This is a genomic window from Pseudoxanthomonas putridarboris, assembly GCF_038321125.1.
GTDB classification, from domain to species: Bacteria; Pseudomonadota; Gammaproteobacteria; order Xanthomonadales; family Xanthomonadaceae; genus Pseudoxanthomonas_A; species Pseudoxanthomonas_A putridarboris.
The window spans coordinates 406,253-463,240 of the sequence record NZ_JBBWWT010000002.1 but is presented as its reverse complement, the minus strand read 5'-3'; the positions used below and the strand labels follow the sequence as shown (position 1 = coordinate 463,240).

The window sequence follows — 56,988 nt, the reverse complement described above, 5'->3', positions numbered from 1 at the left end:
TCGCGCAGGCGCTCCTCGCCGTTGGGTACCGGGCGGATCTCGCCGGACAGGCCCACTTCGCCGAAAGCGATGGTCTTGTCGGCCAACGGACGGTCGCGCAGCGAGGACAGCACGGCCAGCAGCACCGGCAGGTCGGCGGCGGTTTCCTGCACGCGGATGCCGCCCACGACATTCACGAACACGTCCTGGTCGCCCACCACCACGCCGCCATGCCGGTGCAGCACCGCCAGCAGCATCGCCAGGCGGTTCTGTTCCAGCCCGACCGCCACGCGGCGCGGATTGGACAGCGGCGATGAATCCACCAGCGCCTGCACTTCCACCATCAACGGCCGCGTGCCCTCGCGGGTGACCAGCACGCAACTGCCCGGCTGCTGCGTGCTGCCGCCGGACAGGAAGATCGCGGACGGATTGGGCACTTCCTTCAGGCCCTTCTCGCCCATCGCGAACACGCCCAGCTCGTTGACCGCGCCGAAGCGATTCTTGAAGGCGCGCAGCACGCGGAAGCGGCTGCCGCTTTCGCCCTCGAAGTACAGCACCGCGTCGACCATGTGCTCCAGCACGCGCGGGCCGGCGATGCCGCCCTCCTTGGTCACATGCCCGACCAGGAACACGGCGGTGCCGGTCTCCTTGGCGTAGCGCACCAGCCGCGCGGCGCTCTCGCGTACCTGGCTGACCGACCCGGGCGCCGCGGTCAGCGATTCGGTCCACAGGGTCTGCACGGAGTCGGCAACGATCAGCTTGGGGCGCGCGACGGAGGCGTGTTGCAGGATGGTCTCCACGCCGGTCTCGGCCAGCGCTTGCAGGTTGTCCAGCGGCAGATCCAGCCGGACGGCGCGTCCGGCCACCTGCGCCAGCGATTCCTCGCCGGTGACGTACAGCGCGGGGAAGTTCGCCGCCATCTTCGCCACCGCCTGCAACAGCAGGGTGGACTTGCCGATGCCGGGGTCGCCGCCGACCAGCACCACGGCGCCCTCGACCAGGCCGCCGCCCAGCACGCGGTCGAATTCGCCGATGCCGGTGGTGACGCGCGCCTCCTCGCTGTGGCGCACGTCCTTCAGCGCGGTGATCCGGGGCGCCTCCGCCTTGCCCGCCCAGCCGCTGCGGCGGGCGGCCGGGGCGGCGGCGGAAGCGGGTTCCAGCACGATTTCGCTGAGCGAATTCCATGCCCCGCACTCGGCGCACTGGCCCTGCCACTTGCTGTGGTCCGCCCCGCATTCGGCGCAGACGAAGGCGGTACGGGCTTTGGAGGAGGTCTTGGCCACGGGCATCCGGTTCCAACAGGAAGGCCGCTACTGTATCGGCCCCGCGTCTCCGGTGGCGAGACGCGCCCAAAACAAAGCCCCGCCGAAGCGGGGCTTTGTCACAACTGGTGCCGGAAATAGGAATCGAACCTACGACCTACGCATTACGAATGCGCCGCTCTACCAACTGAGCTATTCCGGCGGGGCTGCAAATTCTAGGGGGCCGGGCGGGTCCGGTCAATTCGCGGACGCATGAGGCGGGCCGGTTCGGGATATGGGGGGGACGCGTGATTGCTTGTTACACCCTCCATTCCGGAGGCGTAACTCATACGCCCTCGACTGCAAGCACGCCCATCCGTGTCACTCTCCATCAAGGGCCAGGCAGCGCTTTGAATACACGCAGGATTTTTCTTGACGCGCCTCCTCGCCCCGCTTAACCATACGGCGCAACACCCCGGATTCGGGGTCTATATGTAGTTAGGGCGCTAATGGAAGAATACGAGCGCAACATACATAAGCACATCGAGACGCATGGTTGTAGCGTCACCTCTGTGTTCGACCCAGACGGCAATGAGCCGCCGTTCTCGTACTCCATTGGCATCGCCAAAACCGCAATGGCGCCTGAGCTCATTGTTGTGGGCCTCAAGCCAGAGATAAGCCACTGGCTCGTTAATGAGTACAACCGCAGGGTAAGAGCGGGGGAAAGCTTTGTGCCTGGTGTTCTATACCTAGGGTTCTTGGAGGGCTTCGCCGTGCAGTTCGGCCCGGTGGCACGAGAGCACAAGGGCGAGTACATGCGATCCGCTACTTGGCTACATCAAGGGCCAAACTTTGAGGCACTTCAGCTCATCTGGCCTAGCACCACGGGTATCTGGCCATGGGATCCAGAGGCCAGTGATTGGTTCCGTGCCAATCAGCCACTCCTCGCGGGAGGCAGCTCGTGACGCTCCCTAACAATTCATCCCAGCCGAACTTGCTTCGCAAATAGGCTTAATCCAGGTATCAAGAGGCAATTGTGAGTCCTGCGGACGACCAACTTCTATATCGTGACATGATGCGAGAGGACGACGTTGGCTTGGTGCTTCGAGGCCACTTGCACATCGAGCACCAGCTCATGGAGATTGCCGGTGCAGTTCTGCCATTTGCCGATCGTTGCGACTGGCAGAAATTCTCTTACCGCACAAAAGTCGAGCTCGCATACGCTTGTGGACTTCCCAAAGATACGCGTGATGTCCTTATCAAGTTAGGTACTTTGCGCAATGAGTTCGCGCACAAGCTCGATGCGAGCATTTCCAGGCAGCGGGCACTGGATCTGTATAACTCTCTTTCTGATTGGCATCGTACGGTATTGAAGGAGTCGTACAAGGTCATGATGGACAAGCAGGACTTTGCCCCGGCAAGCTTGGAACCGCGAGATCTCGTAACGCTCATATTGCTGAACATGTACTCAGCCACAAGAGCGGAGGGGTTGGCGTTGCGGGCCAATACCCCCTGACAATTCATTCAAGCCGAAGCCGCTCCACGGCGCGGTCTGATTCAGGCGTTCGGCATCGGAAACCACCATCTGCATGCTCAGCACCGTCCGAACACAACTCCTGGCCATGCGCGCTCGTGACGAGCAAGTTCGCACCGAGCTTGCCGCCGATGGCTCGCTGTTCGAGGGCTACCATCCTCGGATGGAAGAAGTCCACCGAGTCAGCGCACAGGAACTTCGCTCCGTGATCCAAGAGCACGGATGGCCGGACGAAGAACTTGTTGGGCCCGAAGGCGCGGAAGCAGCTTGGCTTGTCGCCCAGCACTCCATTGGCGAACCGGACTTCATGCGCCATTGTCGGACCCTTCTTGATGAAGCCAGCTTTCTTGGGCGTGTTCCCAGGTGGCAGTTCGCCTACATTGATGATCGGATTCGCGTCTTCGAGGGCAAGCCGCAGCGCTTCGGAACGCAGGTCGACCTGCGACCGGAGGGGCCGGAAGTGCATGAACTGGAGGACTCAGCGCAAGTCGATGCTTGGCGTAAGGACGCAGGTTTGCCACCCATCGCCGTCGTTATTGCCAGAGCGCAAGCCGATCCATGCCCTTCGCCGGAGGAACACGCGACAAAGCAGGCCGCAGGACTCCTGTGGCGTCGGCAGGTTGGTTGGATCGAGTGAACGACGCGCCGATTACCTCGAACGTTAGGCGGTGCCGCCCCATCGTTCGTACGACCTAGCCCTCAAAGCGACTCGCGGCGTCACGATCACGATCGTTCTTGCTGGCTGCGTTGTAGGCGACTCTTGCGCCCACTTACAGGTTCTTGATATCGCTGCGTCTGGAAAGGTCGCCATCGGCGACTGAACCGGCTCAGCCGACCAAGTGCAACCGCAGTTCCTTGGGCAGGGCGAAGACCATGTTCTCCGGCTCGCCGTCCAGTTCGCTGATGGCGCCCGCGCCCAGTTCGCGCAGGCGCTGGAGGACGCCCTCGATCAGTACGTCCGGCGCCGATGCGCCGGCGGTCACACCGATGCGCTGCTTGCCATCGATCCAGGCAGGGTCGATCTCGTGCGCGCCGTCGATCAGGTAGGACTCCACGCCGTCGCGCTCGGCCAGTTCGCGCAGGCGGTTGGAGTTGGAGCTGTTGGGCGAACCCACCACCAGCACCAGGTCGCATTCCCGGGCCAGGTCGCGCACCGCGTCCTGGCGGTTCTGCGTGGCGTAGCAGATATCGTCGTTCTTCGGCCCCTGGATCTGCGGGAACCGAACCTGCAATGCCTGGATGATGCCCACCGTGTCGTCCACCGACAGCGTGGTCTGGGTGGTGTAGAACAGGTTGCCGGGCTGGCCGACTTCCAGCGTGGCGACATCGTCGATGTCCTCCACCAGGTAGATGTTCCCTGCTCCACCCTCGGCGTTCCACTGGCCCATCGTGCCTTCCACCTCGGGGTGGCCGGCGTGGCCGATCAGCACCACGTCGCGGCCGGCGCGACAGTGACGGGCCACTTCCAGGTGCACCTTGGTCACCAGCGGGCAGGTGGCGTCGAACACCTTCAGGCCGCGGCGGTCAGCTTCCTTGCGCACCGACTGCGAAACGCCGTGCGCGCTGAAGATGACCGTGGCGCCATCCGGCACCTCGTCCAGTTCTTCAACGAAAACGGCACCGCGTTGCTTCAGGTCGTCCACGACGAAGCGGTTGTGCACCACCTCGTGACGCACGTAGATCGGCGCGCCCAGCGTCTCGATGGCGCGCTTGACGATCTCGATGGCGCGGTCGACGCCGGCGCAGAAACCACGGGGATTGGCTAGCAGGACGTCCATGGAACCAATTCTACCGAAGGCGGTGGAGTGAAAGGATGAATCAGTTGCCGGAGCCGGAGCCGCAATGCACCCTCTCCCGCCTGCGGGAGAGGGATGGGGTGAGGGCGGACCGCCACGATGCCCTCGTCATCCCGGCGAAGGCCGGGACCCAGAGCCTTTCGTTCCCTGGCCACGGTGCCCGTACACACGTCGCTGGGTCCCGGCCTTCGCCGGGATGACGGAGGCGCGGTACGTCGGTTCGGTCAAAACGCCGGGATGACGGGGAATGCGGTGCAGCGCGACGGTGGGCCAGGGCCCACCCACGTCAGGCTGGCTTCTTCTTCCCGTCGAAAAGCCCGAACAGCGCGATGCCGATGGCCCCGCCCACCACCGCGCAGTCGGCGATGTTGAACGCCGGCCAGTAATGGTCGCGCCAGTGCCACTGGATGAAATCCACCACGTGACCGTGCACCAGGCGGTCGATGACATTGCCCAGCGCGCCGCCGATGACCAGCGAATACGGCAGCGCCTGCCGCCAGTCGTTGCGCGCCGTGCGCGACAGCCAGAACGCCAGCAAACCACCGATGCCCACCGCCAGCGTGCTGAAGAACCAGATCTGCCAGCCGCCGGCGTCGGCCAGAAAGCTGAACGCCGCGCCGGTGTTGTAGGTGCGGTACCAGTTCCAGAAGCCCTCGATCACCGGGATGGCGGTGTATTCGGGCAGCGAGGACAGCACCCACGCCTTGGACCACTGATCCAGCGCGATGACGGCCACCGACAGCAGCAGCCAGAGCAGGGCGTTGGGTTTGGGACGTCCCGTCATGTGGCGCTCCTACAAAAAGCCAGCGGGGAAGAAACATCAGAACCACCGCCGGTCTTCGCCGGCGCCGTCGATGTTGTCCACGCAACGTCCGCAAAGTTCGGGATGGGTGGGATTCACACCCACATCGGCGCGATGGTGCCAGCAGCGCACGCACTTGGTCTTGGTGGTCGGTTGCGCCAGCACGAACACTTCGTCGGCATCGACTTCGGACACGGTCACGTCGCCGCTGATGAACAGGAAGCGCAATTCCTCGGCCAGCGGCTGCCACTTGGCCGCCGTCGCGGCGTTCACCGAGACTGCGATCTCCGCTTCCAGCGCCGCGCCGATCAGGCCGTTGGCGCGCATCGGCTCCAGCACCTTGGCGACCTGCTCGCGCAGCGCCAGCAACTGGTCGAAATCGGCCGCGGACAACGCGGCGTCTTCCGGCAGCGGCGCCAGGCCGTCGTACCAGGTGGCGAACAGCACGTTGCCCACGTGCTCGCCCGGCAGGTACTTCCACATCTCGTCGGCGGTGAAGGACAGCACCGGCGCCACCCAGCGCACGAACGCCTCGGCGATGCGGTACATCGCGCTCTGCGCGCTGCGGCGGCCGCGCGAATCCTCGCGCATCGTGTACAGGCGGTCCTTGGTGACGTCCAGATACAGCGAACCCAGGTCCACGCTGCAGAAGTTCAGCAACGCCTGCACGATCTCGGCGAAGTCGTAGCGCTCGTAGGCGGCCTTGATCTTCTCCTGCACCTCGTAGGCGCGGTGCACGATCCATCGGTCCAGCGCCACCATGTCGTCCACGGCGCACAGGTCGCGCGCCGGGTCGAAACCATTCAGGTTGCTCAGCAGGAAGCGCGCCGTGTTGCGCAGGCGGCGGTAGGCGTCGGCGTTGCGCTTCAGGATTTCCTGCGATAGCGACATCTCGTTGCTGTAGTCGGCCGAGGCGATCCACAGGCGCAGGATGTCCGCGCCCAGCGTCTTCATGATGTCCTGCGGCTCGATGCCGTTGCCCAGCGACTTGGACATCTTGCGGCCGTGCTCGTCCACGGTGAAACCGTGGGTCAGGCATTGCCTGTACGGCGCCGCCTTGTCGATGGCCACGCCGGTCAGCAGCGAGGACTGGAACCAGCCGCGGTGCTGGTCCGAGCCTTCCAGGTACAGGTCGGCCGGCTTGCCGAGGCCGCGTTCCAGCAGCACCGTTTCATGGGTGATGCCGGAGTCGAACCAGACGTCCAGGATGTCGGTGATCTTTTCGTAGTCGGCGGCTTCGGCGCCCAGCAACTCGGCGGCGTCCAGCGTGTACCAGACGTCCACGCCGCCCTGCTCCACCCTGTCGGCCACCGCGCGCATCAGCTCGGTGCTGCGCGGATGCGGCTCGCCGGTCTCGCGGTGCACGAACAGCGCGATCGGCACGCCCCAGGTGCGCTGGCGCGAGATGGTCCAGTCCGGGCGGCCATCCACCATGCCAGCGATGCGGGCCTTGCCCCACTCCGGGTACCACGTCACCTTGTCGATGGCGGCCAGCGTATCGCCGCGCAGGTTGGCCTGCTCCATCGAGATGAACCACTGCGGCGTGGCGCGGAACGCGATGGGCGTCTTGTGGCGCCAGCAGTGCGGATAACTGTGTTCCAGCTTGCTGAAGGCCAGCAGCGCGCCGCTGGCGCGCAGCACGTCGACGATGACGTCGTTGGCCTTCCAGATATGCAGGCCCGCCAGTTCCACGCCATGCGCGGCCGGCGTGGAAGGCAGGTAGACGCCGCGTCCATCGACGGGATTGATCTGCGCGGCGGTGTACTTGTCGAGCAGGCCGTACTGCTTGCCCACCACGTAGTCCTCCTGGCCGTGGCCGGGCGCGGTGTGCACGGCGCCGGTGCCTTCCTCGGCCGACACGTGGTCGCCCAGGATCACCGGGATGTCGCGCTCGTCGTAGAACGGGTGCGCGAGCAGCAGGCCCTCCAACGCTGCGCCCTGCGCGCGTGCGTGCACGACGGCATCGGTCACGCCATAGCGTTGCAGCGCGCGCGCGGCCAGCGCGTCGGCCAGCACCAGCCAGCGGCGCTTGCCGTCATGCGCGGGACCTTCGACCAGCGCGTACTCCAGATCCGGACCCAGCGACACGGCGAGCGACGCGGGCAGCGTCCACGGCGTGGTGGTCCAGATCGGCACGGCGATCTCGACATCGGCAGGAACTTCCACCCCGAACGCCTCGCCCACCGCTCGCGCATCGCGCGCGGCGTAGGCCACGTCCACCGCCGGCGAGACCTTGTCGGCGTACTCGATCTCGGCCTCGGCCAGTGCCGAGCCGCAATCGAAGCACCAGTGCACCGGCTTCACGCCGCGGGTCAGGTGGCCGTTGTCGACAATCTTGGCCAGCGCGCGGATCTCGTTGGCCTCGAAGCGGAAATCCAGCGTCTTGTACGGGTTGTCCCAGTCGCCGATCACGCCCAGGCGCTTGAAGTCCTTGCGCTGGATGTCGATCTGCGATTCGGCGTACTCGCGGCACTTCTGCCGGAATTCCACCGCATCCAGCTTCACGCCGACCTTGCCGTACTTCTTCTCGATGGCGATCTCGATGGGCAGGCCGTGGCAGTCCCAGCCCGGGATGTAGGGCGCATCGAAGCCGGCCAGGTACTTCGACTTGACGATGATGTCCTTGAGGATCTTGTTGACCGCGTGGCCCAGGTGGATCGCGCCGTTGGCGTACGGCGGACCGTCGTGCAGCACGAACAGCGGGCGGCCCTGGGCGTTGGCGCGCAGTTGCGCGTACAGCCCTTCGCTCTCCCAGCGCGCCAGCGTGTCCGGCTCGCGCTTGGGCAGGTCGCCGCGCATCGGGAAATCCGTCGCCGGCAGGTGGAGGGTGGCTTTGTAGTCCTGGCTCACGCGGTGGCTCGTCCTGCTGGATGGCGGTTGGCTTGTTCGGAAAGCAGCCTGCGCGCGTCGTCCGCGTCGCGGTGCATCTGCACGGTCAGGCTGGGCAAATCGGGGAATTTCAGTTCGTCGCGCAGCTTGGCGACGAATTCGACTTCGATGTGGCGCCCGTACAGGTCGCCGGCGAAATCGAACAGGTGGGCTTCCAGCAGCGGCTCCACGCCGTCCACGGTGGGACGGGTGCCGAAGCTGGACACCGACGGCCACGGGTGATCGGCCACGCCGTGCACCCAGGTGGCGTAGATGCCGGACAGCGCCGGCGTCTTCGGAAAACGCAGGTTGGCCGTCGGAAAGCCCAGCGTGCGGCCGAGCTGCTTGCCGCGCACCACGCGGCCACCGATGGCGTACGGCCGGCCGAGCAGGCGCGCGGCATCGCCGAAGTCGCCGGCACGCAACGCCTCGCGGATGCGCGTGCTGGAGACGCGCTCGCCCAGCACCTGCACCGGCTCGATCTCATTCGCGCTGAAGCCCAGCTCGCCGCCCATCGCCTGCAACAGCGCCAGGTCGCCGCCACGGCGATGACCGAAGCGGAACTCCGGGCCGATCCAGATTTCCTGCGCGGCCAAGCGGCCCACCAGCAAGGTGCGGACGAAATCCTCCGCACTCATCGCCGACAGGCGCGCATCGAAGCGCAGCAGGCCGACGCGGTCGGCGCCCAGTTCCAGCAGCCCTTCCACCTTCGCGCGCGCCAGGGTCAGCCGCGGCGGCGGGTTGTCGCGGGCGAAGAATTCGCGCGGCAAGGGCTCGAAGCTCAGCACGACGGCTTCGACGCCCCTCTGGCGCGCGCGCGCCACGGCCCGCCGCACCAGCGCGCGGTGGCCCGAGTGCAGGCCATCGAAGGCGCCGATGCAGACCACGCTACCGTGCGGACACAAAAGCCCGCCATCGACGTCACGGAACAGCCTGCTCATGGATACCTGGGTGGAGTGGCCGGGGGAAAGCGGCCCGGCCGGTGCGGAAACGGTGAAGCCTTGAAGTATAGCCGGCCCTTCCCCGTCTCAATGCCCACGCAGGTCACGCGGCCGGATGCCCTGCACCCACAGCAGTCCGCCATAGACCGCTCCGCCCGCCCCCACCATCACCGCCAACCGCCAGCCGCGCTCCCACCAGGCCCAGTCGGACCACGCTGGCCAGGCCAGCCGGAACGCCAGCACCACCAGCGCCATCGCCACGCTCGCCACGCCGATCTGGCGCAGGAAGCGCGCCCAGCCCGGCTGCCGGCGGTATACGCCGGCCTTGCGCAGCAGCCAGGCCAGTTGCAGGGCATTGACCCAGCCCGCCACCGCGATGGCCAGGGCAAGCAGCGCATGGGCGCCCGGGACATGCGCCAGCGCGCCCAGGTAGTCGCCGCCGGCCTTGGTCAAGGCCGCCTGTCCGGTCCCGGTCAGCGTCAGCAGCGCGGCGAAGAGCAGCACCGTGGCGGCGATATTGACCAGCACCGAGACCACGGCCGCCTTCACCGGCGTGCGCGTGTCCTGTCGCGAGTAGAACGCCGGCGCCAGCACCTTCACCAGCAGGAAGGCCGGCACCGCCGTGGACTGGGCCATCAGGCTCCAGCTGATCATGCGCGTGTCTTCTGCCGACAGGTTGCCGTACTGGAACAGCGTCGCGAACAGGGGTTCGGCACTCAGGATCAAGCCCAGGCAGGCCGGGATGCCGATCAGCAGGCACAGCCGGAACCCCCAGTCCAGCCCCTTCGAATACCCGTCCGGATCGGTGGCGGCGTGCCGGCTGGACAAGTGCGGCAGGATCACCGTGCCGATCGCCACGCCGAACATGCCCAGCGGGAACTCCAGCAGGCGGTCGCTGTAGTACAGCCACGTCATGCTGCCGCCGATCAGGAACGAGGCCGCCATGGTGTTGAAGAGCAGGTTGAACTGCACCACCGACGAGCCGAACAGCGTCGGCACCATCAGCGTCAGGATCCTGCGCACGCCGGCATGGGCGAAATCCAGGCGCGGGCGCGGCAGCAGTCCCAGCCTGGCCAGGGCCGGCAACTGGAAGGCCAGTTGCAGGATGCCCGCGGCGAACACGCCCCATGCCAGCACCTTGACCGAACCACCGAACCACTCCCGCGCGGCCAGCGCCGCCGAGATCATCGCCAGGTTCAGCAGCACCGGCGACAGCGCGGGGATGGCGAAGCGCTGATAGCTGTTCAGGATGCCGCCGGCCAGCGAGGCCAGCGAAATGAACAGCGCGTACGGGAAGGTGATCCGCAGCATCTCGATGAAGAGCGCATGCTTCTCGCCGTCCGGGGCGAAGCCGGGGGCGATGGCCTGGGTCAGCCACGGCGCCAGGGCCAGCACCAGCGCCGTGATCGCCACCAGGCCGGCCATCAACGTGCCGGTCACCCGGTCCACCAGTTCGCGGACCGCCTGCGGACCGTGCTTTTCCTTGTATTCGGCCAGCACCGGCACGAAGGCCATCGAGAACGAACCCTCGGCCGACAGCCTGCGCATGAAATTGGGGATGCGGAAGGCGGCGATGAACACGTCCATGGCCGGATTGGCGCCGAAAACGATGGCGTAGATCTGGTCCCGCACCAGCCCGGAGACCCGGGACAGGAAAGTCATCGAGCTGAAAATGGCGGTGGAACGCAGCAGGCGATTGCCGCTCATCGGGACCCCGCCTGGGCCGGCTGGCCCAGGTTGACGCAAGCCTCTGAATAGTCCATACTTTTTTGTCTATTTTCCCGCAACCCCATTATCCCAGCTTTCAGGAACCCAACGTGGCCAATATCAAGTCCGCCAAGAAGCGCGCCAAGCAGACCGTGGTGCGCAATGCGCGCAACGCCGGTCAGCGTTCGATGCTGCGCACCGCCGTCAAGAAAGTGCTGAAGGCGCTGGACGCCAACGACCCCGCTGGCGCCCAGGCAGCCTTCGCCGTGGCCCAGCCCATCCTGGACCGTTTCAGCTCGCGCGGCCTGATCCACAAGAACAAGGCTGCCCGCCACAAGAGCCGCCTGACCGCCCGCATCAAGGCCCTCCAGGCCGCCTGACCGGCCGGTTTGCACGGGAAAACAAACAAACCCGGCTTCGGCCGGGTTTTTTGTTGCCCGGGATTCGACCCCCTCCCCCGCTTGCGGGGGAGGGTTGGGGTGGGGGTAAGCCGGAGCCTTCGCGCTTCCCGTAGGCGTATCGAATCGAACGCGGCGATCCCGCTTCACTCGACGCTTCACAAGCAGGCTGAACCTTCTCGGCGCCGGCTCGCCCCCACCCCAGTCCTCCCCCGTAAACGGGGGAGGGGACAGATCGCGGGGGTGGTGGAAACACACGGCCTCAGCCCGCATTGCGCGCCGCCTCTTCGGCATCCTCGCGCTGGCGGTCGAAGAAGGCCATCACGTCCTTCATGATCGGCCAGGTGCCCTCGCGGGAAATCGCCGAGACCTGGTACCACGGCTGGGTCCAGCCCAGGCTGGCGATGATCTGCTCGGCGCGCTCGCTGGCCTCGTCCTCGAACATCAGGTCGGCCTTGTTGAGCACCAGCCAGCGCGGCTTCTGCAGCAGTTCGGGGTCGTGCTTTTCCAGTTCACGCTCGATGGCGCGCACCTGCTCCACCGGGTCGATGCCTTCCACCCCGCCTTCCATCGGCGCCATGTCCACCAGGTGCAGCAGCAGGCGGGTGCGCTGCAGGTGGCGCAGGAAGGTGGCGCCCAGGCCGGCGCCGTCGGCGGCGCCCTCGATCAAACCGGGAATGTCGGCGATCACGAAGCTGCGGTGCGCTTCCACGCTGACCACGCCCAGGTTGGGATACAGCGTGGTGAACGGGTAATCCGCCACCTTCGGCGTCGCCGCCGAGACGGCCCGGATGAAGGTGCTCTTGCCGGCATTGGGGAAGCCCAGCAGGCCCACGTCGGCCAGCAGCTTCAGCTCCAGCTTCAGCAGGCGCTCCTCACCCTCTTCGCCCGGCGTGGCCTTGCGCGGCGCGCGGGTCACCGAGCTCTTGAAATGCATGTTGCCCAGGCCACCCTTGCCGCCCTTGGCCACCAGCAGGCGATCGCCGTGCCGGGTCAGGTCGCCGATGACTTCGTCCGTACTGACGTTGGTCACCACGGTGCCCACCGGCACGGTGATGGTCAGGTCGTCGCCCGCCTTGCCGTACATCTGCCGGCCCATGCCGTTCTCGCCGCGCTGGGCGCGGAACTGGGTCTGGTGACGGAAATCGACCAGGGTATTGAGGTTCTCGTCGGCCTGCAGCCAGACGCTGCCGCCGTTGCCGCCGTCGCCGCCGTCCGGCCCGCCCAGCGGGATGAACTTCTCGCGGCGGAAGCCCACGCAACCGTTGCCGCCGTTGCCGGCGCTGACCTGGATTTCTGCTTCGTCGACCAGCTTCATGGGATTGGGGATTCGGGATTGGAGATTCGTTGGAAAGCGTAACCGCTTCCCCCTGCGGGCGCGCGGAATGGGTCATTTCGCCGGGAGACCCGCCTTTGCGAATCCCGAATCACGAATCCCCAATTCCGGCCCTCAAACGAAAAACCCCGCCGAAGCGGGGCTTTCCGGTGTGCGGCGTGGACGCGACGGCTTACGCCTCGTTCACCACGCTCACGGTACGGCGCTTCTTGGCGCCCTTGACCGAGAACTCGACCTTGCCGTCGACCAGCGCGAACAGCGTGTGGTCGCGGCCCAGGCCTACGCCCGGACCCGGATGGAACTGGGTGCCGCGCTGGCGGATGATGATGTTGCCGGCGTCGATCGCCTGGCCGCCATAGACCTTGACGCCCAGCATCTTCGGGTTGGAGTCGCGGCCGTTGCGCGATGAGCCTACGCCCTTTTTATGTGCCATGACTGCTTCTCCTTACTTGTTGATGCCGGTGATTTCGATTTCGGTGTAATGCTGCCGGTGACCCTGGCGCTTCATGTGGTGCTTGCGGCGGCGGAACTTGATGATGCGCACCTTGTCGGCGCGGCCATGGCCGACGACCTTGGCGGTGACGCTGGCGCCCTTCAGGGCGTCGCCCAGGCTGATGGTTTCGCCATCGCCCAGCATCAGGACATTGTCGAAGGTGACCTCGTTGCCGGCTTCGGCCTCGAGCTTCTCGACGCGGAGCGTCTCGCCCTTCATCACGCGGTACTGCTTACCGCCGGTGACTACGACTGCGTACATGTGGATACCTCGGTTCTGTAGTTATTTTATGCCTGCCGCGCCATCAAGGGCGGACAGAAGCGGAATTGTAGTGGATTCATACGGTTAGGGTCAACCGGACCCCTAGTCTGGCCCGGCGCGGTCCGCGGCGGATACGCATTGCGGACCGTTCCCGCCCTCTTTGGCCCTGCAAGCTGCGGAGCCGGGCGGCATGGCCGCCCGGACGCAAACCGGGGGGCCGCTATACAAATCAGTTACTTAGATACCGACTGCCGCTGCGCTGATCATGGGTACGGGGCCGCGCCAACCGAAGCGGCCTGCCCTCCATGGTGCCGCGACCGGAAGGGCCCGATGTTTCGACCAGCCCCGCCCTGGACCTGAGCCGCCGCCCACCCGCATGCCCCTGCTCCACTGGTGACCGGCTGATTTGCCCCCACTTCAGCAGACCGCTACGCTTCCTTGTTCGCTTTCCGGATCCCCCACCCGATGGCTATGGATTTCATCCGCATTCGCGGCGCACGAACGCACAACCTCAAGAACATCGATCTCGACCTGCCGCGCGACAAGCTGATCGTGATCACCGGCCTGTCCGGCTCCGGCAAGTCGTCGCTGGCGTTCGACACCATCTACGCCGAAGGCCAGCGCCGCTACGTGGAATCGCTGTCGGCCTACGCGCGGCAGTTCCTGTCGGTGATGGAAAAGCCCGACGTGGACCACATCGAAGGCCTGTCGCCGGCGATCTCGATCGAGCAGAAATCGACCTCGCACAACCCGCGCTCCACGGTCGGCACCATCACCGAGATCTACGACTACCTACGCCTGCTGTACGCCCGCGTCGGCACGCCGCGCTGCCCGGACCACGGCTATCCGCTGGAAGCGCAGACGGTCAGCCAGATGGTCGACCAGGTGCTGGCGCTGGACGGCGAACAGCGCTACATGCTGCTGGCGCCGGTGATCCGCGAGCGCAAGGGCGAGCATGCGCAGGTGTTCGACCAGTTGCGCGCGCAGGGCTTCGTGCGCGTGCGCGTGGACGGCGAGCTGCACGAGATCGACGCGGTACCGCCGCTGGCCTTGCGCCAGAAGCACACCATCGAGGCGGTGATCGACCGCTTCAAGCCGCGCGAGGAGATCAAGCAACGCCTGGCAGAGAGCTTCGAGACCGCGCTGAAGCTGGGCGACGGCATGGCCTCGGTGCAGTCGCTGGACGATGCCCAGGCCGCGCCGCTGCTGTTCTCGTCCAAGTATTCCTGCCCGGTCTGCGACTACTCCCTGCCGGAGCTGGAACCGCGCCTGTTCTCGTTCAACTCGCCGGTCGGCGCCTGCCCCACCTGCGACGGCCTGGGCGTGGCGCAGTTCTTCGACCCGGGGCGCGTGGTCGTGCATCCGGAACTGTCGCTGGCGGCCGGCGCCGTGCGCGGCTGGGACCGCCGCAATGCGTACTACTTCCAGTTGATCGCCTCGCTGGCCAAGCACTACCAGTTCGACACCGACGCGCCGTGGCAATCGCTGCCGGAGAAGGTCCGGCAGGCCGTGCTGTACGGCAGCGGCGAGGAGGTCATCACCTTCACCTATCTCACCGAGTCGGGCGGGCGCACGCAGCGCAAGCACCGCTTCGAGGGCATCGTGCCCAACCTGGAGCGCCGCTATCGCGAGACCGAGTCGCCGGCGGTGCGCGAGGAACTGGCCAAGTACATCAGCGACCGCCCCTGCCCCGATTGCGAAGGCGCGCGCCTCAACAAGTCCGCGCGCAACGTGTTCGTCGCCGACCGGCCGCTGCCGTCGCTGGTGGTGCTGCCCGTGGACGAGGCGCTGGCGTTCTTCCGCTCGCTGAACCTGCCCGGCTGGCGCGGCGAGATCGCCGGCAAGATCGTCAAGGAGATCGCCGAGCGCCTGGGCTTCCTGGTCGACGTGGGTCTGGATTACCTGACCCTGGAACGAAAGGCCGACACGCTGTCCGGCGGCGAGGCGCAGCGCATCCGCCTGGCCTCGCAGATCGGCGCCGGCCTGGTCGGCGTGATGTACGTGCTGGACGAACCCAGCATCGGCCTGCACCAGCGCGACAACGAGCGCCTGCTGGGCACGCTGACGCGCCTGCGCGACCTGGGCAACACTGTCATCGTGGTGGAACACGACGAGGACGCCATCCGCATGGCGGACTACGTGCTCGACATCGGCCCCGGCGCGGGCGTGCACGGCGGCGAGATCGTCGGCCAGGGCACGCTGGACGACCTGCTGAAGTCGCCGCGTTCGCTGACCGGCCAGTACCTGTCGGGCAAGCGCCGGATCGAAGTGCCGAAGGCGCGCCACAAGGCCAATCCGAAGATGACGCTGCACCTGCGCGGCGCCACCGGCAACAATCTGAAGGACGTGGACCTGGACATTCCGTCCGGCCTGTTCACCTGCATCACCGGCGTCTCCGGTTCGGGCAAGTCCACGCTGATCAACGACACGCTGTATTCGCTGGCCGCCAACGAGATCAACGGCGCCTCGCACAAGCCGGCGCCGTACCGCGAGGTGACCGGCCTGGACCTGTTCGACAAGGTGGTGGACATCGACCAGTCGCCGATCGGACGCACGCCGCGCTCCAACCCGGCGACCTACACCGGCCTGTTCACGCCGTTGCGCGAGTTGTACGCGCAGGTGCCGGAGTCGCGCGCGCGCGGCTATTCGCCGGGCCGCTTCAGCTTCAACGTGCGCGGCGGCCGCTGCGAGGCCTGCCAGGGCGACGGCATGATCAAGGTGGAGATGCACTTCCTGCCCGACGTGTACGTGCCCTGCGACGTCTGCCACGGCAAGCGCTACAACCGCGAGACGCTGGAAATCCTCTACAAGGGCTACAACATCAACGACGTGCTGGAAATGACGGTCGAGGATGCGCTGGTGCTGTTCGAGCCGGTGCCGTCGATCGCGCGCAAGCTGGAAACGCTGATGGACGTGGGCCTGAGCTACATCAAGCTGGGCCAGAGCGCGACCACGCTGTCCGGCGGCGAAGCGCAGCGCGTGAAGCTGTCGAAGGAGCTTTCGCGCCGCGACACCGGCCGCACGCTGTACATCCTGGACGAGCCGACCACCGGCCTGCACTTCCACGACATCGAGCACCTGCTGGCCGTGCTGCACAAGCTGCGCGACGAAGGCAACACCATCGTGGTGATCGAGCACAACCTGGACGTCATCAAGACCGCCGACTGGGTGGTGGACCTGGGGCCTGAGGGCGGCCATCGCGGCGGGCAGATCCTCGCCACCGGCACGCCGGAAGAGATCGCCGCGCATCCGGGTTCGCACACCGGCCGCTTCCTGGCCAAGCTGCTGCCGGCGTCGAAAACGCCCAAGCCCAGCAAGCCGGCGGCGGTCGCCAAGCCCGACGTGCTGCCGCCGCGCAAGTCCGCCAGCAAGACCACCAAGACCACGAAGAAGAAGGCCGCCCGATGAGTCCGTCCCCCGATGCCAACGCCAACCGCAAGCTGCTGGCGAAGATCCCGATCAGCGTGCGCTGGCGCGACATGGACAGCATGGGCCACGTCAACAACGCCAAGTACATCTCGTACCTGGAGGAAGCGCGCGTGCGCTGGATGCTGACCGTGCCGGACGTGTCGATGACCGACCGCATCGCCCCGGTCGTGGCCGCCAACAACATCAACTACAAGCGCCCGCTGACCTGGCCGAACGACGTGGTGGTGGAACTGTACGTGGACCGGCTGGGCACCAGCAGCGTCACCATCGGCCACCGCATCGTGTCGGCCAAGGACGACAGCGTGCTGTATTCCGATGGCAACGTGGTGGTGGTGTGGATGGACACGCAGACCGGCCACAGCGCCCCGCTGCCGGCCGCGATCCGCGCCGTTTCGGAGTGATCCATCCCGTCGGGAAGACCATGACGTAGGGTGCGCCCTGGCGCACCGCTTTCGATCCATCATCGTGATGGTGCGCCGGGGCGCACCCTACGTCAGGGCGCCGTCTTGCGCACCTCGAAGACCACCGGCAGCGTGCGGCCATCGGCCAGCTTCAGCGTGATCACCGGCTTCTCGCCCTCCGCGAGCGGCTGATAGGGGCCGTGCAGCATCAGGTGCAGGCCGCCGGGCTTGAGTTCGGCGGCCTTGCCTGGCGCGATCGGCAACGCGTCCACTTCGCGCATGCGGCTGACCCCGTTCTCTTCGCGCGTCTCGTGCAAGGACACGTCGGCGAAGGCCAGGCTGTCGGCGCCGACCACCGTGACCGGCGTGTCGCAGGGATTCTCGATGCGGGCGAAGCCCGCCATCATCGGCATGGCCGCGGGCGGCAGGCGCACCCAGGCATCCCGCACTTCCGGCAGGCACTCGGCCGCGGAGGCGGACGCCAACGGCACCATCAGCAGGGCCAGCAGGCAGGTCGTTTCGATGCGTCGGTTCATGCGCCTATGATACCGGCCTGACCTCAGGGAGATGGTGAATGACCGGCCTCATCGAAACGACCGACCACGGCGACATCCGCGAGATCCGCCTCGCCCGCCCACCGGTCAATGCGTTGAATACAGAGCTGTGCCGCGCGCTGATCGACGCGATCAACCGCGCCATGGACGATGGCGTGCGCGGCATCGTGCTGGCCGGCAACCCGAAGATCTTCTCCGCCGGCATGGACGTGCCCTACCTGCTGTCGCTGGGCGACGACCGCCATGCGCTGCTCGATGCCTGGCAGGCGTTCTTCGGCGCGGCGCGCACGCTGGCCGAATCGCGGGTGCCGGTGGTGGCTGCGATGGCCGGCCATGCGCCGGCCGGCGGCTGCGTACTGGCCCTGTGCTGCGACTATCGCGTGATGGCGCGCAGCGTGGACCCGGCGCGGCCGTTCGCCATCGGCCTCAACGAAACCCAGGTAGGCCTGGTGGTGCCGGAAGGTATCCAGCGGTTGATGCGCCGCATGGTCGGCCCGTATCGCGCCGAGCGCCTGCTGGTGGCCGGTGAAATGGTGCCCGCCGAGCGCGCGCTCGAGATCGGACTGGTGGACGAACTGGCCGAGCAAGCCGAGGTCACCGCGCGCGCCGTGGACTGGCTGGAGCAACTGCTCCGCCTGCCGCACCACCCGATGCTGCAGACCCGCGCCATCGCCCGTCGCGACCTGGTGGAAGCGCTGGACCCGGACCTGATCCAGCTCGACCGTTTCGTCGATGCCTGGCACGCGCCCGACACGCAGGCCGCGCTGAAGGCGCTGATCGCCAGGCTCAACAAGTAGGCGCGGCGTCCCGCGACACGGTGTGTGTCAATGCGCGAGCGGGTAGGTCTGCTCGCCGGCCGCCACCGCCAGATCCAGGCGGTTCTCCGGCGGCGCGGTAGGGCATACGACATGCCCGTTCAACGCGCAGGGCGGATTCTGCGCCTTGTTGAAGTCCAGCACGATCCTGCCGTCGCGCGGCGGGTCGGCGTAGAGGAAACGGGCGCCGCCGTAGGTCTGCTTGCCGCTGGTGCGGTCGGCAATGATGAAGAACAACTGCTCGCTGTCCTCCTGCACGACCGGCAACAGGACATGGCGTTTGCCGTCGCGCTCGAACTCGGCCTGGCCCGGCACATCGGCCGGTTCCAGCGTGCCGTTGGTGGTCACCAGTTGCAGGGTCCGCAACGCCGGATACGGCCGCCAGTCCGCCTCGATGCGCCACGCGCGGTCGACGGGGAAATGCGGGATGCCGGCGAACGCCTGCAGCGCCGGCGATTCCGGGTCGCGGAAGCGCCAGCCGTAAAGGTCGCCGGTCTTCACCACGTAGAAATACTGCCGGCCGGCGGCGATGCGGGTCGGGCCGCCTTCGTCCCGCTGGGTCAGCAATGGCGCCGAGCCGAATGTCTTGCCGTCGATGGTCAGGCCGCTTTCCGGCGCGGCATCGAAACGCAGGCCACCGTCCGCCGACAGGTGCAGTACGCCCCACTTCGCCGGGCCCTTCGGCAGCACGATGGCATCGTCCCGCGCACTGCCGACGCTGTGCGCGCCCACCGCCACCTGCCCGGAACCGGCGAAACTCAACCAGCCGTCCGGATCGCGCAATCTGTCCGCACGCTCGCTGCGCCATTGTTCGATCGAGGCCAGATAGGCCGGATCGGCTTCCTGCACGGTTTCCACCGGGACCGCAGCCGTAGGCACCGCCGCCTCTTCGCGCGAACAGCCGCCCAGCAGGGATACGGACAGAGCGGCCAGGGCCGGGAACAGGATCGATCTCATGCGCGGGGTGCCGGAAAGGACGAAGTCCCACAACCCTAGACGACTTCGCGCGTCATGTGAAATGACCGAATGCGATGCGCCGGATGACCATCGCGCATCGCGGTGGCCTCAGTCGCCGCGCGCGACCGGCCGCGACGGATCGCTGATCCATTCGCTCCACGAGCCCGCATACACGCGTGCGTCGTGCAGACCGGCATGTTCGAAGGCCAGCAGCAGGTGGCAGGCGGTGACGCCGGAGCCGCACATCAGCACGGTGTCGGCGGGCTGGCGATGGGCCAGCAGCGCCGACAGTTCCGTCCGCAGTTCGTCCGCGGGCTTGAAGCGCCCTTCACGCAGGTTCTGCGCATAGGGGCGATTGACCGCGCCGGGCACGTGGCCGGCCACCGGATCGATGGGCTCCACTTCGCCGCGGAAGCGCTCGCTGGCGCGCGCGTCGAACAGCCAGCCGCTGTCCTCGTCCAGGCGCGCCTGCACCTCGTCCGCATCGGCGATCAGGCGGCCATTGAAGCGGGAGGGGTAGGCGGGCGCCGCCGGCAGGCGAGGCAGTTCGGCCGTCTCCGCCAGGCCCTGCGCACGCCATGCGGCCAATCCGCCGTCCAGCACGGCGACGCGATCATGGCCCAGCAGTTTCAACATCCACCACAGGCGCGCCGCGGCCATGCTGCCATCGCCGGCGTCGTAGACCACGACCTGGTGCGCGGGCGTGATGCTCCACTCGCCCAGGCGACGGGCGAACGCGCCATCGTCGGGCAAGGGATGGCGTCCCTGCCCGGTCTTCGCCAGATCCGAAAGGTCTTCGTTGAGATCCGCGTACACGGCGCCCGGCAGGTGCGATTGCAGGTAACCGGCGCGGCCTGCCGACGGGTCCGTCAAGGCGAAGCGCGCATCGACGATGCGCAGCCGCGGGTCCGCCAGCGACGCCGCCAGTTCGTCCACGCCGACCAGCGATGTCCGGTTCATGCCAGTCCCTCCAGGCGTTGCCGCAGGTTGAACAGGATCGAGGCGGTGGCGCCCCAGATGCGCTGGCCAGGCCAGTTGTATTCCAGCACCGCGCGGCGGCGGCCACGGTAATCCACTTCCACGCGGCGCAGGTTGTCCGGCGACAGCAGGTATTCCAGCGGCACCTCGAACACGTCCGCGACTTCGTTCGGCTCCGGCGTGGGGACGTAGTCCGGATCGATCACCGCCACCACCGGCATCACGCGGAAGCCACTGACGGTGGTGAACGGGTCCAGGAACCCCAGCGGCATCACCTGCGAAGGCAGCAACGCGATCTCCTCGCGACTTTCGCGCAGCGCGGCCGCCACGGCATCGGCATCGGAAGGCTCCATGCGCCCTCCCGGAAAGCTCACCTGCCCACCATGGTGGCGCAGGCCGTCGGTACGGCGCGTCAGCAGCACCTGCGTGCCCTGCGCGCGCGGCACCAGGCCGGCCAGCACCGCGGCTTGCGCCAGCGGGCCGGGCGGCAGCAGGTCGACCAGTTCATCGTGGTTCCAGCCGGCGCCGACGGGCACGGCATCCAATGGATACAGTGCGCGGCGCAGGCGGTCGCGTTCGGGCAGGCGCAGGTCCAGCGCCTGCCGCGCGCGTTCGCGGCCCGGCAGCACGGTTTCCATCAGACGCAGGCGTTCGTCATCGTTCATCTGCGACCAGCGCGCGATTTCCGAAGTGGTGCGAAGGCAGCCCTCGCACAGCCCGTCATCGTCCAGCTTGCAGACGCCGATGCACGGGCTGAGCACGGCGCGGAATGCGGTATTCATGTTCTCGGACACCTGCGGAGGTTAGCGCAATCCCGGTGCGCCCTCCGCAAAAAGCACTGCGCCGGCTTTGGGCCGGCGCAGGGTCGTACACGTAAGACAAAAGCCAAGGCGCTGGATGACCCGCCATTCGGCGGTTGAACAGCGTCTCCCGCCTGCGCGGGGATGACGCAACGGCAAGGGCTCTGGATCCCCGCCTGCGCGGGGATGACGCAACGGCAAGGGCGGGCGCTATGCGCCCGCGCCGTTGCGTCACTTGACGCTGACGAGCTTGATTTCGAAGACCACCGCCAGGTTCGGCGGGAAACCGGTGCGTGGGTCGGCGCCGTAGGCCTGGTCCGGCGGCAGGGCGACTTCCCACTTGGAGCCGGCCGGCATCTGCAGCAGCACTTCGCGCATGGCCTGCATCTCGACGGCGCTGAGCTTCAGGTCGTTCATCTGCTGCGGCGGGCGCGCTTCGGCCGGCTTCTGGCCGAATGGATACGGGCCGGCCACTTCCAGCTGCACGGTGCTGGCCTGCGTGGGCTTGGCGCCGTTGCCGACTTCGATCACGCGGTACTGCACGCCGCTGGGCAGCGACTGCACGCCCTGCTTGGCCTTGTTCTGCGCCAGGAACTGATCGCTCTTGGTCTTGTTCTCGGCCGCGACCTTGTCGTACTCGGCCTTGGCCTGCTGGGCGCGGGCCTGCTCGCGCTTCTGGAAGGCTTCCAGCGCGGGCTTCAGTTGGTCGGCGGTGAGCGCCGGCTCCTTCTTGGCGAACGCATCCTGCAGGCCCTTGACCACCGAGTTGACGTCCAACTGCTCGCCGCGGGCCGTCAGTTCCGCCAGATTGTTGCCGTAGTCATAGCCGAAGTAGTAACTCAGCTTGCCCTTTTCGGACGTGGTGTCCTGGGCCAGGGCGCTACCGGCCATGGCGAATGCCGCAACAGCGACCACTAACGAACGCAACTTCATCAAAACAATCTCCGGGTGGTGGCAAGGGGCGGCGATACCGCCTGGAATGGACGCGCTAGGATAGCCGCCGGGGCGCTTAACCGCCACTGACGACGGCCCAGTGTGACCGGCCACCCCGTGAAGAGTTCCCGCTTCACTTAATATTTACATTTTCCAGCGAAGAACCCATGTCCGAATCCCCTGTCCTCGTCACCGATGCCGGCGCCGTGCGCCGCATCACCGTCAACCGCCCCGACAAGCTCAACGCCCTCGATGCCGCCACCCTCGACGCCCTGCGCGCCGCCTTCGAACAGGCCGCGCAGGACCCGGCGATCCGGGTGGTCGTGCTGACCGGAGCCGGCCCGAAGGCCTTCGTGGCCGGGGCCGACATCGCCGAAATGGCCGATCTGCGCGCCACCGAGGGCCGGGATTTCTCGCTGCGCGGCCAGAAACTGATGCGCACCATCGAAACCCTGCCCAAGCCGGTCATCGCGATGGTGAACGGTTTCGCCCTGGGCGGCGGGCTGGAACTGGCGATGGGCTGCCACCTGCGGATCGCCGCCGACACCGCCAAGCTCGGCCAGCCGGAAATCAACCTGGGCCTGATCCCCGGCTTCGGCGGCAGCCAGCGCCTGCTGCGCCTGGCCGGCCGCGCGGCGACGCTGGAACTGTGCCTGCTGGGAACGCCGATCACCGCCGAGCGCGCCCTGCAGCTGGGCATCGTCAATCGCGTGGTGCCGGCCGCCGAACTGGAAGCCGAAACGCAGAAGCTGGCCGAGCAACTGGCCGCGTCCGCGCCGCTGGCGCTGCGCGCCACGCTGGACGTCGTCAACGTGGGCGGCGAATGCGCCATCGAGGAAGGCCTGCAGTACGAGTCGGCGCAGTTCGGCCTGATGTTCGCCACCGACGACATGCGCGAAGGCACGCGCGCGTTCCTGGAACGGCGCAAGCCGGCCTTCACCGGCCACTGAACACGGGGACCGGGTATCGCCAGCATGACGCACGCCACCTGCCCCGACTGCGAACACGCGCGCCGCCTGCATGCGCTGGTGGCCGCCGACGACCTGGATGCCGCCATCGAGGCCGGATTGATGACCTATGCGCCCTGCACCGGCTGCGACGGCATCGATCGCTCGACAGTCGACACCCTGCTGCAGGCGCAGGCGCGCCTGCGCACCGCGTGGGAGGCGCGCGAACGCCACCGCCAGCGCAACGCGCGCCTGGCACGGCGCGCCGCCGAACGCGAAGCGCGCCGCCTGGCAGCCGCGCCGCAAGCCGCCGCCGCGCAGGCGCCGGCCCTGCCCACTGCGGCGGCCGAGATCCTGGCGCGCGCCAAGGCCAGGGCGGCGGAGCGGATGAAGCGATGACCGCCACGCCCCGGCGCAGCGCCACGCTGAAGCGCGAGGAAGTGGTGGAACTGTTCTCGCGATTGCGCGAATTGAACCCGCATCCGACCACCGAACTGGAATACCGCACGCCGTTCGAGCTGCTGGTGGCGGTGACGCTGTCCGCGCAGGCCACCGACGTGGGCGTCAACAAGGCCACGCGCAGGTTGTTCCCGATCGCCAATACGCCCGCGGCGATCCTCGCGCTGGGCGAGGACGGGTTGAAGAAGTACATCGCCACCATCGGCCTGTTCAACGCCAAGGCGAAGAACGTCATCGCCACCTGCACGATCCTGCTGGAAAAATACGGCGGCGAAGTGCCGCGCTCGCGCGAGGCGCTGGAATCGCTGCCCGGCGTGGGCCGCAAGACCGCCAATGTCGTGCTCAACACCGCCTTCGGCGAACCGACCATCGCGGTGGACACGCATATCTTCCGCGTCGCCAACCGCACCGGACTGGCGCCGGGCAAAGATGTACGCACGGTGGAGGAGAAGCTGGTGAAGGTGGTGCCGGCGGAGTTCATGCAGGATGCGCATCACTGGTTGATCCTGCACGGCCGCTATGTCTGCAAGGCACGCAAGCCGGATTGCCCGCAATGCGTCATCCGCGACATCTGCCGGTTCAAGGACAAGACGGCCTGAGGCCGTCACATCCTCGACCTGCGGCACCGAGACATCCTGTAGGAGCGGCTTCAGCCGCGACCGGAAATCAGGAAAAGCCGAGGACACGGATCAACACGGATAACGCGTTTGCCTTGATCCGCCTTGATCCGCGCCAATCCGTGGCTGAAGGCTATTTCGTTTTCCGGTCGCGGCTGAAGCCGCTCCTACAGCGCACATCGAACGGAGAGCATCGCGCCCACGTTGCTCTCCAACGAAAAACCCCGGGGCATGCCCGGGGCTTTCCGTGTCGCGTGCAGTGCTGTGCTTACCAGCTGAACTGCGTGCGCAGTGCGTACTGGGCGGTCTCGTCGCCGGTGACTTCGTTGTCGCCCTTCGTGTAGTTGAACATGAAGCGCAGGTTCGGGTTGACGTAGTAGTTCATGCCGAGGATCCAGCTGGTGACTTCGCGGTTGAGCGTCTCGTTCTCGGCGTAGTCGTAGCGCGCGGTCAGCTCCCACAGGCCCTTGTCGGTGACCTTCGGCGAACCGAAGAAGCCCGTGGCCGGCTTGTAGCCCTTGTGGCCGCCGTTGAGCATGAGGCTGCCCTGCACGTAGTACGTGGTCACGTCCTGATCGCGGCCCAGCGGCTGGCCGAAGGTCGCATCGGCGTACTCGGCCTGGAAGAATGCCGGGCCGAACGAGCCGGCGGCTTCCAGTGCGTACACGCTGATGTCGTTGCGGCTGGCGCCGGTCACCGTGGCGATGGTCTGCGCCGGGCCGCGACGGCCGGCGTAGTTGAACGTGGAGGTCAGGTCGGCCGAACCGTTGTTGGCGTTCTCGTAGCTGTACCAGGCGCCGAAGTGCAGCGTGTTGTTGTCGTTGTTGATCGGCGCGTAGGTCACGCGGCCGGCGGTGCCGACGCCCTCGTTGCGTGCGCCGGCGGCGCCGCGCAGGTTGAACACGCTGAGGCCGGCGGTGTAGTTGTCGCCGGCGCGCAGGTAGCCCACGCCCTGCTGGAACTGGCGGCCGCTGAACAGGCCGGTCGCCGTGGCGAACGGACGTTCCATCATCAGGATTTCGTTCGAGCTGGTCAGTTCTTCCATCGCACGGTACGGCTTGAAGTGGCCGATGGTGAACTTGCCGCCCAGCGCGGACTTGGCGATGTAGACGTCGCGCATGCCGTCGAGGTTGGTGCCGGCGGCGAAATCCTGCTCCACCTTGTATTCCCAGCCGTAGGCCTTGCCGCTCAGGGTCAGGCGCGCACGGCGGAATTCGGTGCCGCCGGTGGTGCCGACCAGGTCGCGGTCGAACGCGTAGGTGTCGAACTGGACGCGGCCGCCGATATTGGCTTCGAACTTGCCGTCGGCCGAGGTCACCTTGATGCCGCCCTTGGTGTCGATCTTCGGCGAGCCGGTGTTGAGCTTGTCCAGTTGCTGCGCCGTGTCCACGTTGACGTCGGACTGCGCGTCGGTGCGCTCCTCCAACTCCAGCAACTTGGCCTGCATGGCTTCCAGCTGCGCCCTCAATTCGGCGATCTGCTGGTCACGGTTGTCGGCGGCGGATGCCGAAAAGCTGGTGCTGCCCATGGCGACGGCAAGCGCGGCGGCCAAGAGGGAATAACGCATGGGAGGACTCTCCAAAGGTGGACTAGAAAGATGTGCGCACGCTTTGCGGGCCTCCGACTCCCTTAGGAAATCATTAAGCGCCCGTCAAAGATGCGCTAAGGATGGGGACCAAATCTGACAGCCAGATGTGAGTTTGGTGACTGAAATATGACAATTGATATTCATCACGTTTCCACCGGCCGGCTGGATGCTGCGCCGGCAGGATTCCCGTGGCAGCCAGCTTGCCTGCGCTTGAAGTCCGCCTCATGACCGCCCCAGCCCGGCCATGCCAACGAGATGCGCCGCCCATCGAATGGCGACTCCCGCCCGTCGCCACCACAGGGTGGCGAGATGCGCGGTCATCGGCATCCATCGGCCTGGCCCGCGCCGACCCATTCCACCCCTATCTATATAAGGTAGGGAGCGATGCGGGAAACGGAGGAAGCGCACCGTGTACCCCTTCCAACAGCCGGCCTCGATGGGTGCCCCGCGCACGTGAGGCAGGCAGGCTCCCCACGTCACGCGACTGTCGCAATGCCGACACGGAGCTGTCACACAAACGTCGTGCAATGGTCAGCCAACGGGCACGCCCGTGCCGTTCCACCCTGCCTTCTCCCAGGAGATTCCCGTGTTCAACTCGTTCAAATCCCGCGTGGCGCTGCTGGCCCTCGCTTCGGCCTTCTCGGCGCAAGCCATGGCCGCCGACGTGACCGGCGCCGGTGCGTCGTTCGTGTATCCGGTGATGACCAAGTGGTCGGCGGAATACGCCAAGGCCACCAACAACCGCGTCAACTACCAGTCCATCGGTTCGGGTGGCGGTATCGCGCAGATCAAGGCCGGCACGGTGGACTTCGGCTCGTCCGACGCCCCGCTGAAACCGGAAGAACTGGCCAAGTACGGCCTGGCGCAGTTCCCGTCGGTGATCGGCGGCGTGGTGCCGGTGCTGAACGTCGCCGGCCTGCAGCCGGGCCAGCTGAAGCTGGACGGCCCGACGCTGGCGAACATCTTCCTGGGCACCATCACGACCTGGAACGACCCGGCGATCGCCGCGCTCAACCCGGGCCTGGCCCTGCCGGCGCAGCGCATCACCGTGGTGCGCCGTTCGGACAGTTCGGGCACCACCTTCAACTTCGTCAACTACCTGTCGAAGATCAGCCCGGAGTGGAAGAGCAAGGTCGGCGAAGGCACCAGCGTGCAGTGGCCGACCGGCGTGGGCGGCAAGGGCAACGAAGGCGTGGCCGCCTATGTGAAGCAGATCAAGGGCGGCATCGGCTACGTCGAACTGTCCTACGCGCTGCAGAACAAGATGGCCTACGCCAGCCTGAAGAACGCCGCCGGCAACTTCGTCGCGCCGAGCGAGGAAACCTTCGCCGCCGCCGCCGCCAGCGCCGAGTGGGGCAAGTCCCAGGACTTCTACCTGGTGATGACCAACGCCCCGGGCACCAATTCCTGGCCGATCACCGCCACCAACTTCATCCTGGTGTACAAGCAGCCGAAGAAGAACAACAAGGACGCGCGCGATTTCTTCCGCTGGGTCTACGCCAATGGCGACGAGCAGGCCAAGTCGCTGGACTACGTGCCGCTGCCGGACGCACTGGTCCGTCAGATCGAAGCCTACTGGACGCAGAACCTGAAGTACTGATCAACAACTCCCCGCCCGCGCCTCCTCTCCCGGCGCGGGCGGGGATGGCGGGCAGCTCCAACCTCCACTGGATCCAATTGCAGGCGGGCCTTCGGGCCCGCTTTTTTATGCGTATCCGAATCGGCGCAGGGCCTGCCCTTCCCCCTCCCTGTTGACCGGGAGAAGAGCCTGCCGCGTACTCGAACGGGGGGCTCCAGGCTTGCAGATACTTTTTTTGCCTACACGGCAGTCATTCCCGTCGCATGGAAGGCTGAGACCGACATGTCATCACGCCGTAACAAAAACATCATTTCATAGCATGGATCACACACGCGACGCTCCAGGAGCCTGTCCATGCCCGTCCATACGCCATACCGCCTCGCCGCCCTCGCCCTGGGCACCGCCCTGTTCGTCGCTGGCTGCGGCGGCAAGTCCGCCGATGCCCCGGCCACGGCCGGCAGCGAAGCCGCCTCGACCGCCGCCAGCGACAGCGCGGAAAGGATCACGGCCGAGATCACCGGCGCCGGCGCTTCCTTCATCTATCCGCTGATGGCCCGCTGGTCCACGGACTACAACCGGGCCACCGGCGCGAAGATCAACTACCAGTCCATCGGTTCGGGCGGCGGCATCGCCCAGATCAAGGCGGCCACGGTCGATTTCGGCTCGTCCGACAAGCCGCTGTCCTCCGAGGAACTCGCGCAGGCCGGCCTGGGCCAGTTCCCGTCGGTGATCGGCGGCGTGGTGCCGGTCATCAACGTGCCGGGCCTGCAGCCGGGCGAGCTGAAGCTCAGCGGCAGCGTGCTGGCCGACATCTTCCTGCACAAGATCACCACCTGGAACGACCCGGCCATCGCCGCGCTGAACCCCGGTGTCACCCTGCCCACGGACAAGATCAACACCGTGCATCGTTCCGACGGCTCGGGCACCACCTTCAACTTCGTCAACTACCTGTCCAAGGTCAGCCCGGACTGGAAGGACAAGGTGGGCGAAGGCACCTCGGTCAACTGGCCGGGCGGCGTGGGCGGCAAGGGCAACGAGGGCGTGGCCGCCTACGTGCGCCAGCTGAAGGGCTCGATCGGCTATGTCGAACTGGCCTACGCCGAACAGAACAACATGTCGTACGCCTCGCTGCAGAACGCGGCCGGCAACTTCGTGCAGCCCACCGCCGAAAGCTTCGCCGCCGCGGCCGCCAGCGCCGACTGGGCCAATGCCAAGGACTTCGACCTGGTCATCACCAACGCACCGGGCGAACAGGCGTGGCCGATCACCGCCACCAACTTCATCCTGGTCTACAAGCAGCCCAAGGACGCGGCGCGCGCCAAGCACACCCTGGACTTCTTCAAGTGGGCCTACGAACAGGGCCAGGCGCAGGCCAACGAACTGGACTACGTGCCGCTGCCGCCGGAACTGGTGGGCCAGATCGAGCAGTACTGGAGCACCGAAATCAAGCTCTGACGGCGCGGAACGGCGGGCCGCTCTCCGGAACGGCCCGCTGTCATCACGCGGTAACCCCCGCATCGTGCACTTGAACCTCCTGAACCACCACCCCGCCCCTTCCTCTCTCTTCCGGGTTGCATGAACGCCACCGCCCTCCCCGCCTCCCTGTCGGACGTGCGCACCACGCGTGACGCGCGCTCCGACAAGCTGTTCCGCTGGACAATGACCGGTGCCGGCCTGTTCGTCCTGATTTCGTTGGTGGCCGCCGCACTGTCGATGCTGTGGGGCGGCCGCGAAGCCCTGCAGACCTTCGGCCTGGGTTTCTTCACCAGCACCGAATGGAACGTCGGCACGCGCGAGTTCGGCGCGCTGGTGCCGGTGTTCGGCACCCTGGTCAGCGCCGGCATCGCCATGCTGATCGCGGTGCCGGTGAGCTTCGGCATCGCCGTGTTCCTGACCGAGGTGGCGCCGGGCTGGATGCGCGGCCCGGTCGGCATGGCCATCGAGCTGCTGGCCGGCATTCCCTCGATCATCTACGGCATGTGGGGCCTGTTCGTACTGGCGCCGCAGTTGAGCGAACACGTCTATCCGTGGGTCAACGACAACCTGGGCCAGCTGCCGCTGATCGGCAGGGTGCTGTCCGGCCCGCCGCTGGGCATCGGCATGATGACCGCCGGCCTGGTGCTGGCGATCATGGTGATCCCGTTCGTTTCGTCGGTGATGCGCGAGGTGTTCCTGACCGTGCCGGGCCGGTTGAAGGAATCGGCCTACGCGCTGGGTTCCACCAAGTGGGAAGTGGTGTGGGACGTGGTGCTGCCCTATACGCGCTCGGCGGTGATCGGCGGCGTGTTCCTCGGCCTGGGCCGCGCATTGGGCGAAACCATGGCGGTGACCTTCGTGATCGGCAACGCCTACACCATCAGCGCGGCGCTGCTGGAACCGGGCACCTCCATCGCGGCCACCATCGCCAACGAGTTCGCCGAAGCCACCGATCCGCTGCACAAGGGCGCGCTGCTGCTGCTGGGCTTCACCCTGTTCGTGCTGACCTTCATCGTGCTGGCCGCCGCCCGCCTGATGCTGCGCCAGCTGGCCAAGCGGGAGGGCAACTGATGTCCACTTCCCTGTACACGTGGCGCAAGGTCAAGAACGCCGTCGCGCTGACGCTGTCCATCGCCGCGGCCATCTTCGGCCTGATGTGGCTGGTCTGGATCCTGTGGACCACGATCACCAAGGGCATGAGCAGCCTGAACCTGGACCTGTTCACCCAGATGACGCCGCCGCCGAACGAACCGGGCGGCCTGGCCAATGCCTTGTTCGGCAGCGTGGTGATCAGCCTGCTGGCGATCCTGCTGGGCACGCCTATCGGCATCGCCGCCGGCACGTACCTGGCCGAGTACGCCAACAAGCACTGGCTGGGCGAAACGGTCCGCTTCGTCAACGACATCCTGCTGTCGGCGCCGTCCATCGTGCTGGGCCTGTTCATCTACACCGTGATGGTGGCGCAGATGGGCCACTACTCGGCATGGGCGGGCGCGGTGGCGCTGGCCTTCATCGCCCTGCCGGTGATCGTGCGCACCACCGACGAGATGCTGCGGTTGGTGCCGCAGCAGATGCGCGAGGCCGCGCTGTCGCTGGGCGTGCCGCAATGGAAGGTGATCACCCAGGTGCTGATGCGCTCGGCGTTGCCGGGCATCGTCACCGGCATCCTGCTGGCGCTGGCGCGCATCAGCGGCGAAACCGCGCCGTTGCTGTTCACCGCGTTCAACAACCAGTTCTGGAGCACGAACCTCAACCAGTCCATGGCCAACCTGCCCATGGTGATCTTCCAATACGCGATGAGCCCCTACGACTCCTGGAACTCGCTGGCCTGGGCCGGCGCCTTCCTGGTGACGGCACTGGTGCTGATCCTGAGCCTGATCGCGCGAACCATCCTTCTTCGAAACAAGGTGACCCATGAATGACGCGGCCCGAATCTCGGTCGTTGCCACCCAGCGCAATGATGAACACGCCGCGCCGGCGAAAGTGAAGCTGGCCGCGAAGGACCTGGATTTCTACTACGGCGACTACCATGCGCTGAAGAACATCAACCTGGAGATCCCCGAGAAGCGCGTGACCGCGCTGATCGGCCCGTCCGGTTGCGGCAAGTCCACGCTGCTGCGCGTCTTCAACCGCATCTACTCGCTTTACCCCAAGCTGCACGCCAAGGGACAGGTGCTGCTGGACGGCGAGAACATCCTGGACAGCAAGTACCCGATGAACCGCCTGCGCAGCAAGGTGGGCATGGTGTTCCAGAAGCCGGTGCCGTTCCCGATGACCATCTACGAGAACGTCGCCTACGGCATCCGCCACCACGAGCGCCTGAGCAAGGCGGACACGGACAACCGCGTGGAGCAGGCGCTGCGCCAGGCCGCGCTGTGGGACGAAGCCAAGGACAAGCTGAAGCAGAGCGCGCTGGGCCTGTCCGGCGGCCAGCAGCAGCGCCTGTGCATCGCGCGCGCGGTGGCGCTGCGCCCGGACGTGATCCTGCTGGACGAACCGACCTCGGCGCTGGACCCCATCTCGACCAGCAAGATCGAACAGTTGATCGAGGAGCTGAAGCACGAGTACACCATCGCCATCGTCACCCACAACATGCAGCAGGCCGCGCGCGTCTCGGACTTCACTGCCTTCATGTACCTGGGCGAACTGATCGAGCACGACGTCACCGCGACGATCTTCTCCAAACCCAACAAGCAGCAGACCGAAGACTACATCACAGGACGTTTCGGGTGAGGCAGGCTGCTTGCGCGGCACTGCCGCGCGGCCTGCCGAACGCCCGGCCACGGATGGCCGGGCCGGGGCATCCGGCGATCGTATTGTCGCGCCAGGGATGGCAGCCTCGAAGCCATCCGAATTCCACCGCTTTCCAGGACCGATTCCCATGAACACCCAACCACATGAGCACATCGTGAAGAGCTACGACGAAGAACAGCGCCGCATCATGGGCGAGATCGTGCGCATGGGCGAGACCGCCGTGGCGCAGTTGGAAGCGGCTCTGGACGTGGTGGAACGCCGCGACGACAAGGCCGCCCAGCGCATCATCGCCAACGACGAGGCCATCGACGCCATCGAGCACCAGGTCAGCCACGACGTGATGCACCTGGCGCTGCGCGGCCCGATGGCGCGCGACCTGCGCGAGATCCTCGCCGGCCTGCGCATTCCCTCCGACATCGAGCGCATCGGCGACTACGCCGCCAACGTGGCCAAGCGTTCCATCGCCCTGAACGTCTCGCCGCCCATGCCGCATATCACCGGGCTGCGCGCGCTGGGCAAGCTGGCCGTGCGCCAGGTCCGCGACGCGCTGACCGCCTACCAGAACGGCGACGCCGAGTCCGCCGTGCAGGTGCGCGAGCGCGACGCCGAACTGGACGCGCACTACACCGCGCTGTTCCGCGAACTGCTGACCTACATGATGGAAGACCCGCGCAACATCACGCCGTGCACGCACCTGCTGTTCATGGCCAAGAACCTGGAACGCATCGGCGACCACGCCACCAACATCGCCGAGAACGTCTGGTTCCTGGTCCACGGCGACCAGCCGCTGCCCCCGCGCGACAAGCGCGACGAGACCAATACCACCGGCTCCGTCTGAAACATCATCCCGCACCGCAACATGGAACGCCCCGCCGGCCCACCGGCGGGGCGTTCCTGTTTCGCAACCCGTGCATACGAACGGCTAACGACTTCCGACTACACTGGCGCCACTTTTCCCGTGCGGGCTTCCGCACTTCCACTGGAGAAACCACGATGTCCAAGACGCCCACCAAGCCCGCCGCCATCGCCATCGCCCTGGCCGGCGGCATCGCCCTGGCCGGCTCCGCGTTCGCCATGCAGCCGATGGCGCAGGGTTACCTGCTGTCCGCGGACGAGGCCGCCAAGGCGGGCGAAGGCAAGTGTGGTGAAGGCAAATGCGGCTTGGCCAAGGCCGATACCGACAAGGACGGCAAGATCTCGCAGGCCGAGTTCGCCGCCGCCCACCCCGAGCAGGCCGCCAAATTCGCCGACATCGACACCAACCAGGACGGCTTCATCGATGCCGACGAGCACAAGGCCCACAGCGACGCCAAGGGCGGCGAGGGCAAGTGTGGAGAAGGCAAATGCGGCGAGGGCAAGTGCGGCGGTTCGATCTGATCCCTGCATGCCGGTGATCCGTCTCCCTCTCCCCGCTGAGGAGGGAGGGGCCGGGTCCCGGGTTTCTGGTTCCTGGTTCTGGGTTCTTGGTAAAAGTGGGTCCAGGAACCAGGAACCGAGAACCAGAAACCACCTGCCGCACACACCGCCATGACCGCCCTCCCGCTGCCCCACGCCTCCGCCGGCCTCGGCCTGCGACGCGGCCTGCTGGACGATCTGCTGGCCGCGCCGGCGGGCGCGTTCGATTTTCTCGAATGCGCGCCGGACAACTGGATCGGCGTGGGCGGGCGTTACGGCGAGGCGCTGGCGACGCTTTCCAGCCGCCATCCACTGACCTGCCATGGCCTGTCGCTGTCGCTGGGCGGCGTGGCGCCGCTGGACGATACCTTCCTGGCCCGCACGCGCCGCTTCCTGGACCAGCACGACGTCGGCCTGTACAGCGAACACCTGAGCTACTGCGCCGACGACGGCCACCTGTACGACCTGATGCCGATCCCGTTCACCGAGGAAGCCGTGCGCCACGTCGCCGCGCGCATCCGCCAGACGCAGGACACGCTGGGCCGGCGCATCGCGGTGGAAAACGTGTCCTACTATGCCGCGCCCTACCAGGCGATGGACGAAGCGGACTTCGTCAACGCGGTGCTGGCCGAAGCCGACTGCGACCTGTTGCTGGACGTCAACAACATCCACGTCAACGCGATCAACCACGGTTACGACGCGCGCGCATTCCTCGCCCGCATGCCGTCCTCGCGCATCGTCTCGTACCACATCGCCGGCCACTACGACGAAGCCGACGATCTCAAGGTGGACACCCACGGCGCGCCGGTGAAGGACGACGTCTGGGCCCTGCTCGAGGCCGCCTATCGCCAGCACGGCGTGCGCCCGACGCTGCTGGAGCGCGACTTCAACTTCCCGCCCATCGCCGAACTGCTGGACGAAGTGCGGCGCATCCGCCTCGCCCAGCAAGCGACCGCCACCGCCACGCCGAAGACCCGGCATGGCTGACACGCTGCGCGAGCAACAGTTCGCGCTGTCGCGCCACCTGCGCGACCCGCAGGCGAATCCGCCACCGCCCGGCATCGAGGACCGCCGGCTGGCGATCTACCGCGACCTGTTCTACAACAACATCGAAGGCCTGCTGGCCGGAAACTTCCCGGTCATCCGCAAGACGCTGGGCGATGAACGCTGGCACGCGCTGGTGCGCCGCTTCTATGCCGACCATCGCAGCCGCACGCCGCTGTTCCCGGAACTGGCGCGCGAATTCATCCGTTACCTGGAGGCGCGTGCCGGATCGGCGGGCGACCTGCCCGCCTGGCTGATGGAACTGGCCCACTACGAATGGGTGGAACTGGCGCTGCAGATCGCCGACGATGCCGTACCCACGCACGACCCTAATGGCGATCTTCTCGCAGGCATACCGGTGCTGTCGCCGTTCGCGTGGGCGCTGGCCTACCAATGGCCGGTCCACCGGATCGGCCCCGGCTTCCAGCCTACCGCGCCGCCGCCCGCGCCCACGCTGGTACTGGTCCGTCGCGACGCCACGCAGCAGGTGCGCTTCGCGGAAATATCGCCGCTGGTCTACCGGCTGGTGGAACGGCTGGGCCAGGGCGGCGCCACCGGCGAAGCGACCTTGCGCGCGCTGGCCGCCGAAGCGGGCACGGAAGACGTCGCGGACTTCCTCGTCCACGGCACCGCCATGCTGGAGCGCATGCGCGAGGAAGGCACCGTGCTGGGTACCCGCCCTGCCTGAACCCACCCATGTGGGAGCAACGTCAGTCGCGACAGGGAACCCGTCACGGCAAAAAGTCGTTCACCACCCAGGCGCGCTGCGACGCGTTCGTCATCGTGCACCACCAACGGCTATCGCGACTTAAGTGCTCCCACAAGAATCTGGCGGCCTTCGTTCGGCCGCCAGCCGGGGAAGGACCTGCGGCCTCTGCTACGCTGTCGCGCATGGAAAACGCCACCGAACCGTCCCGCACCACTCCGATGGCCCAGCGCTTCCGCGGCTACCTGCCCGTGGTGGTGGACGTGGAGACCGGCGGCTTCGACTGGAACCGGCATGCCCTGCTGGAACTGGCCGCGGTGCCGCTGGAACTGGACGAGAACGGCCTGCTGGTCTTGGGCACCACCTCCAGCGTGCACCTGCACCCGGCGCCCGGCACCGAGATCGATCCCAAATCGCTGGAGATCACCGGCATCGACCTGGACCATCCGTTCCGTTTCGCCAAGCACGAGAAGGACGCGCTGGACCACGTGTTCGCCCCGGTCCGCGCGGCGGTGAAGAAGCACGGCTGCCAGCGCGCGATCCTGGTCGGCCATAACGCGCACTTCGATCTCAACTTCCTCAACGCCGCAGTCGCGCGCGTGGCGCACAAGCGCAACCCGTTCCACCCCTTCAGCGTGTTCGACACGGTCACGCTGGCCGGCGTGGCCTACGGCCAGACCGTATTGGCGCGTGCCGTGCAAGCGGCGGGTTTCGAGTGGAATTCCGACGACGCGCACTCGGCCGTCTACGACGCCGAGCAGACCGCGCGGCTGTTCTGCAAGATCGTCAATGCGTGGCCCAGGCCGCTATGAACGCGTCCCGTAGCGAAGAGACGGTGACGCCTTAGCGGCAATCATCGCCTGCATGCGGCAGGATCGACGACGCCAGCCGCCAGGCACGTGCACGCAGGGAACGAATCGGACCTGCATGCCCGCCCAGCATGCGGACGCTACCCCGCGGTACGCTGGCGCACCGCTTCGAACAGCGTGATGCCGGTGGCGACCGAGACGTTGAGGCTCTCGATGTCACCCGGCATCGGGATCTTCACCAGTCCGTCGCAATGCTCGCGGGTCAGCCGGCGCATGCCGTCGCCTTCGCCGCCCAGCACCAGCGCCACGTTGCCGCGCAGGTCGGTGGCGTACAGCGAGGCCTCGGCTTCGCCCGCCAGGCCGTAGATCCACACACCCAGCTGTTGCAGGTCGCGCAGGCAGCGCGACAGGTTGGTCACCGCGAACACCGGGATGCGGTCGGCCGCGCCGGCCGAGGTCTTGCGCACGGTGGCGTTGATGCCGACCGACTTGTCCTTGGGGAACACCACCGCGGTGACGCCGGCCGCCGCCGCGCTGCGCAGGCAGGCGCCCAGGTTGTGCGGGTCCTGCACACCGTCCAGCACCAGCACCAGCGCCTTGCCTTCGGCGGCTTCCACCAGCGCCGGCAGCTCGCCCTCGTCCCAGGTCTTCGCCGCCGCATAGCGCGCGGCCACGCCCTGATGTCGCAACGAACCGGCCACGCCGCTCAACGCCTGCGCGGTGACGCGACGCACCTCGATGTCCTTGCGACGGGCATTCTCTTCGATCTCGGTCAGGCGGGGATTCTTGCTGCCGCCTTCGACCAGGACTTCGCGCACGTTCCCGGCATCGTTCTCGATGGCCGAAGCCACCGCGTTGACGCCGACGATCCACTGGTTCTGTTTGCTCATCTGTCGCTGCAACAATGGTAGGGGCGCCCCAGGGCGCGATTGGGCGTGCAGGAAAAGCATCGCGGCCATAGGCCGCTCCCACAGGCTTTCTTCGATCAGTAGTTCTTTTTCCTGCGCTTGGCAGGCTGTCCGCGGGGCGGCGGCGGTGCCGCGCCACTATCCTTGTCGTCGACCAGGCGGAAGTCGATCTTGCGTTCCTCCAGGCTGGCCTTCAGCACGACGATCCGCACGCGGTCGCCCAGCCGGAACGCCATGCCGCGGCGTTCGCCGGCCAGAGTCTTGCGGATGGGGTCGAAATGGTAATAGTCGTGCGGCAGCTGGGTCACGTGGACCAGCCCGTTGACCTTGGATTCGTCCAGCTCGACGAACAGGCCGAAGCTGGTGACGCCGCTGATGACGCCGTCGAACTGCCCGCCGACGTGCTGTTCCATCCAGGCCGCGCGGTAGCGCTCGTCCACCTCGCGCTCGGCCTCGTCGGCGCGGCGCGAACGTTCGGAACATTGCAGCGACAATGCCGCCATCTCGCGCGCCGAATACAGGAACTTGTCGGGCTTGCCTTTCGTCAGCGCGTACTTGATCGCCCGGTGCACCAGCAGGTCGGGATAGCGCCGGATCGGCGAGGTGAAATGCGCGTACGCCGCCAGCGCCAGCCCGAAGTGGCCCGCGTTGTCCGGCGTGTACACGGCCAGGCTCTGGCTGCGCAGCACCACCGATTCCAGCAACGCCACGTCGGGGCGTTCGCGGACCTTCTTCAGCAGCTGGGTGAAATCGCGCGGCTGCACCTTGGCCCACGCCGGCATGCTGAGCTTGAATTCCTTCAGGAACTCCAGCAGGTCGGCGTACTTGGATTCCGGCGGCTTGTCGTGGACGCGGTACGGCGCGGGAATGTGCGCGCCGAGCAGGTACTTGGCCGCTTCCACGTTGGCCGCGATCATGCATTCCTCGATCAGCTTGTGCGCGTCGTTACGCTGCAGCATGCCGGCCTGGGTGACCTCGCCGCGGTTGTCCAGCACGAAGCGCACTTCCGAGGTTTCGAACTCGATCGCCCCGCGCTTCTCGCGCGCCTTGGCCAGCAGGTGGTACAGCTCGTACAGGCGTTCGACCTGCGGCAACAGCTTGCCGATGGCGCCGCGCGCGTCGGCATCGTTCTCGCCGACCGCGCTCCACACCTGGTCGTAGGTCAGGCGCGCGTGCGAGCGCATCACCGCCTCGTAGAACTTCGACTGGGTGACCTCACCCTCGCTGTTGACCTGCATGTCGCAGACGAAGCACATGCGGTCCACGTTCGGATTCAGCGAGCAGATGCCGTTGGACAGCGTCTCGGGCAGCATCGGCACGACGAAGCCGGGGAAATACACCGAGGTGGCGCGCTTCTGCGCCTCGTCGTCCAGCGGCGTGCCCGGCTTGACGTAATGCGACACGTCGGCGATGGCCACCACCAGCCGGTAGCCCTGGCGGTTCTTCACCCGGAAACCCTGGCGGTTGCTTTCGCAATACACCGCGTCGTCGAAATCCTTGGCGTCGGCGCCGTCGATGGTGACCAGCGGCATGTCGCGCAGGTCCACGCGCCCGCCGATCATCTTCTCCTCGACCACCAGCGGCACCGCCGCGGCCTGGTCCAATACTTCCTGCGGGAACTCGTGCGGGATCTCGTGCCCATGGATGGCCGCTTCGACCACCAGCGAGGGCGTCAGCTTGTCGCCCAGCACCGCGATGATGCGGCCGATCGGCGGGCGGCGCGTGTCCGGCGCCATGGTCAGCTCGCAGACCACCAGTTGGCCGTCGCGGGCGCCACCGGTGGCGTCGGGCGGGATCTGCACGTTGCGCTGCACGCGCTTGTCGTCGGGCACCAGGTAGGCGATCCCGCCTTCCATGCTGAAACGGCCGATCAATCGGCTGAGACCGCGCTCCAGCACCCGCGCGATGCTGCCTTCGCGGCGGCCGCGGCGGTCGATGCCGGTGACGTTGGCCAGGGCACGATCGCCGTGCATGACCTTGCGCATTTCGTACGGCGGCAGGAACAGGTCGTCGCCGCCCGCCTCCGGGCGCAGGAAGCCGAAGCCGTCCGGGTTGGCGATCACCACGCCGGCGATCAGGTCGGTCTGCTCCACCGGCGCGTAACCGCCGCGGCGGTTCTGCACTAGTTGGCCGTCGCGCACCATCGCGCCGAGCCGCTTGCCGAGCGCCTCGAAGCGGTCGGGCGCGTCCAGGCCCAGCGGAGCGGCGATGTCTTCGGCCGTCTGCGGGCCATTGGCCGACTCCAGCAGCGCCAGGATGGCTTCGCGGCTGGCGATCGGCTGTTCGTAGCGTTGGGCTTCGCGTGCGGCATGGGGGTCGTGGTGGACGCCACCTCCACTCGCGGACGGTGCGCGCCGGGGTGCTGGACCACGCGCGGCCGGCGCGGATCGGCCGCGTGCCGGCTTGTCCGCGGGCAGGTCCGGCATCCACGGGGGCAACGACTTCTTCGCCGGCTTGCCGGACTTGGCCGCACCCGCGGGCTGGCGGCCGCGTGCCGCGTCTTCGCCGGGGTTGCGGGGCTTGCCGGCCGGCGTCTTGCCGCCGCCACTCTTGGTTTTTCTGGTCATCCGGGCATGGTACACCCCGGCTGAACAACACCGTGCGAAAACAGGCGTTGACAATCCTTTCGATACCCACCAGAATTCGCGCCCTGCACACCTGCCCAGGTGGCGGAATTGGTAGACGCACTAGTTTCAGGTACTAGCGGGTAAAACCGTGGAGGTTCGAGTCCTCTCCTGGGCACCAAGTAGGCTTCTCCGCACGGCTCTCGAAGCCTCGGGAATGCACATAAACCCTCGCGAAAGCGGGGGTTTTTCGTTTCCGGCGCTCCCGTCCGCGTCATGCGGCGGCATCGGCATCCTCGCGGCGACGGGTAGAATTGCGGTGGACACGACTGCTGCAGACGAACGCACCCGATGACCGAAACCATCCGCCCCACCTTCCACGGCTTCGAGCAGATCCCGCTGCGCGAATACGCCGAGCGCGCGTACCTGGACTATTCCATGTACGTGGTGCTGGACCGCGCCCTGCCCTTCATCGGCGACGGGCTGAAGCCGGTGCAGCGACGCATCATCTATTCGATGAGCGAGCTGGGCCTGAACGCCGCCGCCAAGCCGAAGAAGTCCGCCCGCACCGTGGGCGACGTGATCGGCAAGTTCCACCCGCACGGCGACAGCGCCTGCTATGAGGCGCTGGTGCTGATGGCGCAGCCGTTCTCGTACCGCTATCCGCTGATCGAGGGCCAGGGCAACTTCGGCTCGACCGACGACCCGAAGTCGTTCGCGGCGATGCGCTACACCGAATCCAAGCTGACCCCGATCGCCGAAGTGCTGCTGGGCGAACTGGGCCAGGGCACGGTGGACTGGGCGCCGAACTTCGACGGCACGCTGGAGGAACCCACCTGGCTGCCGGCGCGCCTGCCGCACCTACTGCTCAACGGCACCACCGGCATCGCCGTGGGCATGGCCACCGACGTGCCGCCGCACAACCTCAACGAGATCGTCAGCGCCTGCATCCGCCTGATCGACGACCCCGACGCCACCGTCGCCGACCTGTGCGAGCACGTGCGCGGCCCGGACTATCCCAGCCACGCGGAGATCATCACCGCGCCGTCCGACCTGCGCACGATGTACGAAACCGGCAACGGCAGCGTCCGCGCGCGCGCCACCTGGCGCAAGGACAACGGCAACCTGGTGATCGACGCCCTGCCCTACCAGGTGTCGCCGTCGAAGGTCATCGAGCAGATCGCCGCGCAGATGCGCGCCAAGAAGCTGCCGTGGCTGGAGGACATCCGCGACGAATCCGACCACGCCAATCCGGTGCGCGTGGTGCTGATCCCGCGCTCCAACCGCGTGGACGCCGAACAGCTGATGGGCCACCTGTTCGCCACCACCGACCTGGAGAAAAGCTACCGGGTCAACCTCAACATCATCGGCCTGGACGGCCGTCCGCAGGTCAAGAACCTGAAGACGCTGCTGGCCGAATGGCTGGCGTTCCGCAGCGACACGGTGACGCGCCGCCTGAAGCACCGGCTGGAAAAGGTCGAACGCCGCCTGCACTTGCTGGAAGGCCTGCTGGTCGCGTTCCTCAACCTGGACGAAGTGATCCGCATCATCCGCACCGAGGACGAGCCCAAGGCCGCCTTGATCGCCCGCTTCGGGCTGAGCGAGGAACAGGCCGACTACATCCTCGACACCCGGCTGAAGCAGCTGGCGCGCCTGGAGGAGATAAAGATCCGCGGCGAGCAGGACGAACTGGCCGCCGAGCGCGAAAAACTGATCGCCACGCTGGACTCCAAGGCCAGGCTGAAGAAGCTGATCAAGGACGAACTGGCCGCCGACGCGAAGAAGTTCGGCGATGCGCGCATGTCGCCGCTGGTGCGGCGCGACGCCGCGCAGGCGCTGGACGAAACCGAACTGGTCGCCAGCGAGCCGATGACGGTGGTGCTGTCGGAGAAGGGCTGGATCCGCGCGGCCAAGGGCCATGACGTGGACGCGGCCACGCTGTCGTACCGCGACGGCGACGGCCTGCTGGGCGCGGTGCGTTCGCGCAGCACGCAGCAGGTGGCGTTCCTCGATTCGGAAGGACGCAGTTATTCCACCGCGGTGCACACCCTGCCATCCGCGCGCGGCAATGGCGAACCGCTGACCGGCCGCTTCTCGCCGGCGCCGGGCGCTTCGTTCCAGGCGCTGGCCAGCGGCGACAACGATGCCCGCTTCGTGCTGGCCTCGTCGCATGGCTACGGTTTCGTCACCCGCTTCGAGAACCTGACCAGCCGGCAGAAGGCCGGCAAGGCGATGCTCAACCTGACCGCCGGCGCCAAGGTGCTGCGACCTGCCGCCGTACCGAACAGGGAAGCCGACCGCATCGTCGCGGTGACCAGCGCCGGCCACCTGCTGGCCTTCCCGGTCAGCGAACTGCCGGAACTGGACAAGGGCAAGGGCAACAAGATCATCGAGATCCCCAAGGCCAAGCTGGGCACCGAGCGCGTGGTGGCCATCGCCACCGTGTCGCCGGGCGGCACGCTGCAGGTGAAGAGCGGCCAGCGCACGATGAGCCTCTCGTTCAAGGACCTGGACGAGTATGTGGGTGCGCGGGCGAGCCGTGGTGGGTTGCTTCCCCGTGGTTGGCAGAAAGTGGATGGATTGGATGTCCAGTAGTTCACCGTCGCCATGCACTGCGGCGCGTTCTTCACTCCGACTGCCGCACACTACGGAGGCGCGACAGAAGGTAGATGGATTGGATGTCCAATAATTCGCCACATGGACGCGCTGCGGCGCGTTTGTCCTCGCGGCGACCACAAGCCATCGGGGCGCGGCAGAAAGTGGATGGACTGGATGTCCAGTAGTTCACCTGCCGGGCGCGCTGCGGCGCGTTCTTCATCGCCTCTGCCGCACGTCTATGGTGGCGCGGCACGGCGCGGACAAGATAAACGCCGGGTGGCAATGGAGCCGAGCAATCTCGGCTCTACCCCCTAGCATCTTTCTCTCTCGAACAAGGATCCGGGTCGTCAACGCGACACCCGGGCCGGTTCCATCCTGTGCTATGCAGACGTTCGCGATGGAACGCAACGGTGGATAACTCACATTAACGACGTCCCGTCGAGCGGTCGTGCGGCGCCCGTAGAATCCGCGCGGCACGCCGCAGCGGTCATGCACCACTCGCGCGATGCGGCTCACATTCGCTCCACCTCGCCGAGGATCACCATGCCCCGTTCTCTTTTGCCGTTGCTGCTGGCCTGCCTGTTCCTTTCCTCCCCGGCCGCTGCCCAAAACGGCAGCGTGCAGGTGCTCAGCGCCACGGTGAAGGATCAGAAGATCGCGGGCGCGAACGTCATCCTGCAGAAGGACGGCACCCGTTCGGTCAGCGTGGACACCGATGCGCAGGGACGCGCCGGCATCGACGCCGCAAGGGCCAGCGACCCCGGCACCTTGATCATCATCAAGAAGCCCGGCTACTCCAACCTGGTGGCCAAGTGTCCTTGCGACGGGCTGACCTATGCGCTCAGCCCGGTCATGGATTCGCTCGACGGCATCCGCGTCGTGCTCAGCTGGGGGGCCGATCCCCTCGACCTGGATTCCCACCTTGTCTTTCCGGGCAACCATGTCTACTTCGGCAAGAAGTCGGGCGATGGCGCCAACCTCGACGTGGACGATACGGACAGCTACGGGCCGGAAACGATCACCCTGCAGCGCAGCGGAAACGGCATCGCCTACGAGTACGCGGTGCATGATTTCAGCAACCTCGACCGACCGGCGAGCGAAGAGCTTTCCGACAGCTCGGCCACGGTCTTCGTCTATGTCGGCGAATCGCTGGTGCGCACTTACTACGTGCCGCGCGGCATCGCCGGAAACCTGTGGTCGGTATTCCGCATCACCGGCAACGGCGAATTCCAGGACATCAACCAGATCCGCGGAATCCGCAGCAACGCCGCCGGGATCGACGGCGTAGTGAGCAGCGGCCGATCCGGAGCGCCTGTCGCTGCCGTCGTCAGCCAAGGCAACCTGAGCCAGGCCAGAAGCCTGAATCGCGCAGGCGAACAGGCCTACGCCGCCGGCAACCTGGAGGAGGCGCTGCGGCTCTATCGACAGGCCATCGACCTCCATCCCGAATTCGGCCAGGCTTACAGCAACCTCGGCCTGGCCTATCTGAAGCTGGGTCGCGCCGCCGAAGCCATCTGGGCATCGCGCAAGGCCATCGCACTGGCGGACGGCCAGTACGCCAACGTCACCCGCGCCAACTCCCACTACAACATCGGCATGCTCTACGAAAAAGCCGGACAGTACGAACAGGCGCTGGACAGCTACCAGGCGGCGCAACGCGAACGCCCGAAGCCCGCCTACGAGGAAGCCATCAGGCGGATGCTCTCGCGCTGATTCCAGTATCGTCCGGCTGTTGCCCGCTGCCAGGCACAGCCGGGGCGCATCTTCGTGCAGGCAGGCAAACCCATTGCGGCACGCTTGACGAGCACGACACGCCCGGATAAAGCAGCAAAATCGCTGTCGCTCTTTCTGCTGTTCTCGGTCATCTCGACATTCTTCTGGTGGCTATTCCATGAGCGCTACCTCAAGCATGCGGACTGCATCGAGGCGCTCGCAAATTCAAGCTGCATCACTCCGGAGGGAGACAACCTGACTTCCGGGGGCATCCTCTGGGCGTTGGTCGCGATTCTCTTCGGGTTGCTTGCGGCCATCTTCCTGTGCGTTTCGGTTTGTCGCCTTCTCCGGCGCCGATCCGTGGCCATCCGGCAATCCATCCACGCGGACACGCCTCGTCGATCGGTATGATGGCCGCGACAATAACCGAGGAGCAGGACTTCATCGATGGACGCGGACTTCTGGCTGCAACGCTGGCAGGAAGGGCAGATCGGCTTCCACCGCGACGACGTCATGCCGCTGCTGGAAAAGCACTGGCCCACGCTGCGGCTTCCCGCCGGCAGCCGCGTGCTGGTGCCGCTGTGCGGCAAGTCGCTGGAAATGCATTGGCTGGCGGCGCAAGGGCATCGCGTGCTCGGCGTGGAACTCTCGCCGCTGGCGGTGCAGCAATTCTTCGCCGAGGCCGGACTGGAGCCGCGGCGGCATGCGAGCCGCCATGGCGAGCACCATGTCGCCGGTCCGATCGAGATCATCCTGGGGGACGCCTTCGGCCTGGACGCGGAGTCGCTGGCGGATGTGGCCGGCGTCTACGACCGGGCCGCGCTGATCGCCCTGCCGCCGGCGTTGCGTCGGCGCTACCTCGGCACGGTGTACGCCAGGCTGCCCACCGGCTGCCAAGGCCTGCTGATCACGCTGGAATACCCGCAGGCCGAAAAGGAAGGGCCGCCGTTCTCGGTGGAACAGGACGAAGTCGAAGCGTTGTTCGCCGCGCCCTGGCAGGCATCGCTACTGGAACGACGCGGCATCCTGGACCAGGAACCACGCTTCCGCGCCGACGGACTCAGCGCATTGGCGACTGCGGTTTACGCGCTGGCCAAGGCCCGACCAGCGCCCCTGTAGGAGCGCCCCATGGGCGCGATGCCTCCGCCTCTCGTGACGGAAAAGCATCGCGGGCATGGCCCGCTCCTACGGAGACGACCGTACCGTAGGGGCCGCAGAAACATCGACCTTGCAGGAGCGCCTTCGGGCGCGATGCTTTTCTCCGACGTGCCCCAACAGGGTCGCGCCCATGGTGTGCTCCTACGGCGATCAATCGCCGACCTTGCCGTCCAGCTTGGTCAACAGGTAGTTCTCGATCCCCAGCCGCTGGATCAGGCCCAGTTGCTGCTCCAGCCAGTGCGCGTGGTCTTCCTCGGTGTCCTGCAACTGCGTCAGCAGCATCTCGCGGCTGACGAAATCGCCGTGCTGTTCGCACAGGGCCATGCCCTTGGCCAGGTTGGCGCGGACCCGGTACTCGACTTCGAGATCGCGCTGCAGCATGTCCTCGACGGTCTTGCCGGCCACGAACGGTTCCGGACGCATGTCCGGGTCGCCCTCCAGGAACAGGATGCGGCGCAGCAGCGCGTCGGCGTGCTGGGTTTCCTCTTCCATTTCATGGTCGATGCGCGCGTACAGCGCCTTCAGCCCCATGTCCTCGTAGCGGCGGGAATGGATGAAGTACTGGTCGCGGGCGGACAACTCGCCGCGCAGCAGTTGCTTGAGGTAATCGACGACGTCGGGATGGCCTTTCATGGGGGCGGCTCCTGTAACAAGGCGCACAGGATGCCGGATCGCGCCAGGCGATGGCCGAATCGGAATCACTCTCAGTCGCCCTTCGCCTCCGGCGCATGCGCATGGCGGCGACCGGCATGGCTTCCATGGAATAATCGGCGGGCCCGTCACCCCGACCGCAAGGATTCCACAATGTTGAAATGGACCCGGCGCATCGCGCTGCTGTTGCTGGCCCTGGTCGTGCTGGCGTTCCTGGCGGCATGGTGGGCCATGCGGGGCAGCCTGCCCGCGCTCGACGGCGAGGTCGCACTGGAGGGCCTGGCCGCACCGGTTTCCATCCAGCGCGACGCCTTGGGCGTGGTCACCATCGACGCCGCCAGCGAAGCCGACGCGATGCGCGCGCTGGGCTACGTGCACGCGCAGGAGCGCTATTTCGAGATGGACCTGATGCGCCGCACTTCGGCCGGCGAACTGGCCGAACTGTTCGGCCCCATCGCCGTGAACCTGGACAAGGAAAGGCGCGTGCACCGCATCCGTGCGCGGGTGACAGAACACCTGGACACCTTCGCCGGCGGCCGCCTGCCGCAGCTGCAGGCCTATACCGACGGCGTCAACGCCGGGCTCGGCGACCTGCGCACGCGTCCGTGGCCTTATCTGCTGTTGCGGCAAGCACCGCGGCGCTGGGACGTCGTGGACTCGGCGCTGACCGGCTATGCCATGTACTTCGACCTGCAGGATTCGCAGAACGTGCGCGAGCTGGGACTGTGGAAGATCGGCCAGCACGTGCCGCCGGCACTGCATGCTCTGCTGATGCACGACGGCACCGAGTGGGATGCGCCGTTGTTCGGCGAGGCGCGCGGCAATGCGGCGCTGCCGACGGCCGACCAGGTCGACCTGCGCAAACTGCCGATGCCCGCATCCGATGCGCATCGCCGGCTGGCCGACAAGGGCACGCCGGGCAGCAACAACTGGGCCGTGGGCGGCGCGCTGACCGCCGACGGCCGCGCCATCGTGGCCGACGACATGCACCTGGGCCTGCGCGCGCCGAACATCTGGTTCCGCGCGCGCCTGCGCTATCCGGATGCGCGCGCGCCCGGCGGCAAGGTGGATGTGTCCGGCTTCACCCTGCCCGGCCTGCCCGCCATCATCGTCGGCAGCAACGGGCACGTCGCCTGGGGCTTCACCAACAGCTATGCGGATACGGCGGACTGGTACCCGGTGCGGCCGTGCGCGGGGGAAACCGACCAGGAAGCCGATTGCGACCCCGCGCAGCGCCACGTTGAAACGATCCGCGTGGCCGGCGGCGAACCCGTGCGATTCGATGTGGTGGAGACCCGCTACGGCCCGGTGATGCATGAAGCGGAAGACGAGCAGCCTGCCCTCGCCCTGCGCTGGGTGGCGCACCAGCCGGGCGCATTGAACTTCGGCCTGGCGGACTTCGCTCGCGCGGGCGACCTTTCCGCTGCGCTCGCGGTCGCGCAGCGCACCGCGACGCCGGCGCAGAACCTGGTGGTCGGCGATCGCAACGGACGCATCGCCTGGCGCGTCCTGGGGCCGCTGGCGTCCCGTGACGGCGCCTGCCCGGCACCCTTGCAACTGCCGCATCCGGCCAAGGCCACCGCAGAGCCGGCGGCGGTCGCCTGCCTGCCATGGGACATCTCCACCCAACTGGCGCCCGTGCTCACCGCGCCTGCCGAACATCGCCTGTGGACGGCCAACGCGCGCGTGCTCGACGGCGCCGCGCTGGCGCGCGTCGGCGACGGCGGTTACGCGCTGGGCGCGCGCGCGAAGCAGATCCGCGACGGCCTGTTCGCCAGGGAGCAGTTCAGCGAGAAGGACCTGCTGGCGATCCAACTGGACGATCGAGCGGTATTCCTGCAACGCTGGTGGCAGCTGTTGCAGGACGAAGCGAAGAAGCAGGAGCAAGCCACCGCACTGCATGCCCTGGCCGATGCCGGCAGGACATGGGAGGACCGCGCCAGCCCGGAATCGGTCAGCTATCGCCTGGTCCGCGCGTGGCGGCTGGCCGTGCACGCGCGCATCGCCGACGGCCTGACCGCCCCCGCGCAGGCCGCGCTGGGCGACGGCTTCGTGATGCCCGACCTGCCGCAACTGGAAGGCATCGTGTGGCCGCTGCTGGAACAGCGTCCCGCGCATCTTCTTTCCCGGCGCTACGAGAGCTGGGGCGCGTTGCTGGAAGATGCGGCCAGGGAAGTGCGCGACGATCTGGCCGAAAAAGGGCCGTTGGCGCAGCGCACCTGGGGCGAACGCAACACCGCGAAGATCTGCCACCCGCTGGCCAATGCCCTGCCCGGCTTCATCAAGCCGTCGCTGTGCATGCCCGGCGAACCGCTGCCCGGCGACGGTTCCATGCCGCGCGTGCAGGGCCCGTCGTTCGGCGCATCCGAGCGCATGGTGGTATCGCCGGGCCACGAGACCGATGGCATCATCCACATGCCCGGCGGCCAGAGCGGCCACCCGCTGTCGCCGTTCTGGGGCGCCGGCCACGACGACTGGGTGCATGGAAGGCCGACGCCGTTCCTGCCGGGCAAGGCGGAGTACACGCTGACCTTGAAGCCCTGAGCCCTCCCCTTGAAGGGGAGGGAGAAGATCACAGCGCCGCGTTGTGCACGCCGGCCACCGCGCGGCCGGACGGGTCCGCGGCGCCGGCGAAGCTGGCATCCCAGGCGATCGCCGCCGGCGACGAGCAGGCGATCGACTTGCCGCCCGGCACGGTCTCGGCGCAGGCCTGCCCCGGGTAGAACTGCTCGAACAGGCTGCGGTAGTAGTACCCCTCCTTGGTGAGCGGCGGGTTGACCGGGAAGCGCTTGTCGGCGGCGGCCAGTTCGCGGTCGCTGACCTGGGCCTCGGCGTGCGCCTTCAACCCATCGATCCAGCCGTAGCCGACGCCGTCGCTGAACTGCTCCTTCTGCCGCCACAGGATGGAATCGGGCAGGTAGCCGTCGAAGGCCTCGCGCAGCACGCCTTTCTCCATCCGTGCCGCACCGTCGCCGGCCTTGTCGATCATCTTGTGCTTCGCGTCCATCTTCATCGCCACGTCCAGGAACTCCACGTCCAGGAACGGCACGCGCGGCTCCACGCCCCAGGCCATCATCGACTTGTTGGCGCGCAGGCAGTCGTAGTTGTGCAGCGCGTCCAGCTTGCGCACCAGTTCCTCGTGGAACTCGCGCGCGTTGGGCGCCTTGTGGAAGTACAGGTAGCCGCCGAAGATCTCGTCGCTGCCCTCGCCCGACAGCACCATCTTCACCCCCATGGCCTTGATCCGGCGCGCCAGCAGGTACATCGGCGTGGACGCGCGGATGGTGGTGACGTCGTAGGTCTCGATGTGGCGGATCACTTCCGGCAACGCATCCAGGCCTTCCTCGAAGGTGTACTCGAACCCGTGGTGCACCGTGCCCAGCGATTCCGCCGCGATGGCCGCCGCCGCCAGGTCCGGCGAACCCTTCAGGCCGATGGCGAAGGAATGCAGGCGCGGCCACCACGCCTCGGCCTTGTCGTCCTCCTCGATGCGATGGCGGGCATAGCGCGCGGCCACCGCCGCGACCAGCGACGAATCCAGCCCGCCCGAGAGCAGCACGCCATACGGCACGTCGGTCATCAACTGGCGATGCACCGCGCGCTCGAACGCCTCGCGCAGTTCCTGCCCCGGAACCTCGACGCCCTGCACGGCGTCGTACTCCCGCCACGGCTTGTCGTAGTACTTCGTCAACGCGCGGGTGGCGCTGTCGTACCAATGGCCGGGCGGGAATTGCGCCACGTCGGCACAGATCGGCGCCAGCGCCTTCATCTCCGAGGCCACGCACAGCCGGCCTTCGCGGTCGTGGCCCCAGTACAGCGGACACACGCCGATGGGATCGCGCGCGATCAATGCGCGCCCCTTCTGCTGGTCCCACAATGCGAAGGCGAAGATGCCGTTGAGGCGGTTGAGGAACGACGCGGGTTCATCCTCGCGGTACAGCGCATTGATGACCTCGCAGTCCGAGCCGGTCTGGAAGGCGTAGTCCTGCTGGAGTTCCTTCTTCAACTCGCGGTGGTTGTAGATCTCGCCATTGACCGCCAGCGCCAGTTCGCCGTCGGCCGAGCGCAGCGGCTGCGAACCGCCGGCCGGATCGACGATGGCCAGCCGCTCGTGGACCAGGATGGCGCCGCCGTCGTGGTACACGCCGCTCCAGTCGGGACCGCGGTGGCGCTGCTTCTGCGAAAGTTCCAGCGACTGCCGTCGCAGGGCCTGCACGTCGTCGCCGGGTTGCAGCCCGAAGATGCCGAAGATGGAACACATGGGGTGGGGACTCCTGGGTGGGTTCGGTTTCATGGCCCGGATACGAAAAAACCCGCATCTCGCGATGCGGGTTCTCTGGTATCCGGCTGGTGTTTCGTCGCCTAGTCGCAGACCCGCAGCGTGCACGCACGATTATTCGCGCGCGCAATATTGCGGTTGGCGTTGTTCGTGGCGAGCGCGGAAGGACGAGGCATGGGGCGACCGTAACCGGTCGGCCGGGGGCTTGGCAAGTCCCTGGCCATCGCCGGAAAAGTTGCCGATGCAACCAATCCCCTTGTAGGAGCGGCTTCAGCCGCGACCGCAGAAAGATCCCCCCTTTGCCAGAGATTGACGCGGATAGCCGCGGATAAGAAACAGGGCATTATCCGTGTCTATCCGCGCTGATCCGTGGCCTTCTGGTGTTCATCGTTTCCGGTCGCGGCTGAAGCCGCTCCTACAGGGGGATAGGCATCAGCCCGGCAGCATCAATCGCTCGACCAGCGCCAGGTACAGGCCCGGCAGCGCATCCAGGTCGGCCACGGCGATGTGTTCGTCCACCTTGTGGATGCTGGCGTTGACCGGGCCCACCTCGATGCACTCGGCGCCCAGCGGCGCGATGAAGCGCGCATCCGAGGTGCCGCCGGCGGTGCTCTCCTCCGGCGGCGCGCCCGCGAACTCGCCCAGCACGGCGCGCGCCGTGGCGCGCAGATGGCCTTCCGGCGTGTAGAACGGCTCGCCACCGCGGTGCCAGTGCACGCTGTAATCCAGCCCATACCTGCGGAAGACCGCTTCGATCTCCTGCTCCAGTTTCTCGGCCGTCCACGTCGGGTTGAAGCGCAGGTTGAACACCACCTGCAGGTCGCCCGGGATGACGTTGCTGGCGCCGGTGCCGGAATGCAGGTTGGAGATCTGCAGGCTGGTCGGCGGGAAGGTCTCGTAGCCTTCGTCCCACTGCCGCGCGGCCAGTTCGTCCAGCGCCGGCAAGGCCTTGTGGATCGGGTTGAGCGCCTTGTGCGGATACGCCACATGGCCCTGCACGCCGCGCACGCTGAGCGTGCCGGTCAGCGTGCCGCGGCGGCCCACGCGCAACAAGTCGCCGAGTATTTCCTTCGACGAGGGCTCGCCGGTGATGCACCAGTCGATCGCCTGTCCGCGCTGGCGGAACAGTTCGGCCACTTTCTTCACGCCGTCGTGGGCGTCGCCTTCCTCGTCGGACGTGACCAGCAACGCCACCGTACCGGGATGGTCCGGATGCGCATCGACGAAGCGCTCCAGCGCGATGGTGCAGGCGGCCACGCTGCACTTCATGTCGGCGGTGCCGCGCCCGTACAGCACGCCATCGCGTATGGTGGGAATGAAGGGGTCGCTGGTCCACGCATCCAGCGGACCGGGCGGCACCACGTCGGTATGGCCCAGCAGCACCAGCACCGGCGTTCCGCTGCCGTGGGTCGCCCAGAGATTGTCGGTCTCGCCGAAACGCAGGTGTTCGCAGCGGAAACCGGCCTGTTCCAGGCGATGCGCCAGCACCTGCTGGCAACCGGCGTCGTCCGGGGTGACGGAATGGCGCCGGATCAGTTCGCTGGAGAGTTCGACGACATCGCTCACGTGTCCGCTCCGAACAGCTTCTTGAAGCCATTGTCGCTGAAGCCCTGTGAAAAGCCGCCTTCACCGGTGACGACCACCGGCCGCCGGATCAGTTGCGGGTATTCCTTCAGCAGCAGCGTCCATTCCGCTTCCGAGCCGGGCGACTTGCGGTTCTCCGGCAACTGCCGCCAGGTGGTGGACGACTTGTTGATCAGCGAATCCCAGCCGCCGGCCTTCTCCGCCCACTCCTTCAAGGTTTCGGGTGCCTGCCGGTTGTCGCGGTAGTCGACGAAGCCGTAGGCGACACCGAAACGGTCCAGCCACTTGGTCGCCTTCTTGCAGGTGTCGCAGTTCTTCAGTCCGTACAGCGTGGTGCTCATGTCGTTACCCGGATGCAATCCTGTGGGAGCGCGCCATGCGCGCGATGCTTTTCGTTTCGATCCAGGACACCTCGGCAAGAGCATCGCGCGCATGGCGCGCTCCTACAAGGCATCCGGCGCCGTGATGGCGGCTCAGTCCGCCAGCCCGCGCAGCAACTCGTTGACGCTGGTCTTGCCGCGGGTCTTCTCGTCCACCTGCTTGACGATCACCGCGCAATACAGCGAATGCGAGCCGTCGGCGGCCGGCAGCGAGCCGGAGACGACCACGCTGCCCGGCGGCACGTAGCCGTAGGTGATCTCCCTGGTGACGCGGTTGTAGATGCGGGTGGACTGGCCCAGGAACACGCCCATGCCGATCACGCTATGGTGGCCGACCACGACGCCCTCGACGACTTCCGAGCGCGCGCCGATGAAGCAGTGGTCCTCGATGATGGTAGGGCTGGCCTGCAACGGTTCCAGCACGCCGCCGATGCCGGCGCCGCCGGACAGGTGGCAGTGCTTGCCGACCTGCGCGCACGAACCGACGGTGGCCCAGGTGTCCACCATCGTACCCTCGCCCACATGCGCGCCGATGTTGACGAAGCTGGGCATCAGCACCACGTCCTTGCCGAAGTAGGTGCCGCGACGGGCGATGGCGCCCGGCACCACGCGCACGCCGAGCTTGCGGAAGTCGTTCTCGTCGAACGCGCCGAAGCGCGCCTCCACCTTGTCCCAGAACGGCGCCGGATAGGCTTCCACCAGTTCCATCTCATTGACGCGGAAGTACAGCAGCACGGCTTTCTTCAACCATTCGTTGACCTTCCAGCCGCCCTTGCCATCGGGTTCGGCCACGCGCAGCTTGCCTTTCTCCAGGCCTTCGATGGCCAGTTCCACGGCGGTGCGGGTGGAGCCTTCGATCTCGGCCGGCGTCAGCTCGGCGCGGCGCTCGAACGCGCTCTCGATGGTGGACTTCAGTTCGTCGGTCTTGCTGGCTTTGCGGGTCATCAACAATCCTGTGGCGCGTTACGGTGGGGTATCGAAACTGGCGCGCAGCGCGTCGCGCAGCGCCTGTCGCGGCTCGTCGCCGGCGAGCGGCTGGTCGTTCTCGTCGGTGATCTGGAAGATGTCCTCGGCGCGTTCGCCGAAGGTGGCGATGCGCGCGTCGTGCACGCGCAGCCGCTGCCGGCGCAGTACCTGCGCCACGTCCGACAGCAGGCCGGGGCGGTCGGGCGCCACCAGGCTCAGCACGGTGCGGCGGCCGTCCGGCGTGGCGCCGAACTCGATGCGCGGCGGGAACCGGAAATGGCGCAACTGCCTCGGGACGGCCCGGCGCGAGGTGCGCACCGCGTCGAGCGGTCCGGACAGCGCCGCGGCCAGCCGCTGCTCCACTTCCGCCGGCACGCATGGCGCGTAGATATCGGCCGGCAGCACCTCGAAGGTGTCGAAGATGGTGCCGTTGGGCCCCACCAGCACGCGGGCCTGGTGGATGGCGAAGCCCATGCGGTCCAGCGTGGCCAGGATGGCCGCGAACAGGCCGTCGCGGTCGGGCGAATGCACGAACACTTCCATCGCCTTGGCGTCGTCGGCGATGTGGCGCACGCGCACGCGCGTCTCGCCGGGCGCCGCGCCCTGGATGGCCAAGGCCTGCCAGGCCAATTGTTCGGGCCGGAAGCGCAACAGGCTTTCCTCCGGCATCGCCGCGAACAACGCGTCCGCGCGCGGCGCGTCCACGCCCTGGATGCCCAGCAGCGTGCGCACGGCATCACGCGCCTCGGCCAGGCGTTCGTTGACGGCGATGGGGTTTTCCAGCCCTTCGCGCAGCACGCGGCGCGCGGCGAAGTAGAGATCGGCCAGCAACCGGTCCTTCCACGCGTTCCACAGCTTGGGACTGGTGCCGGCGATGTCGGCGCAGGTCAGCAGGTAGAGGTAGTCCAGCCGCTCGCGGTCCCTCACCAGCGCGGCGAACGCATGGATCACGTCCGGATCGGCGATGTCCTGCTTCTGCGCGGTCACCGACATGCGCAGGTGCTGCTCCACCAGCCAGGCGACCAGTTCGGTGTCCGATTCGCTGAGGCCGTGGGCGGCGCAGAACTCGCGCGCATCCACGGCGCCCAGTTCGGAATGGTCGCCGCCACGGCCCTTGGCGATGTCGTGGAAAAGCCCGGCCAGCAGCAGCAGTTCCGGCTTGCGCAAGCGCGGCCAGACCTCGTGCGCGATGGAGAAACGCTCGTCGGCGCGCCCGGCGGCGAACGCGGCGATGTTCCGCAGCACCATCAGCGTGTGCTGGTCCACCGTGTAGACGTGGAACAGGTCGAACTGCATGCGCCCGGACACCCGCGCGAACGCGGGGATCCACTGCCCCAGCACGCCCAGCCGCGCCATGCGGGTGAGCGTTTCCACCGCGCGCGGACCGCGCAGCAGCGCCATGAAGGCATCGCGCTGCACGGTGCCCGCCGCTTCGTAGGACGGCAGGCGCGGCAGCGCTTCGGCCAGCGCGCGCGCGGTGCGCGAATGCAGGCCGCGCAGTTGCGGGTGCGCGGCCCAGGTGGCGAACAGCGCGAACACCTGGGTCACGTCGCCCTGCGGCCATTCGCCGTCGCGCGCCGCCAGGTAGCCGCGGCGCGAGGCGAACTGCGCATCCAGCGGTTCGGCCAGCGCTTCGCCGTCGAATTGCTCCTCGAAGCGCTGCAGCAGGCGGTCGCTGATCCGGCGCACGATGGCGGCGCTGCGGTAGAAGCCCTGCATCATCTTCTCGACGCCCAGGCTCTCCGCGTCGTCGGCGAAGCCCAACCGTTGCGCCAGCGTCTTCTGGTAATCGAAGCGCAGCCGCTCTTCCGGCCGGCCGGCGACCCGGTGCAGGCCATAGCGCAGGCGGCCCAGCGCACGGCGCTCGCGCGCCAGCGCGGCGGCTTCGTCCTGCCCCAGGTGGCCCAGGCCGACCAGCGGCTCCAGGTCGCGCACGCCGAACGTGCGCAGCGCCATCCAGCCCAGCGTGTGCAGGTCGCGCAGGCCGCCCGGGCCGTCCTTGATGTTGGGTTCCAGGTTGTCCGAGGTGTCGCCGAAGCGCGCGTGGCGGATGCGCAGTTCCTCGCGCTTGGCCACGAAGAAATCGCGCGGCGGCCAGACCCGAGCGGCGGACACTGCGTCGATCAGGCGCGCATCGTCGACCGGTTCGCCCACCAGCATGCGCGCCTCGATCAGCGCGGTCAGCACGGTCTGGTCGGCGGCGGCGGCGCTGGTGCATTCGGTCGCCGAACGCACGGCATGGCTGATCGGCAGGCCGGCGTCCCACAGCAGCGCGAAGAAGCGCGCGACCGCGTCATGCTGCTGCTGTTGCGCCTCCGCACTGGCCAGCACCAGCAGATCCACGTCCGAATGGGGGAACAGTTCGCCGCGGCCGTAGCCGCCCACCGCGAACAGCGCCATCGGCGCCTCGGGGGAAACGCAACGCGCCCAGCCGTCCTTCAGCAGGTGATCCACCGCCCGCGCGCGCAGGGCGAGGACGCGGTCCATGCCGTCGTTCTGGTCGAAGCGCCTGTCCAGCCGCGCATCGGTATGCGCCAGCGAGGTCCGCGCGGCCGCCGACCAAGCGGCATCGTCGGCGACGTCCGGGCCGATTTCCGGAAGCCGCGGCGCAAGTCCGTTCGCGGCCACGGGAGCGTTCACAGGTCGTTGTCGTCGCCCGGCACGCGGGTAAGGATCTCCACGCCGCTCTCGGTGACCAGCACGGTGTGTTCCCACTGGGCGGACAGCTTGCGGTCCTTGGTGACCACGGTCCAGCCGTCGGGCAGCACCTTGGAGTGGCGGGTGCCTTCGTTGATCATCGGTTCGATGGTGAAGGTCATGCCCGGCTTCAGCACCACGCCCTCGCCCGGGCGGCCGTAGTGCAGCACCTGCGGCTCGTCGTGGTAGACCTGCCCGATGCCGTGGCCGCAGTACTCGCGCACCACGCTGAAGCGCTCGGCTTCGGCGTACTGCTGGATCGCGTGGCCCACGTCGCCCAGGGTGGCGCCCGGCTTGACCGCCCGGATGCCGCGGAACATGGCCTCGCGGGTGGTTTCCACCAGCCGCCTGGCCATCACCGACGGGGTGCCGACGTAGTACATGCGGCTGGTGTCGCCGTGCCAGCCGTCCTTGATGACGGTGACGTCGATGTTGAGGATGTCGCCGTCCTTCAGCACCTTGCCCTCGCTGGGCATGCCGTGGCAGATGACGTTGTTGACCGAGGTGCAGACCGTGGACGGGAACGGGATGCGCCCGTGCCCGCCGCCGTAGCCGATGTTGGCCGGGATGGCCTTCTGCACGTTGACGATGTGGTCGTGGCAGACACGGTCCAGTTCGGCGGTAGTGACGCCGGGCTTCACGTGCGCGGCCACGACCTGCAGGACTTCGGCGGCCAAGCGGCCGGCCACGCGCATCTTCTCGATGTCTTCGGGGGTTTTGAGCTGGATTGCCATGGCCCGATTATCGCCTATTTGCCGGGCAGGCTGAATGGTGGCGGCACTTTCCGGGACAATCCCGGCCCCGCGCGGCCGGCCGGCACCCTCCGGGGCCGGCGCACCCGGCCGCACCCGGACAGTCCAGGTTTGCGGCGGCGACCCTGCCCCGGCTATACTCCGCAGGCTTTGCCGGGCCCATGCCCGTCCTGGCGGCCCACGTCGGGCCACACCGGCGAATCCACACCTGCTGCCACAACCCGTGCCGGGGTGCCCTTCGCCGAAGGGTTCGGCCACGGATGCCGCAGGGAGGCCCAACCCCGGAACCACGCCCTCGCGGGCAAGCCGCCGTCGACACGATGCCCGTCCGGGCCTGTCGAATGGATGGCCGGTTCCCCTTCAGGAGTCCATGCAATGCCCCAAGTCACCATGCGCCAGATGCTGGAAGCCGGCGTCCATTTCGGCCACCAGACCCGCTACTGGAACCCCAAGATGGCCCCGTACATCTTCGGCGCCCGCGGCAAGATCCACATCATCAACCTCGAGAAGACCGTTCCGCTGTTCAACGACGCGATGAACTTCATCTCCGGCGTCGCCCAGAAGCGCGGCACCGTGCTGTTCATCGGCACCAAGCGCAGCGCGCGCGAGGCGGTGAAGGAAGAGGCCGAGCGTTGCGGCATGCCGTTCATGACCCAGCGCTGGCTGGGCGGCACGCTGACCAACTTCGCCACCGTGAAGAAGTCGGTCGCCCGCCTGAAGGAACTGGAAGCCGCCGAGACCGACGGCACCTTCGAGAAGCTGGTCAAGCACGAAGTGCTGGGCCTGCGCCGCGAGCGCGAGAAGCTGCTGGCCTCGCTGGGCGGCATCAAGGAAATGAACCGCCTGCCGGACGCGCTGTTCGTCATCGACATCGGCCATGAGGACATCGCCATCAAGGAAGCCAAGAAGCTCGGCATCCCGGTGGTCGCGGTGGTCGACTCCAACTACGACCCGGCCCTGGTCGACTACGCCATCCCCGGCAACGACGACGCCATCCGCGCCGTGCAGCTGTACGCCCGCGCCGCCGCCGACGCCGTGCTGGAAGGCAAGGCCGCTTCGCCGAACGCCGCCGTCGTGCGCGAGGAAGAGTTCGCCGAAGCCGGCGAAGGCGACGCCAAGGGCGCCCGCCGCGCGCCCGCCC

Annotated in this window: 49 protein-coding genes, 2 tRNA genes and 1 pseudogene (1 of these 52 running past the window's edge); 27 read left to right on the top strand and 25 right to left on the bottom strand. The window is 67.2% G+C overall.

Annotated elements, in window-relative coordinates:
- Both radA and AAD027_RS06120 read right to left on the bottom strand, forming a co-directional pair.
- Positions 1-1,268: the 5' portion of a DNA repair protein RadA gene (gene radA, locus AAD027_RS06125; protein WP_341725130.1), read on the bottom strand. 127 nt of this gene lie to the left of the window's left edge; 1,268 of the gene's 1,395 nt are visible here — the first part of the coding sequence; it begins with the start codon at positions 1,266-1,268; its stop codon lies beyond the left edge, outside the window.
- A 99-nt stretch (positions 1,269-1,367) separates the two neighbouring features.
- Positions 1,368-1,443, bottom strand: a tRNA-Thr gene (locus tag AAD027_RS06120).
- 286 nt (positions 1,444-1,729) lie between these two features.
- On the opposite strand from AAD027_RS06120, the gene AAD027_RS06115 reads away from it, so the two are divergent.
- The 3 genes from AAD027_RS06115 (at position 1,730) to AAD027_RS06105 (ending at position 3,391) form a co-directional block, all read left to right on the top strand.
- Positions 1,730-2,185 (top strand): DUF4262 domain-containing protein, encoded by a 456-nt coding sequence (locus tag AAD027_RS06115; RefSeq protein ID WP_341725129.1) that lies wholly within the window; start codon positions 1,730-1,732, stop codon positions 2,183-2,185.
- Positions 2,186-2,355: 170 nt separating this feature from the next.
- The gene (locus AAD027_RS06110) at positions 2,356-2,736 is read left to right on the top strand and encodes a hypothetical protein (RefSeq protein WP_341725128.1); all 381 of its coding nucleotides are present in this window, start codon (positions 2,356-2,358) and stop codon (positions 2,734-2,736) included.
- Positions 2,737-2,809: 73 nt separating this feature from the next.
- The gene (locus AAD027_RS06105; protein ID WP_341725127.1) at positions 2,810-3,391 is read left to right on the top strand and encodes a DUF6624 domain-containing protein; all 582 of its coding nucleotides are present in this window, start codon (positions 2,810-2,812) and stop codon (positions 3,389-3,391) included.
- Positions 3,392-3,581: 190 nt separating this feature from the next.
- Here the strand turns inward: AAD027_RS06105 and ispH are convergent, their stop codons facing one another.
- The 5 genes from ispH to murJ form a co-directional block, all read right to left on the bottom strand.
- Complete coding sequence (ispH, locus tag AAD027_RS06100; protein ID WP_341725126.1) at positions 3,582-4,532, bottom strand: 4-hydroxy-3-methylbut-2-enyl diphosphate reductase; 951 nt, start codon at positions 4,530-4,532, stop codon at positions 3,582-3,584.
- A gap of 304 nt (positions 4,533-4,836) precedes the next feature.
- A complete protein-coding gene (gene lspA / locus AAD027_RS06095) occupies positions 4,837-5,334 on the bottom strand; it encodes a signal peptidase II (RefSeq protein ID WP_341725125.1) in 498 nt (165 codons plus the stop codon).
- Between the two features lie 36 nt (positions 5,335-5,370).
- Entirely contained in the window at positions 5,371-8,202 is a 2,832-nt protein-coding gene (ileS, locus tag AAD027_RS06090) for an isoleucine--tRNA ligase (RefSeq protein ID WP_341725124.1), read from the bottom strand.
- Positions 8,199-9,161 (bottom strand): bifunctional riboflavin kinase/FAD synthetase, encoded by a 963-nt coding sequence (locus tag AAD027_RS06085; RefSeq protein ID WP_341725123.1) that lies wholly within the window; start codon positions 9,159-9,161, stop codon positions 8,199-8,201. The genes ileS and AAD027_RS06085 overlap by 4 nt, the downstream gene beginning before the upstream one ends.
- Before the next feature lie 87 nt (positions 9,162-9,248).
- Complete coding sequence (gene murJ, locus AAD027_RS06080) at positions 9,249-10,868, bottom strand: murein biosynthesis integral membrane protein MurJ (RefSeq protein ID WP_341725122.1); 1,620 nt, start codon at positions 10,866-10,868, stop codon at positions 9,249-9,251.
- Positions 10,869-10,978: 110 nt separating this feature from the next.
- Between murJ and rpsT the strand changes: the two genes are divergently transcribed.
- Positions 10,979-11,248, top strand: a complete 270-nt coding sequence (gene rpsT / locus AAD027_RS06075) for a 30S ribosomal protein S20 (RefSeq protein WP_341725121.1) — start codon at positions 10,979-10,981, stop codon at positions 11,246-11,248.
- 280 nt (positions 11,249-11,528) lie between these two features.
- Here the strand turns inward: rpsT and cgtA are convergent, their stop codons facing one another.
- From cgtA to rplU, 3 genes are all read right to left on the bottom strand, one after another.
- The gene (gene cgtA / locus AAD027_RS06070; protein ID WP_341725120.1) at positions 11,529-12,584 is read right to left on the bottom strand and encodes an Obg family GTPase CgtA; all 1,056 of its coding nucleotides are present in this window, start codon (positions 12,582-12,584) and stop codon (positions 11,529-11,531) included.
- Between the two features lie 190 nt (positions 12,585-12,774).
- Positions 12,775-13,035, bottom strand: coding sequence for a 50S ribosomal protein L27 (rpmA, locus tag AAD027_RS06065; protein WP_341725119.1), 261 nt, complete (start codon positions 13,033-13,035; stop codon positions 12,775-12,777).
- A gap of 12 nt (positions 13,036-13,047) precedes the next feature.
- The gene (gene rplU, locus AAD027_RS06060; protein ID WP_341725118.1) at positions 13,048-13,356 is read right to left on the bottom strand and encodes a 50S ribosomal protein L21; all 309 of its coding nucleotides are present in this window, start codon (positions 13,354-13,356) and stop codon (positions 13,048-13,050) included.
- 465 nt (positions 13,357-13,821) lie between these two features.
- On the opposite strand from rplU, the gene uvrA reads away from it, so the two are divergent.
- Both uvrA and AAD027_RS06050 read left to right on the top strand, forming a co-directional pair.
- Entirely contained in the window at positions 13,822-16,764 is a 2,943-nt protein-coding gene (gene uvrA / locus AAD027_RS06055; protein ID WP_341725117.1) for an excinuclease ABC subunit UvrA, read from the top strand.
- A complete protein-coding gene (locus AAD027_RS06050; RefSeq protein WP_341725116.1) occupies positions 16,761-17,186 on the top strand; it encodes an acyl-CoA thioesterase in 426 nt (141 codons plus the stop codon). Before uvrA ends, AAD027_RS06050 begins: the two co-directional genes overlap by 4 nt.
- A 92-nt stretch (positions 17,187-17,278) precedes the next feature.
- Here AAD027_RS06050 and AAD027_RS06045 read toward each other — a convergent pair whose 3' ends face one another.
- On the bottom strand, positions 17,279-17,722 hold the full coding sequence (locus AAD027_RS06045; protein ID WP_341725115.1) for a copper chaperone PCu(A)C: 444 nt from the start codon (positions 17,720-17,722) through the stop codon (positions 17,279-17,281).
- 38 nt (positions 17,723-17,760) lie between these two features.
- On the opposite strand from AAD027_RS06045, the gene AAD027_RS06040 reads away from it, so the two are divergent.
- The gene (locus tag AAD027_RS06040) at positions 17,761-18,537 is read left to right on the top strand and encodes an enoyl-CoA hydratase/isomerase family protein (protein WP_341725114.1); all 777 of its coding nucleotides are present in this window, start codon (positions 17,761-17,763) and stop codon (positions 18,535-18,537) included.
- 27 nt (positions 18,538-18,564) lie between these two features.
- Here the strand turns inward: AAD027_RS06040 and AAD027_RS06035 are convergent, their stop codons facing one another.
- The 4 genes from AAD027_RS06035 to AAD027_RS06020 all read right to left on the bottom strand — a co-directional run bounded on the left by AAD027_RS06035 (position 18,565) and on the right by AAD027_RS06020 (position 22,223).
- A complete protein-coding gene (locus AAD027_RS06035; RefSeq protein WP_341725113.1) occupies positions 18,565-19,512 on the bottom strand; it encodes a DUF1684 domain-containing protein in 948 nt (315 codons plus the stop codon).
- 108 nt (positions 19,513-19,620) lie between these two features.
- Complete coding sequence (locus AAD027_RS06030) at positions 19,621-20,472, bottom strand: sulfurtransferase (protein ID WP_341725112.1); 852 nt, start codon at positions 20,470-20,472, stop codon at positions 19,621-19,623.
- On the bottom strand, positions 20,469-21,272 hold the full coding sequence (locus AAD027_RS06025; RefSeq protein WP_341725111.1) for a CoA pyrophosphatase: 804 nt from the start codon (positions 21,270-21,272) through the stop codon (positions 20,469-20,471). Before AAD027_RS06025 ends, AAD027_RS06030 begins: the two co-directional genes overlap by 4 nt.
- Before the next feature lie 249 nt (positions 21,273-21,521).
- Complete coding sequence (locus AAD027_RS06020; RefSeq protein ID WP_341725110.1) at positions 21,522-22,223, bottom strand: FKBP-type peptidyl-prolyl cis-trans isomerase N-terminal domain-containing protein; 702 nt, start codon at positions 22,221-22,223, stop codon at positions 21,522-21,524.
- 167 nt (positions 22,224-22,390) lie between these two features.
- Between AAD027_RS06020 and AAD027_RS06015 the strand changes: the two genes are divergently transcribed.
- The 3 genes from AAD027_RS06015 to nth are packed head-to-tail and all read left to right on the top strand — an operon-like array spanning position 22,391 to position 24,228.
- On the top strand, positions 22,391-23,173 hold the full coding sequence (locus AAD027_RS06015; RefSeq protein WP_341725109.1) for an enoyl-CoA hydratase/isomerase family protein: 783 nt from the start codon (positions 22,391-22,393) through the stop codon (positions 23,171-23,173).
- 24 nt (positions 23,174-23,197) lie between these two features.
- Positions 23,198-23,569 (top strand): hypothetical protein, encoded by a 372-nt coding sequence (locus tag AAD027_RS06010; RefSeq protein WP_341725108.1) that lies wholly within the window; start codon positions 23,198-23,200, stop codon positions 23,567-23,569.
- Positions 23,566-24,228, top strand: a complete 663-nt coding sequence (gene nth, locus AAD027_RS06005) for an endonuclease III (RefSeq protein WP_341725107.1) — start codon at positions 23,566-23,568, stop codon at positions 24,226-24,228. Before AAD027_RS06010 ends, nth begins: the two co-directional genes overlap by 4 nt.
- A 286-nt stretch (positions 24,229-24,514) precedes the next feature.
- On the opposite strand, the gene AAD027_RS06000 is transcribed toward nth, so the two are convergent.
- Positions 24,515-25,813 (bottom strand): OprO/OprP family phosphate-selective porin, encoded by a 1,299-nt coding sequence (locus tag AAD027_RS06000; RefSeq protein ID WP_341725106.1) that lies wholly within the window; start codon positions 25,811-25,813, stop codon positions 24,515-24,517.
- A 607-nt stretch (positions 25,814-26,420) separates the two neighbouring features.
- Here AAD027_RS06000 and pstS (AAD027_RS05995) point away from each other — a divergent pair.
- The 10 genes from pstS (AAD027_RS05995) (at position 26,421) to rnt (ending at position 35,600) form a co-directional block, all read left to right on the top strand.
- On the top strand, positions 26,421-27,434 hold the full coding sequence (pstS, locus tag AAD027_RS05995; protein ID WP_341725105.1) for a phosphate ABC transporter substrate-binding protein PstS: 1,014 nt from the start codon (positions 26,421-26,423) through the stop codon (positions 27,432-27,434).
- Between the two features lie 333 nt (positions 27,435-27,767).
- Positions 27,768-28,868 (top strand): phosphate ABC transporter substrate-binding protein PstS, encoded by a 1,101-nt coding sequence (pstS, locus tag AAD027_RS05990; RefSeq protein ID WP_341725104.1) that lies wholly within the window; start codon positions 27,768-27,770, stop codon positions 28,866-28,868.
- A 120-nt stretch (positions 28,869-28,988) separates the two neighbouring features.
- Positions 28,989-29,960 (top strand): phosphate ABC transporter permease subunit PstC, encoded by a 972-nt coding sequence (pstC, locus tag AAD027_RS05985; protein ID WP_341725103.1) that lies wholly within the window; start codon positions 28,989-28,991, stop codon positions 29,958-29,960.
- Entirely contained in the window at positions 29,960-30,811 is an 852-nt protein-coding gene (gene pstA / locus AAD027_RS05980) for a phosphate ABC transporter permease PstA (protein WP_341725102.1), read from the top strand. Before pstC ends, pstA begins: the two co-directional genes overlap by 1 nt.
- On the top strand, positions 30,804-31,622 hold the full coding sequence (pstB, locus tag AAD027_RS05975) for a phosphate ABC transporter ATP-binding protein PstB (RefSeq protein WP_341725101.1): 819 nt from the start codon (positions 30,804-30,806) through the stop codon (positions 31,620-31,622). Before pstA ends, pstB begins: the two co-directional genes overlap by 8 nt.
- Before the next feature lie 148 nt (positions 31,623-31,770).
- Entirely contained in the window at positions 31,771-32,481 is a 711-nt protein-coding gene (gene phoU, locus AAD027_RS05970) for a phosphate signaling complex protein PhoU (protein WP_341725100.1), read from the top strand.
- A 155-nt stretch (positions 32,482-32,636) separates the two neighbouring features.
- A complete protein-coding gene (locus AAD027_RS05965; protein ID WP_341725099.1) occupies positions 32,637-33,020 on the top strand; it encodes an HvfA family oxazolone/thioamide-modified RiPP metallophore in 384 nt (127 codons plus the stop codon).
- A gap of 150 nt (positions 33,021-33,170) precedes the next feature.
- The gene (locus tag AAD027_RS05960) at positions 33,171-34,025 is read left to right on the top strand and encodes an HvfB family MNIO-type RiPP peptide maturase (RefSeq protein WP_341725098.1); all 855 of its coding nucleotides are present in this window, start codon (positions 33,171-33,173) and stop codon (positions 34,023-34,025) included.
- On the top strand, positions 34,018-34,770 hold the full coding sequence (locus AAD027_RS05955) for an HvfC family RiPP maturation protein (RefSeq protein WP_341725097.1): 753 nt from the start codon (positions 34,018-34,020) through the stop codon (positions 34,768-34,770). Before AAD027_RS05960 ends, AAD027_RS05955 begins: the two co-directional genes overlap by 8 nt.
- 203 nt (positions 34,771-34,973) lie before the next feature.
- On the top strand, positions 34,974-35,600 hold the full coding sequence (gene rnt, locus AAD027_RS05950) for a ribonuclease T (protein WP_341725096.1): 627 nt from the start codon (positions 34,974-34,976) through the stop codon (positions 35,598-35,600).
- Between the two features lie 137 nt (positions 35,601-35,737).
- On the opposite strand, the gene rlmB is transcribed toward rnt, so the two are convergent.
- Positions 35,738-36,487 carry a 23S rRNA (guanosine(2251)-2'-O)-methyltransferase RlmB gene (gene rlmB, locus AAD027_RS05945; RefSeq protein WP_341725095.1) on the bottom strand — a complete coding sequence of 250 codons (750 nt, stop codon included), beginning with the start codon at positions 36,485-36,487 and terminating at the stop codon, positions 35,738-35,740.
- A gap of 95 nt (positions 36,488-36,582) precedes the next feature.
- A complete protein-coding gene (rnr, locus tag AAD027_RS05940; RefSeq protein ID WP_341725094.1) occupies positions 36,583-39,072 on the bottom strand; it encodes a ribonuclease R in 2,490 nt (829 codons plus the stop codon).
- 93 nt (positions 39,073-39,165) lie between these two features.
- Here rnr and AAD027_RS05935 point away from each other — a divergent pair.
- The 5 genes from AAD027_RS05935 (at position 39,166) to AAD027_RS05915 (ending at position 44,499) form a co-directional block, all read left to right on the top strand.
- Positions 39,166-39,250 (top strand) — tRNA-Leu (locus AAD027_RS05935).
- 170 nt (positions 39,251-39,420) lie between these two features.
- Positions 39,421-41,664 carry a DNA topoisomerase IV subunit A gene (parC, locus tag AAD027_RS05930; protein WP_341725093.1) on the top strand — a complete coding sequence of 748 codons (2,244 nt, stop codon included), beginning with the start codon at positions 39,421-39,423 and terminating at the stop codon, positions 41,662-41,664.
- A gap of 546 nt (positions 41,665-42,210) precedes the next feature.
- Complete coding sequence (locus AAD027_RS05925) at positions 42,211-43,380, top strand: tetratricopeptide repeat protein (RefSeq protein ID WP_341725092.1); 1,170 nt, start codon at positions 42,211-42,213, stop codon at positions 43,378-43,380.
- 54 nt (positions 43,381-43,434) lie between these two features.
- Positions 43,435-43,791: a hypothetical protein gene (locus AAD027_RS05920; RefSeq protein ID WP_341725091.1), complete on the top strand. Its 357-nt coding sequence runs from the start codon at positions 43,435-43,437 to the stop codon at positions 43,789-43,791.
- Positions 43,792-43,827: 36 nt separating this feature from the next.
- The gene (locus AAD027_RS05915; RefSeq protein WP_341725090.1) at positions 43,828-44,499 is read left to right on the top strand and encodes a thiopurine S-methyltransferase; all 672 of its coding nucleotides are present in this window, start codon (positions 43,828-43,830) and stop codon (positions 44,497-44,499) included.
- A gap of 189 nt (positions 44,500-44,688) precedes the next feature.
- On the opposite strand, the gene bfr is transcribed toward AAD027_RS05915, so the two are convergent.
- Entirely contained in the window at positions 44,689-45,171 is a 483-nt protein-coding gene (gene bfr, locus AAD027_RS05910; RefSeq protein WP_341725089.1) for a bacterioferritin, read from the bottom strand.
- A 171-nt stretch (positions 45,172-45,342) separates the two neighbouring features.
- Between bfr and AAD027_RS05905 the strand changes: the two genes are divergently transcribed.
- Entirely contained in the window at positions 45,343-47,733 is a 2,391-nt protein-coding gene (locus AAD027_RS05905; RefSeq protein ID WP_341725088.1) for a penicillin acylase family protein, read from the top strand.
- Positions 47,734-47,761: 28 nt separating this feature from the next.
- Here the strand turns inward: AAD027_RS05905 and asnB are convergent, their stop codons facing one another.
- The 6 genes and pseudogenes from asnB to map form a co-directional block, all read right to left on the bottom strand.
- Positions 47,762-49,450 (bottom strand): asparagine synthase B, encoded by a 1,689-nt coding sequence (gene asnB / locus AAD027_RS05900; RefSeq protein ID WP_341725087.1) that lies wholly within the window; start codon positions 49,448-49,450, stop codon positions 47,762-47,764.
- Between the two features lie 450 nt (positions 49,451-49,900).
- Complete coding sequence (gene dapE / locus AAD027_RS05895) at positions 49,901-51,034, bottom strand: succinyl-diaminopimelate desuccinylase (RefSeq protein ID WP_341725086.1); 1,134 nt, start codon at positions 51,032-51,034, stop codon at positions 49,901-49,903.
- Positions 51,031-51,393: an arsenate reductase gene (locus tag AAD027_RS05890; protein WP_341725085.1), complete on the bottom strand. Its 363-nt coding sequence runs from the start codon at positions 51,391-51,393 to the stop codon at positions 51,031-51,033. The genes dapE and AAD027_RS05890 overlap by 4 nt, the downstream gene beginning before the upstream one ends.
- A gap of 132 nt (positions 51,394-51,525) precedes the next feature.
- Positions 51,526-52,359 (bottom strand): annotated as a pseudogene (gene dapD, locus AAD027_RS05885) (2,3,4,5-tetrahydropyridine-2,6-dicarboxylate N-succinyltransferase); the annotation flags it as partial.
- 36 nt (positions 52,360-52,395) lie between these two features.
- On the bottom strand, positions 52,396-55,026 hold the full coding sequence (gene glnD, locus AAD027_RS05880; protein WP_341725084.1) for a [protein-PII] uridylyltransferase: 2,631 nt from the start codon (positions 55,024-55,026) through the stop codon (positions 52,396-52,398).
- Positions 55,027-55,034: 8 nt separating this feature from the next.
- Positions 55,035-55,829, bottom strand: coding sequence for a type I methionyl aminopeptidase (map, locus tag AAD027_RS05875; RefSeq protein WP_341725083.1), 795 nt, complete (start codon positions 55,827-55,829; stop codon positions 55,035-55,037).
- Positions 55,830-56,222: 393 nt separating this feature from the next.
- On the opposite strand from map, the gene rpsB reads away from it, so the two are divergent.
- The coding region (rpsB, locus tag AAD027_RS05870) for a 30S ribosomal protein S2 (protein ID WP_341725082.1) at positions 56,223-56,988 on the top strand (766 nt) is incomplete at its 3' end.

Excerpts from the sequence above, each read along its gene's own strand:
- pstB (WP_341725101.1), top strand. The coding sequence starts at position 30,804 with ATGAATGACGCGGCCCGAATCTCGGTCGTTGCCACCCAGCGCAATGAT.
- AAD027_RS06030 (WP_341725112.1), bottom strand. The coding sequence starts at position 20,472 with ATGAACCGGACATCGCTGGTCGGCGTGGACGAACTGGCGGCGTCGCTG.
- rnt (WP_341725096.1), top strand. The coding sequence starts at position 34,974 with ATGGAAAACGCCACCGAACCGTCCCGCACCACTCCGATGGCCCAGCGC.
- asnB (WP_341725087.1), bottom strand. The coding sequence starts at position 49,450 with ATGTGTTCCATCTTCGGCATCTTCGGGCTGCAACCCGGCGACGACGTG.
- pstC (WP_341725103.1), top strand. The coding sequence starts at position 28,989 with ATGAACGCCACCGCCCTCCCCGCCTCCCTGTCGGACGTGCGCACCACG.
- map (WP_341725083.1), bottom strand. The coding sequence starts at position 55,829 with ATGGCAATCCAGCTCAAAACCCCCGAAGACATCGAGAAGATGCGCGTG.
- pstA (WP_341725102.1), top strand. The coding sequence starts at position 29,960 with ATGTCCACTTCCCTGTACACGTGGCGCAAGGTCAAGAACGCCGTCGCG.
- AAD027_RS06085 (WP_341725123.1), bottom strand. The coding sequence starts at position 9,161 with ATGAGCAGGCTGTTCCGTGACGTCGATGGCGGGCTTTTGTGTCCGCAC.
- AAD027_RS05915 (WP_341725090.1), top strand. The coding sequence starts at position 43,828 with ATGGACGCGGACTTCTGGCTGCAACGCTGGCAGGAAGGGCAGATCGGC.
- nth (WP_341725107.1), top strand. The coding sequence starts at position 23,566 with ATGACCGCCACGCCCCGGCGCAGCGCCACGCTGAAGCGCGAGGAAGTG.
- AAD027_RS06105 (WP_341725127.1), top strand. The coding sequence starts at position 2,810 with ATGCTCAGCACCGTCCGAACACAACTCCTGGCCATGCGCGCTCGTGAC.
- AAD027_RS05905 (WP_341725088.1), top strand. The coding sequence starts at position 45,343 with ATGTTGAAATGGACCCGGCGCATCGCGCTGCTGTTGCTGGCCCTGGTC.
- uvrA (WP_341725117.1), top strand. The coding sequence starts at position 13,822 with ATGGCTATGGATTTCATCCGCATTCGCGGCGCACGAACGCACAACCTC.
- pstS (WP_341725104.1), top strand. The coding sequence starts at position 27,768 with ATGCCCGTCCATACGCCATACCGCCTCGCCGCCCTCGCCCTGGGCACC.
- ispH (WP_341725126.1), bottom strand. The coding sequence starts at position 4,532 with ATGGACGTCCTGCTAGCCAATCCCCGTGGTTTCTGCGCCGGCGTCGAC.
- rpmA (WP_341725119.1), bottom strand. The coding sequence starts at position 13,035 with ATGGCACATAAAAAGGGCGTAGGCTCATCGCGCAACGGCCGCGACTCC.
- rplU (WP_341725118.1), bottom strand. The coding sequence starts at position 13,356 with ATGTACGCAGTCGTAGTCACCGGCGGTAAGCAGTACCGCGTGATGAAG.
- bfr (WP_341725089.1), bottom strand. The coding sequence starts at position 45,171 with ATGAAAGGCCATCCCGACGTCGTCGATTACCTCAAGCAACTGCTGCGC.
- murJ (WP_341725122.1), bottom strand. The coding sequence starts at position 10,868 with ATGAGCGGCAATCGCCTGCTGCGTTCCACCGCCATTTTCAGCTCGATG.
- AAD027_RS06045 (WP_341725115.1), bottom strand. The coding sequence starts at position 17,722 with ATGAACCGACGCATCGAAACGACCTGCCTGCTGGCCCTGCTGATGGTG.
- AAD027_RS06110 (WP_341725128.1), top strand. The coding sequence starts at position 2,356 with ATGGAGATTGCCGGTGCAGTTCTGCCATTTGCCGATCGTTGCGACTGG.
- AAD027_RS06115 (WP_341725129.1), top strand. The coding sequence starts at position 1,730 with ATGGAAGAATACGAGCGCAACATACATAAGCACATCGAGACGCATGGT.
- AAD027_RS06000 (WP_341725106.1), bottom strand. The coding sequence starts at position 25,813 with ATGCGTTATTCCCTCTTGGCCGCCGCGCTTGCCGTCGCCATGGGCAGC.
- AAD027_RS06040 (WP_341725114.1), top strand. The coding sequence starts at position 17,761 with ATGACCGGCCTCATCGAAACGACCGACCACGGCGACATCCGCGAGATC.
- AAD027_RS06015 (WP_341725109.1), top strand. The coding sequence starts at position 22,391 with ATGTCCGAATCCCCTGTCCTCGTCACCGATGCCGGCGCCGTGCGCCGC.
- AAD027_RS06025 (WP_341725111.1), bottom strand. The coding sequence starts at position 21,272 with ATGAATACCGCATTCCGCGCCGTGCTCAGCCCGTGCATCGGCGTCTGC.
- AAD027_RS05925 (WP_341725092.1), top strand. The coding sequence starts at position 42,211 with ATGCCCCGTTCTCTTTTGCCGTTGCTGCTGGCCTGCCTGTTCCTTTCC.
- cgtA (WP_341725120.1), bottom strand. The coding sequence starts at position 12,584 with ATGAAGCTGGTCGACGAAGCAGAAATCCAGGTCAGCGCCGGCAACGGC.
- rlmB (WP_341725095.1), bottom strand. The coding sequence starts at position 36,487 with ATGAGCAAACAGAACCAGTGGATCGTCGGCGTCAACGCGGTGGCTTCG.
- AAD027_RS05955 (WP_341725097.1), top strand. The coding sequence starts at position 34,018 with ATGGCTGACACGCTGCGCGAGCAACAGTTCGCGCTGTCGCGCCACCTG.
- phoU (WP_341725100.1), top strand. The coding sequence starts at position 31,771 with ATGAACACCCAACCACATGAGCACATCGTGAAGAGCTACGACGAAGAA.
- AAD027_RS06050 (WP_341725116.1), top strand. The coding sequence starts at position 16,761 with ATGAGTCCGTCCCCCGATGCCAACGCCAACCGCAAGCTGCTGGCGAAG.
- AAD027_RS06035 (WP_341725113.1), bottom strand. The coding sequence starts at position 19,512 with ATGAGATCGATCCTGTTCCCGGCCCTGGCCGCTCTGTCCGTATCCCTG.
- lspA (WP_341725125.1), bottom strand. The coding sequence starts at position 5,334 with ATGACGGGACGTCCCAAACCCAACGCCCTGCTCTGGCTGCTGCTGTCG.
- AAD027_RS05965 (WP_341725099.1), top strand. The coding sequence starts at position 32,637 with ATGTCCAAGACGCCCACCAAGCCCGCCGCCATCGCCATCGCCCTGGCC.
- rnr (WP_341725094.1), bottom strand. The coding sequence starts at position 39,072 with ATGACCAGAAAAACCAAGAGTGGCGGCGGCAAGACGCCGGCCGGCAAG.
- AAD027_RS05960 (WP_341725098.1), top strand. The coding sequence starts at position 33,171 with ATGACCGCCCTCCCGCTGCCCCACGCCTCCGCCGGCCTCGGCCTGCGA.
- AAD027_RS06020 (WP_341725110.1), bottom strand. The coding sequence starts at position 22,223 with ATGAAGTTGCGTTCGTTAGTGGTCGCTGTTGCGGCATTCGCCATGGCC.
- AAD027_RS05890 (WP_341725085.1), bottom strand. The coding sequence starts at position 51,393 with ATGAGCACCACGCTGTACGGACTGAAGAACTGCGACACCTGCAAGAAG.
- parC (WP_341725093.1), top strand. The coding sequence starts at position 39,421 with ATGACCGAAACCATCCGCCCCACCTTCCACGGCTTCGAGCAGATCCCG.
- AAD027_RS06010 (WP_341725108.1), top strand. The coding sequence starts at position 23,198 with ATGACGCACGCCACCTGCCCCGACTGCGAACACGCGCGCCGCCTGCAT.